This window comes from Anaerotruncus sp. DFI.9.16, assembly GCF_024461615.1.
Taxonomy (GTDB): Bacteria; Bacillota; Clostridia; order Oscillospirales; family Ruminococcaceae; genus Anaerotruncus; species Anaerotruncus massiliensis.
On the sequence record NZ_JANFZX010000012.1, the window covers coordinates 1 to 55,844 of the forward strand.

Consider the following 55,844-nt stretch of genomic DNA (forward strand, 5'->3'; position numbering starts at 1 on the left):
GGAGGGTTCTTAGGCGGACTTTTGGTTCCTTTTCGTCCGTCCGAAAAGGAACCCGCCCGCCGGGGCGGGACCCGGCAAATCCTTGCCGCCATAGGCGGCTCCCCTTGGCTCTCCGAAGGAGAGCAATTAAAAGCTCCGCCGCTTCCCGAGCGGCAAACCTAAGCCTCCTCCCGAGGGCCGGAAGGCCCCAAATGCTCCAAAAGCCCCGCGCACCAGACGATGAGGCGCGTAAACCGTTCATCGGCGGCGCCCCGCGCCTCCAGCACCGCGCGGTCCTCCTCCCCGGCCAGGGAGCGGAGCTCCCGGCGGTCGGCGGCATAGATTCCGGTCTTTGCGAGGCATTTTGTGCGCAGCAGAAAAAACGCGCCCTTTTCCAGCGCGGACAGGTCGTCCGCGCTTCCGAATACATAGCTGTGGCAGGCCGCGTGGTAGAGGTTGGCCGCCTCCACGCGCAGAGCGAGCCGCACGTCCCCGCCGTCGGGCGGCGAAACGAGCCCGTCCAGGCTCCCGAACAGGGGGCGGGTGTCGTACCAGAGCTGGAGGCGGTCATGCGCGGGCCATGCCTGCAATTCCATCGTCCCGCAGAGAAAGCCGCAGGCCTTGTCCGCCTCGGGCATCTCCCGGACGAGCGCACGGTACCGCGCAAGGTCCGCGGGCGTCAGCCCGTCGAGCACGACCACCATGTCGATGTCGCTCTTCTCGGTGGCCTCCCCGCGCCGGTAGCTCCCCTGCAGCCCCGCAAATCGCAGGCGTTCCCCGAACGCGGCGCGCAGCTTATCGATAAAATCCGCCGTCCAGCGGTTGATGTCAACCATCGTCCACCTCCGCAACCACCCGGCAGGGCAGACCGGTCATCCCGTCAAAATTGACCGGGAAGGTCCGTGCGACAAACCGCGCCGTCTTCTCCCCGCCGAGCAGTTCTCCGAGATTGCAGAGGTTTTCAATGATGAACACTCCCCGGTCGGCACAGTACTGGTCCTTGGGGGTGTGTTCCCCGCCGCGCCGCACACCGGCGCAGTCGACGCCGATGATCGACACGCCCTTTTCCAGCAGCGCGTCGATGAGCGCGTCGGAAAGCTGCGGATGCCCGGTGAAATAGGCGCGGGTGCCGTAGGATTCCCGCTCGATGAAGCCGGTACGGAAAGCGGCGAACATCCCCGCCTCCACCGGCTCGAGGTCGACGTCCCGCGTCCCGATGTCGCGCCCCTCCACGCCCGACACGTCGAACGCAATGCCCTCCCGCCGGGTGAACGCGAGCGGGAACTCCTTGTCCATCACGTCGAAATGGGTCCCCAGATGCCCGAAGGACACCTGCTTCTCATTCCCGTGCGCGTCCTTGTCCGCCTGGCGCGTCACCTTGACGCTCAGATCGATCAGCAAATCCATCCGCCTCCCTTAAAACCATTTTTTCCGTTTGAAGTAAATAAGCAGCGCCGCCACCACCACAAGGCTCCCCGCGATCACCAGCGGGTAGCCGAAGCGCCAGCCGTACTCGGGCATCTTGAAATTCATGCCGTACCAGCCCGCTACGAGCGTCAACGGCAGGAAGATTGCCGTGATGACGGTAAAGACCTTCATGATCTTGTTCAGGTCGATGTCCACCTGCGCCTGGTACGCCTCGCGCACCTGGGTGACATAGTCGCGCAGGTTGAGCACGCTGTTTCCCAGCCGCGCCGCCCGCTGCTCCAGCAGGCGGAAGGCGCGCAGCGTATGCTTGTCCGCCACGCCGTTTTCGTTCTCCCGCACCCCTTCGCAGATGGCGATCAGGTGCTCGTAATAGCTTTTGAGCGCCATCAGGCGGCGGCGCAGTCCGGCGATCTCCCTGATGCAATAATCATGATTCCGGGAGGAAAGCAGCGCCTCCTCCAGCCCCGTGACCTCCCGCTCGATCGATTCAAGCGCGAGATAGTCGTCGGCGGTGAGCCGGTCGAGGCAGGCGCAGATCAGCCGGGCGGGTTCCCCGCAGCGCGTCCCCGGCACACAGAGCCCGGCGAGCGCCTTCCCCGTCTCGCCCGTACCGTCCGACAGGATCACCAGCGCGTCCTTTGTCAGGAAGGCGCACAGGCGCACGGGCGGCGCGAGCGGGTCGCGCGCGTCGCACACCGACACCGAAAGGTAATCAAACCGTTCATGGCTTTCGTGCTTGGACATCCCGCCCCGCAGACACCCTTCAAGGATGTGCACATCCTCCCCGAGGACCCCGGCCGCCTCCGCCAGCGCGGAAAAATCCGTGACGCACACCCGTTTTCCCGCCGCGTCCGGCCGGTCGGGGCGCAGTTCCCCCGCTTCGATGAGATAGACCATCCTCCCGCCTCCGGTTTCTTTCAGATTCCCTCCCATTTTAACACGGTTTCCCCGCAAAATCCACGCCGTTTGTAGCATCCGCGCGTAAATCCGCATAGAATGGATTGCTTGTGTTTCCAGGGGAAGTTTGCTATAATTCCAGTAAATCATCGGAAAGGAGGGCAGGGGAAATTTTACGCAGGGAGGTGACAGACAGCTGAGATCGTTATACGCAAGCGCCAGAACCGCTCCGGCGGTTGACGAGGTGGGAGGTTAATCGAAATTGTTCGGCGGGTGCCTCCCCGTTTTGCTTCCGAGCGCAGCCATCCTGAAAACTTCCGGGCAACCGGATCGACAGGCAGGAGGGCAGGAAGTCGAATCTGAAATTTTCACCGGGCGCCCGGCCGCATCGCGCGGCGCGGACGGGGCCCTTTACAGAACGGATTGCCGCGCGGGAAAGAAAGGTACCTATGTGCGGAATTGTTGGTTACGCCGGCGGCAAAAGAGCCGTCAGCGTCCTTCTTGACACCCTTTCGGGGCTGGAATACCGCGGCTACGACTCCGCCGGCGTCTCGGTCTTTGACGGGGACGGCATCGTCACCGTCAAGGCGAAGGGCCGCCTGCAAAACCTGGCCGACCGGCTGAAGGCGGAGCATCCCGGGCTGGCGGGCGGCTGCGGCATCGGGCACACCCGCTGGGCCACCCACGGGGAGCCCTCCGACGTAAACGCCCACCCCCACGCCACCGAAAAGCTCTCGCTGGTGCATAACGGCATCATCGAAAACTATCAGCAGCTGCGTTCCAGGCTGCTCGGCGAGGGGTATGATTTCCTCTCGCGCACCGACACCGAGGTCGCCGCGAAGCTCATCGATTCCCTCTACCACGGGGACCCCATCGCCGCGATCTCCGAGGCGCAGGCCATCCTCGAGGGCTCCTACGCCTTTGCGATCCTCTTCGCGGACCGCCCCGGCGAGGTGTACGCCACCCGGCTGGGCAGCCCCCTTATCGCGGCGGCGGGCGAGGGAGAGACCTTCATCGCCTCCGACGTCCCCGCCATCCTGCCCTATTCCCGGCGCTACGCGCTGATCGGGGAAAAACAGATCGTGCGCATCGACCGGGAGGGCATCTCCCTCTTCGAGCCGGACGGCTCCCCCGCAAAGCTCCAGATGCTGACCGCCGAATGGTCGGTCGAGCAGGCGCAGAAGGGCGGCTATGACCACTTCATGCTCAAGGAGATCTACGAGCAGCCCCGCGCGCTCGCCGACACGGTGCATCCGCGTATCTCGGACGGCCTGCCCTCCTTCGAGGCGCAGGACGACATCCCCGAGGGGTTCTGGCGGCAGTTCGACACGATCTCCATCGTGGCGTGCGGCACCGCCATGCACGCGGGCATGATCGGGAAAAACCTCATCGAGCGGCTGGCGCGCATCCCCGTCGAGTGCGACATCGCGTCCGAGTTCCGCTACCGCGATCCCATCCTCGGCAAGCACTCCCTCGTGCTGCTCATCTCCCAGTCGGGCGAGACGGCCGACACCCTTGCGGCCCTGCGCCTCGCACGGGAACGCGGCGCGACCACCCTCGCCGTCGTCAACGTCACCGGCTCGTCCATCGCGCGCGAGGCGGATTACGTCATCCGCACCTTCGCGGGCCCTGAAATCGCCGTCGCCTCCACAAAGGCGTATTCGGTGCAGCTTTCGGTGATGTACCTCATCGCCATCCGGCTCGCGCTCGCCAACCGTGCCGTCGACGACGCGCGGGCGCGCGAGCTCACCTCCGGCCTGCTGGGCGCCATCGAAACCACCAAGGATGTGCTCGGCCTCAATGTGGAGATCAAGGAGTACATCAAGCGCTACGAATCGCTGCGCGACCTCTTCTTCCTCGGGCGGGGGCTCGACTACGCCCTCTCGATGGAGGGCTCCCTCAAGCTCAAGGAGATCAGCTATATCCACTGCGAGGCGTACGCGGCGGGCGAGCTCAAGCACGGCACCATCTCCCTCGTCACCGAGGGGGTCCCGGTCGTGGCGGTCGCCACGCAGGAGACGCTGCTGCCCAAGATGGTCAGCAACATCAAGGAGGTGCACAGCCGCGGCGCCGACGTTCTGCTCGTCTGCAAGCAGGGGCTCGAGGTCGATCCGGAAATCTATTCCAAGCGGCTCGACCTGCCCGCGCTCGACGACCTGTTCATGCCGGTCGTCGGCGTGATCGTGCTCCAGCTGCTGGCCTACCACACCGCCGTCCTGCGCGGCTGCGACGTCGATAAGCCCCGTAACCTTGCCAAGAGCGTCACCGTGGAATAATCCGCGTGAAAACCGGGAGGGGGCGCCGCGAAAGCGGCGTCCCCTCCCTTATCTTCGCGCGGCGGAAGGGGCGGGGCGGGCGGAAAACCGCGCGGCGGGGCCGCGCGTGCGCAAAAGCGGAGCTTTCGCGCAAACGCCCGGAGGGCGTTGTTTTCCGCCGCCCCCGTGTCCCCGGAGAGCCGTCCGGCACATAAAAAGCCCTCCCGCACGGACGGCGGAAGGACGGGAGGCAGGGCGGCAAGCCTGAACCAAACGCTTTGAAGGGGGTCCGGGGGAACTTTCCCGAAAAGGAAGCCCTCCCGCACGGACGGCGGAAGGACCGGAGGCAGAGCGGCAAGCCTGAACCAAACGCTTTGAAGGGGGCCTGGGGGGAACTTTCTCGAAAGGTCCCCTCGGGTCCCGCTACCGGCGGAAACCTTTAAAGGTTTCCGCCGGTAGCGATCGTCCAGCAAAGCGCGCCGAAAAAGCCGAGCACGATGAGCACGAGCAGAATTCCGAGCGCGACGCGCAGGGCGGCGGGCATCCGGTCGCGCCAGAGATGGAGCGCGCCGAGGAGGCAAACCGCCGCGAACAGCGCGATGAGCGCCGTGGACGAGGAAAACAGCAGTTCCAAAAATCCTTCCTCCTTACAGGGTGATCTCCCCCGCATAGTTGGTTTCAAAGATCCGCCGCACCCCGGCGGGGTCGTCCGTCTGGCCGAGCGCCCACATCAGCTTGGTGACGGCGGCCTCGGTGGTCATGTCCCGGCTCTGGATGACGCCGGTGTCGAGGATTTTGCGGCCCACCTCGTAGATGGAAAAATCGCTGCCCTCATAGAGGCACTGGCTGCAAACCACGACCGAGACGCCGTTCTCCACAAGGCGGCGCACCTCGGCGGAGAGGTCGCGCCGGATGAAATGGAGCCCGCCCGCGCCGAACGCCTCGAGCACCACGCCCCGGTATTGGAGGCCGAGCAGGCTGTCGAAGACGCGGGGGTTGGTGCCGGGGATGAGCTTGAGCAGGAAGACGTCGTTGCACAGCCGGTCCTTCAGGACGCAGGGGCCGTCCGCGGGCGGCTGGCGGCGTCCGTAAAGGCGCACGCCGCTCGCAAGGATCTCGCCGCGGTCGGGGCTGTTGACGCTCTCGAACGCGTCGAAGCCCATCGTGCGCACCTTGACGGCGCGGCAGCCGCGGATGATCTTGTGGTTGAAGGCGATGCTCACGCCGCGCACGTCGCTGTCCACGGCGGCCAGCGCGGTGGCGAGGTTGCTGCGCGCGTCGGACAGCGGGGTGCCGACCGGCAGCTGGGAGCCGGTCAGGACGACCGGCTTTTGCAGGTTTTGGAGCATGAAGGAAAGGACCGAAGCGGTATAGGCCATCGTGTCGGTGCCGTGCGTGACGACGATACCGTCATAATCCTCCAATGCGTCGTAGACGCTGCGCGCGATGAGCTGCCACTCCTCCGCCTGGATGTTCGAGCTGTCCAGGTTCAGGATGCCGCGGTAGGTGACGTCGTACCACGGCTCCAGCTCACCGACCGCGCGCAGCAGTTCGGCGGGCGCGCGCTCCGGTTCGAGCCCGCTCTCGCCCGGCCGGGACGCGATCGTCCCCCCCGTCGCCAGCAGCAGCACCTTTTTCACCGCGCATCCCCCTTTTTCGCTCTTTTCCGCCTTTCATTATACATGCACAGCGCGTCTTTTTCAACCGCGCCGGGTCGACACAGTTTTTTCACAAATAAATGATATTTTTTTAACAATTTCCTCTTGATTTTTTCCCGCCCCGGTGGTAAGATAAAGTCGTACAAAGACGTTAGATATTTAACAAACTTACTCCTCCCTTTTCTTTCTCTCCTTTTCTTAAAAAACGTCCCCATCCCAACCGGATGGGGACGTTTTGTATCCGGGGAAAAATTACGGGATCTTCCATTGAACCGCGTGGAAGTTTGTGCTAGGATAAAAGCAGGACCGCTCCCCTTTTCCGGGTGCGCGGCACTCCATTTCCAAAGGAGTCCTGGATATGAAAAAACTGGCCATCTTCGTGGCGTTTCTCGTTTTGCTGTCCGGCTGCGGCGCGCCCGCCGCGGAATCGGAAAACCCCGCCCCGGCGGACGTCTCCTCCGAGGCCGTTTCCTCGGAAATCTCCTCTTCGGAGGCTTCCTCGGCCGTCTCTTCCGACGCCTCCTCCGAGGTTTCGTCGGAAGCCTCCTCTGAAGCGGCCTCATCGGAACCGGCGGAGGTCTCCTCCATCGCGCCTCCGGCGCCCACACCCGAAGAGATCGCCGCCGCGGAGCAGGCCGCGCGGGAAGCGGCCGAGAAAGCGGCGGCGGAGCAGGCCGCCGCGCAGGCAGCAGCCGAACAGGCCGCGGCGGAGCAGGCCGCGAAGGAAGCCGCCGAGCAGGCCGCGGCGGAACAGGCCGCGAAAGAGGCGGCGGAGAAGGAAGCCGCGGAACAGAAAGCCGTGCGGAAAACCACCGCAAAGGTCTCGGGCATGAACTTCCGCAGCGAGGTGGAGAAGGACCTGCTCGCGCTCATCAATGAGGAGCGCGAGGCCGAAGGGCTCGACCCGGTCAAGATGGACGGCGATTTGCAGTCGGCGGCGCGCATCCGCAGCCGGGAGCTCTGCAAGACCGGCCACTGGGACCACACCCGGCCCAACGGGGATTCATGGAGCACCGTCATCACCGAGGACGTGCCGGTCAAGTTCGCGGCGGCGGGCGAAAACCTCTGCATGACCGAGTACGACGACCCCAGCGTCGACAACGCCTATTCGGCGGACTTCTATATGGACCGGTGGCTGAACAGCCCGAGCCATTACGACAACATCATCCGGCCGAACTTCACCCATGTGGGGATCGGCGTCTATGTCTCCGAGCGGGGCGGCGTCACCAAGGGCTACGCGACGACGATTTTCGCCGAGCTGCCCTGAACCTGCGGCAAAAAGGGAGGCGGACCTCACGGTCCGCCTCCCTTTCTTTATCTCTGCGGCACGATCTCGATCCAGTAGCCGTCGGGGTCGTGGATGAAATAGATGCCCATGCCGGGGTTTTCAAAGCAGATGCAGCCCATCCGCACGTGCTTTTCGTGCAGCTCGTCGAACCGGTCGGTCACGAACGCGAGGTGGTATTCGAGCTCGCCGAGGTTGTAGGGCTCCTTCCGGTCGCGCAGCCAGGTGAGCTCGAGGGTGAAGTCGCTCTCCCCGTCGCCGAGGTAGACGAGCCTGAAGGAGCCGTCCGCCGCGTTTTTCTCCCGCACGGGGTCCAGCTCGAGCGCCTCGCGGTAGAAATCGAGGCTCTTTTGCAGGTCGAGGACATTGAAATTGAAGTGGTTGAAACGGATCATATCGATTCCTCCTTGTTACAGTTCTCCGCTGCGGATGTGGGTGATATAGTCCATGCAGTAGTCGTCCTGTCCCGCGACCACCTTCGCGGCGGCCAGCGCGTCCTGCATCGCCGGGCTCACCGGGTCGAGGATCGCGCTCGACAGCCCCGCCATCATCGCCGCCGAGAGGAAGGCGCTGTTGATGAGGGAACGCCGGGGCAGGCCGAACGAGATGTTTGAAAGCCCGCAGGTCGTCCTGACGTCCGGGTAGTTCTGCGCCATGAACTGGACCGCACCCACCGCGTTCTTCGCGCTCGCGCCGTCGGTGGCCAGCGTCTCGATGAGCACGTCCGCATAGATGCGCTCGTCGGGGAGGCCCGCCTTGCGCAGCTTTTCCACAAGCGCGGCGAGCTTCTCGCATTTCTCCTCGAGGGTGTGGGGCATCTCGCCGTCGATCGGCAGGCCCACCACCGAAGCGCCGCTCGAATGGGCGAGCGCCGTCACCTCGTCGAACCGGTCGGTCAGCGTCGCCGAATTGAGGATGAGCGGCGTTCCCGCAGCGGCCTGCACCGCCTGGGCCATCACCGCCGGGTCCGCCGTATCGATCATGATGCCGCAGGAGGAGTGCTCCCGGATGAGCGCGACCACCCAGAGCATCGCCGCGAGCTCCTCCCCGCCGCAGATCGCCGTGTTGACGTCGAGATATTCCGCGCCCGCGTCCGCCTGCGCCTGAATCAGGCCGATCACCGCCGCCTCGTCGTGCGCCGAAAACGCCTCCATGGTTTTGGGGATCGAGCTGTTGAGCTTCTCTCCGATTAAGATCATGTTTCTTCCCTCCTGATTTCTTCGATCAGCCCCTGCACGATCGCAATTTTGCGCAGCGGGGTCATGATGTAAAACCCGTCCGCCGCGTCGTATACCCGCCGGGCAATGCCCGCGCTGTAGGCGATGGAAATTTTCGCGGCCTCCTCCGGCGTCTTGTCCCGGAGCGCCTCCACCACCCGGAGCGGAATCTCGATGCCCGACACCTCGTTGATGAGGAAGAGGGCGTTTTTATATCCCGCGACCGGCAGGATCCCCGCGAAAAGCCGGCAGTCCAGCTCCCTGCGCGCGGTCAGAAAGTTCTCCACCGCCGCGTCGCTGAAGATCGGCTGGGTAAAGAGCGCCGACGCGCCGAGCGACAGCTTTTTCTTCGCGCGTTCCAGCTCCCGCGGGAAATTGACCGCGTTCACGTTGAGCGCCCCGCCGACCACAAAGGGATTCTTGGCGAATACCTCGGTATTCATGCTGTGAATGTAGGAGATGAGATCGAAGGAGCTCAGATGGAAGACCCCGTCCCTGCCGCGCGACTCGGTCTGCGTCGGCGGGTCGCCCGTCACCACAAGCACGTGCGAGATCCCCTCGAACGCCGCGCCCAGCAGCCCCGCGCGCAGGGCGATGTGGTTCTTGTCGCGGCAGGAGATGTGCGGCAGCACCTCGATCCCCGCCTCCCGCCTGATCTTGGCCGCCGTCATCAGGCTGTCCGCCCGCGTGCGCGAAAGGGGCGAATCGGTCACCGTGATGAAATCCACGCCGCCGCGCCTGAGCTCGGCCGAGGCCGAGAGGATGAAGGAGCAGTCGTAGTCGAAGGGCGGGTCGAGCTCCACCGCGATCGTCTTGCGGCGCGCGCCGGGGCGGCCGCCGCCGGGCGCGGCAGCGCCCGGGCCGGGGACCGAAGGCCCCGGCAGTCCCGCCCCCGCGGGACGGGACGCGGCGGCCAGCGCCTCCGCGGCCAGCTCGATGTGCCGCGGCGTCGTGCCGCAGCAGCCGCCCAGGATCTCCGCGCCCGCCTCATAGAGCGCGGCCAGCTTCTGCGCGAAGTACCCGGCGTTATCCTCAAACAGGACGCGCCCGTTGATCGACGAGGGGTAGCCGGAATTCGGCATCGCGATCAGCGGCTTTCGGCGCGGGCCGAGATTGCGCAGGAGGTTCGCCATGTGGCTCGGGCCGCAGGCGCAGTTAAAACCGGCGGCGTCGACCAGCGGGCAGTTTTCCGCGGCCTCCAGCAGGACGCGGCAGTAGTGGCCGCGGCGCGAATAGCCGTCCTGGGACACCGCGAAGGAGACGAACACCGTGGCGCCGGGGACCCGCTCCCGGATCAGCCCGAGCGCGGGCAGGACCTCGTCGAAGGAGGCGAGCGTCTCAAAGAGGAATTCCCGCGCGCCGAGCTCCAGAAACCGTTCCGCGACCGCCAGGTAGTCCCCGGGGGCGGTTTCCGCATTGTTGCCGCCGATATCCGCGAAGACGCGCGCGCCGGTTTCTTTAGCCTCCCGTTCCGCGAGCGACCAGCCCGCCTCGATCACCCGGGAGAGCTGCTCCGGGTCGGGAAGGGAAACGGGGTTTGCGGCAAAGGTATTCGTTTTGACCGCGCGCGCCCCCGCCGCGAGATACTCCCGATGGATGCGCAGGACGGTGTCGGGCGAAGTGAGGTTGGCAAGCTCGCAGGGGGCTTCATCCCCCGTGAGGGAATAATAATAGGTGCCGAACGCGCCGTCAAAGAGCAGCGGCCGGGACGGATCAAGCGGCATGGACGTTCCAACTTTCCGTATCAGGATATGATTCCAGTAGATTGTAGCATATCCCGCCGGAAATTTCCAGTACCGGGTTGACATCTACTACAGCTTGTAGTATGATTTGGCTACTACATGATGTAGTAACCAAATCCGGGGGTGACTGTATGAACAGGCTTTCCGATTCCGAATTCACGATCATGCAGGAGATTTGGACGCGCAGCGGCCCCGTTACGGCGGGCGGGCTGGTGGAGGCGTTCTCCGAACGCCGCGGCTGGAAAATCCAGACCGTCTCCACCTTCCTGACCCGCCTCGTCGACAAGGGGATGCTCACCTGCGAAAAACACGGCGGCCAGAACCTCTACCGCGTGGCGGTGAGCGAGGCCGACTACCGCGCCGGGGAGACGCGCGACTTCCTGCGGGAGGTGCACGGCGGCAGTGTGCAGAGCTTCTTTGCCGCGCTCGGCAGCCCCGGCTCCCTCTCCGGCGCGGAGATCGAGGAGCTGCGCCGCTGGCTCGACGGGGAGGGGACAAAATGACGGCGTTCTTTTTTTCCCGCGTCCTTCCCCTTTCGCTGACCGGCGCGGCGGTTTCGGCGCTCATCCTGGCCGTCTCCTTCCTCACCCGCCGGCAGTTCGGCTCCCGGTGGCGCTACTACATCTGGCTGGTCGCGCTCGCACTCTTCTTCCTACCCGTCACGCTGCCCTTCCCCGCCGGCGCCCTCTCCGGCGTATCGGAGGCGATCTCCCCCGCCGCTGCCGCGGTGCGCTTCGCGGCGGGGCCGCCCACGGCCGCCGCGGAAACCGCGGCGGCATCCGCGCCGCTTTCCTGGCGGGAACTGGCCGCGCTCGCGTGGACGTGCGGCGCGGCCGCGCTGCTTTTGCAGCGCGCGTGGGCGGCCCTCCGGTTCCACCGCGCCCTGCGGCGGACGAGCCGCCCCGTCGCGGACCGGGAGACGCTCGCTCTCTTCGCCGCGTGCAAGGAGGAGCTTCGCGTCCGCCGCGCCGTCCGGCTGGAGCGGTGCCCCCTCGCCGGCACGCCGATGCTCGTGGGGCTCCTGCGGCCCCGCGTCCTGCTCCCCGACGCGCCCGCAGACCCGGACGCGCTGCGCTTTATCCTGCTGCATGAACTGACCCATCTGAAGAGCGGGGACCTCTTCTATAAGCTCGCGGGGCTGGCGGCCTGCGTCGTCCACTGGTTCAATCCGTTCGCATGGCTCGCCCTGCACCGGATCAACGCGCTCTGCGAGCCCGCCTGCGACGAACGCCTCGCGCGGCCGATGGACGCGGACGAACGGCGCGGCTACGGCCGCGCGATCCTCGGCGCGATGGGGACCGTGCGCGCCGCCCCGCCTCTCTCCACCCCCTTCAGCCTGCACAAAGAGGATGTCAAAAGGAGGCTCACCCTCATGATGAACTGCAAGAAATCGACCCGGGTCCTGCTCGCGGCGGCCGTCTGTTCCGCCGTGCTGCTCGGGTTCGTGGGGATGTCGATCTCCACCTTCCTGATCGCGCCCGCCGAAGCCGCTTCCCCCTCCGAAAGCTCCCGTCTGCTGGCCCCCTCCCCCGAGCGGCTGGCGAAGGAGCTCGCCGGCGGCGTCGTCTTTGATTTCGAGTCGGGCGAACTGCGCATCGCCATCCCGGACGAGCTCCCGGACGGCTGGGCGTGGTCCATCCACCCCGCGGGGCGGGCCGCGATGGGGGACGGCGCCATGAGCGTCCACTGGTTTGAGGCGGAGTCCGCCGCCAACGACTGGCGGCCTGGCGGGACCTATACCGCGCCGATCGGCGGGGAGCTGCTCTCCTATGACGTGGAGTTCGCGCTGCTCGACGGCGCGGGCCGGGAGCGCGCCGCCGGGAACCTCTCGTGGGACGCGGGCGAAGCCGCCTCCGCGCCCGCCGTCATCGGCGGCGCGGACGGTCCGACCTCGATCATCGTGGCCCCGCGGCTCACGCCGCCGCTTGCCGGGCTGACGGTGGCCGCGCCCTTCGACAAGGGCCCCGGGCACAAGGGCGTCGACTACCGGGCGGAGCCGGGCGAGGCCGTCTTTGCGGCGGCGGACGGGAACGTCTCCGAAGCCGGCTGGGACGGCGCGTACGGCTACCGGGTCGTCCTCGATCACGGGGACGGCTTCCAGACCCTCTACGCCCACTGCAAGGAGCTCGCCGTCGCGGCCGGGGACGCCGTCGCGGCGGGCCAGCGGATCGCCTCTGCCGGCTCGACCGGCAACGCCGCGGGCCCCTGCCTGCACTTTGAGGTCCGCCTGAACGGGGAGCCGGTGGAGCCTCCCGCCTTCTCCTTTGAAGAGGCGGAGGGGTCCGCGCCGCAGCCCGGCGCGGGGACGCCGAATCTGGTGAAGGACGAATCCTCCTCCACCCTCATCGAAGATTGAGCGGGAAGGGTTTGTATAGATTGCTCAGATGAATCCTGAACAAATTGTTAACTCTGGTAAAATCTATTGACTTTCCCGCAGGCACTGCATAAAATTAGTTAGACGGCTAATGATTAGCTGTCTAACTATTTTTTTGCTGTGTTTGCAACATGACAGGAGCAGATTCCAATGGATGAAATCTATCAGGTTATCCACATCGACTGGGAGCTCGTCTCCCTGCACAAGCAGTGCATGAACCGGCTGATGAGCGACCGGGGCGTCTATCCCGGACAGCCGCCGCTGCTCTTCACGCTCGGCAGGATGGGCGCGTGCAACCAGGCCGACCTGGCCAAGGCGCTGCACATCAGCCCAGCCACCATCGCCGTCTCCCTCAAGCGAATGGAAAAATCCGGATTCGTCAAGCGGGTGCCCGACCCGGGCGACCTGCGTTCCAACCGCATCGAACTCACCGACGAGGGTCGCGAGGCCGCCGCGTGGGCCGACCGCGCCATCCACACCGTCAATGAGCAGATGTACCGGGACTTCACCCCCGAGGAATTTTCCCAGATCGTGCATTTTTACCAGCGGATGCAGCAAAATTTGATCAGGCTCAAACAGGAGCTCTACGGACAGGAGGAACCCACTTGCGCAAACTGATCTCTTACCTCGCGCCCTACAAAAAGTCGGTCATGATCGCCGTCGCGTTCATGCTGCTCGACGTCGTCTGCGAGGTCGTCCAGCCGACGCTCATGTCCGACATCGTCGGCCGGGGTATCCAGACGGGCAACATCCCCTTCATCCTCGGCGTCGGCGCGCTGATGATCCTCTTCGCGCTGCTCGCGATCGTCGCGGGCTTCGGCAACGCGCGCCATTCCGCCAGGGCGGGCGTCGGCTTTGCAGCCGGTCTGCGCCGCGGCCTTTTCGAGAAGGTGCAGACCTTCTCCTTCAAGAACATCGACGACTTCTCCACCGCCTCCCTCGCCACCCGTCTCACCAACGACGTGACGCTTCTTCAGAACGCGGGCATCATGAGCCTGCGCCTCATGATCCGCGCGCCGCTCATGTTCGTCTTCGCGATGATCATGGCGCTGCGGATGAACGCCCGGCTGGCGGTCGTGCTCGTCGTCATCATCCCCACCCTGCTGCTCGCGCTCGGCTTCATCATCAAGACGGCCCTGCCCCTCTTCAACCAGATGCAGGCGCGCATGGACGCCCTCAACGGCAGCGTGCGGGAGAACCTCACCAACGTGCGCGTCGTCAAGTCGTTCGTGCAGCAGGACTATGAGAAACGGAAGTTCAAATCCGCCAACGACGCCCTCACCGGCGCCTCCCTGCGCGCGATGAACGTCGTCATCTTCAACATGCCGGTTATGATGCTCGTCATGAACCTCGCCACCGTCTCGGTCATCTGGTTCGGCGGCGGGCAGGTCATCCGCGGGGAGCTCCAAGCCGCCCAGATGGTCGCCTTCATCAACTACATCTTCCAGATCCTCATGTCTCTCATGATGCTCTCGATGATGTTCGTCCTCTTCTCCCGCGCCTCCGCCTCCTACAAGCGCGTCATGGAGGTGCTGAACACCGAGGTCGACCTCACTGACGAGCAGGGCGCCGGCGAACGCCCGATTCGCGGCGACGTCACCTTCGAGCACGTCTCCTTCAAATACGACCCCGCCAACGGGGAAAACGTCCTGCGGGACATCACCCTCTCGGTCAAGGCCGGCCAGACGGTCGCCGTCATCGGCGGCACCGGCGCGGGCAAGAGCTCCCTCGTGCAGCTCATCCCCCGCCTCTACGACGCCACCGAGGGCCGCGTGCTGATCGACGGGCGCGACGTGCGGGAATACACCGTCGAGTCGCTGCGCAGCCAGGTCGGCATGGTGCTCCAGAAGAACACCCTCTTCTCGGGCTCGATCCGCGACAACCTCAAATGGGGCGACGAGCACGCCTCCGACGAGGAGGTCGAGGCGGCGGCAAAGGCCGCCCAGGCCCACGATTTCATCATGGGCTTCCCGAACGGCTACGACACCTGGATCGAGCAGGGGGGCGTCAACGTCTCGGGCGGGCAGAAGCAGCGGCTGTGCATCGCGCGCGCCCTGCTCAAAAAGCCGCCCATCCTCATCCTCGACGACTCGACCAGCGCCGTCGACACCGCCACCGAGCGCCGCATCCGCGACGCCTTCGACACCGAGCTGAGCGGCACCACCAAATTCATCATCGCCCAGCGCATCTCGTCGGTGAAGGACGCGGACCAGATCGTCATCCTCTCGGACGGCCAGATCGCCGACGTGGGCACCCACGACGAGCTGCTCGGGCGCAGCGAGGAATACCAGGAGATCTACTATTCCCAGCAGGAAAAGGAGGCGGATGCGTAATGCCTCATCGTAAAGTCGTCGTCCAGCAGAAGCCGAAGAACTTCGGCGCGGCGGTCAAATTCGTGTGGGGATACCTGCGCCGCCGCAAATCGGCGCTCTTCCTCGCGGCGGTCATGGTCCTGCTCAACATCGGCGCTTCGCTGGCGGGCACCGCCATGCTCCAGCCGATCATCGACAACTTCCTCGAGCCGGTCGTGGCCATCCCCGTCGCCGCGCGGTTCGCCGGCCTCTTCAAGGGGATCATCACCCTTCTGTGCATCTACCTCGTCGCGGTTTGCGCGAGCTACCTGCAAACCCGCCTGATGCTCACCGTCACCCAGCGTTCGATCAACGACCTGCGGCGGGAGCTCTTCGACCACCTGCAGGACCTCTCGGTCCGCTACTACGACACCCACACCCACGGCGAGATGATGAGCCGCTTTTCCAACGACGTGGACACCCTCAACGATGCGCTCGCCAACTCGCTGACCTCCCTTTTTTCGAGTGTCATCACGCTCGCGGGCATCCTCGGCCTCATGCTCTCCAAGAGCATCCCGCTCACCATCCTGACGCTGCTTATGACCCCGCTGATGTTTTTCGTCGCGGGCAGGCTCATGAAGGTGAGCAGTAAATATTTCATCGCCCAGCAGGCCAACCTCGGCAAGGTCAACGGCTATGTGGAGGAGATCATCACCGGCCAGAAGGTCGTCAAGGTCTTCTGCCACGAGCAGGACGCGCTCGAGGAGTTCGACCGGCTCAACGGCGAGCTTCAGGAGGCGGCCACCACCGCCCAGAGCTATTCCGGCCTCATGATGCCCGTCATGATGAACATCTCCACCGTCAACTACGCGCTCGTCGCCGCCATCGGCGGCATCCTCTCGATCTTCGGCTTCATCAGCGTCGGCGGGCTGGTCGTTTTCCTCCAGCTCACCCGCCAGTTCAGCCGCCCGATCAACGAGGCATCCAGCCAGTACAATGCGGTCATCACCGCCATCGCGGGCGCGGAACGCATCTACGAGGTCATGCGCGAGCCGGTCGAGGAACCCGACCCCGCCCACGCCGCCGACCTCGTCCGCGACGGGCACGCCTTCTACTGGCAGTGCTACCGCGACGACGGCGCCCCCGCCGAGCGCGTCCCCGTGCGCGGGGACGTCCGGTTCGAGGACGTGACCTTCGGCTACGCCCCCGAAAAGACCGTGCTCCGCCACATCTCCCTCTACGCGAAGCCCGGCCAGAAGATCGCCTTCGTCGGCTCCACCGGCGCGGGCAAGACGACCGTCACCAACCTGCTCACCCGCTTCTACGACATCGCGGAGGGCCGCATCACGATCGACGGCATCGACATCCGCCAGATCAAGAAGGACAGTCTGCGCCGGTCGCTCGCGATGGTGCTTCAGGACACCCACCTCTTCACCGGGACCGTGCGGGACAACATCCGCTACGGACGCCCCGACGCCACCGACGAGGAGGTCGAACAGGCCGCGCGGCTCGCGTCGGCGCACTCCTTCATCATGCGCCTGCCCCACGGCTACGACACGGTGATCGAGGGGGACGGCGCGAACCTCAGCCAGGGCCAGCGCCAGCTGCTCAACATCGCGCGCGCCGCCTGCGCCGACGCGCCCATCCTCATCCTCGACGAGGCGACCAGCTCGGTCGACACCCGCACCGAGCGCCACATCGAGCACGGCCTCGACCGGCTCATGGAGGGCCGCACCACCTTCGTCATCGCCCACCGCCTCTCGACCGTCCGCAACTCGAACGCCATCATGGTGCTCGAACAGGGCGAGATCATCGAGCGCGGCAGCCACGACGACCTGCTCGCCCTGCACGGCCGCTACTACCAGCTCTATACCGGCGTGGCGGAGCTCGACTAAGGGGGGATTTTGAAAAATCCCCCCTTAGAACCCCCAAAAACTTTTGTTTCAGGCGGGGCGCTCCGCCTCCCGGCAGCACGCCGCCCGTGACGCAAGATGCCCCCTCCGGCCTTACGGCCGGAGGGGGCTTTTCGTTTTAGATGAGCGGCTTATTGAAGAGGAAGAGGTCCGCGTAGCTGCCGTCCTTGAAGCGGTAGCCGTTTTTCGTCGTGCCGATGTGCTCGAACCCGAGGCGTTCATAGAGCTTGATCGCCGCCGTATTGGTGCAGACGACGGCGTTGAACTGGAGTCCCACGAATCCGCACGCCGGGCACATCTCCAGCGAATGACGCACCAGCTTTTCCCCCACGCCGAGGCCCCGCGCCCCGGACGAAACGCCGTAGGACGCGTTCGCGATATGCCCGCAGCGCCCCGCGTTGTTGGGATGCAGGATGTAGAGCCCCAGCACCTTCCCGTCCGCTTCGGCGACCCCGGTGAAGGACTGCGCCGCGAAAAACTCCCGCGCCTCCTCCTCCGTAAAGGGCCTGTCCTGCGGAAAGCTGTTCCCCTCCTCGACGATCCCGTTCCAGATGGCGGTCATCGCCGGGAGATCGGCGTCGGTGAACTTCCTCACGGTCACTTGCATTGTCAAAACCCCTTTCAGACGGGGGAATTATACACCTTTTTCAGAGGACATGCAACTGTTTTAAGGATTCCACGCAGTCCGCGTAGCCCTGCCGGTAGAGGTATTCCGCCTCCGCGCTTTCCGCATCGGCAAGAGCCGCCAGCAGGTCATGGACGAAAAAATGGTCGTTGGGATGGACGTTTTGCAGGCAGGCCGCCTCGCAGTCGTCCAGCCGCCTGCGCAAAAGGCGGCTCTCCCCGCTCTCCCGGAATCGCTGGTGCGCCCGCTCGTACATCGCGCCCAGATATTCTTCAAATTCTTCCGACAGCATGGCGCAACCCCTCCCGATATGATATAATTATGATAATTATCGATTATACTACAATCATTTACCTCTAAGTAGATTTCCCGTTCTAATTATATTCTACTATAAGGTAAATGTCAAGGGGAAATTTTTATGTTTCAGCCGATAGAAATGGGAGCCCGGATTTATGCGCTGCGCTGTGCCCGCGGAATAAGCCAGAAACAGCTGGGGGACGCCATCGGCCTCTCGCACAAGGCAATCAGCACCCTCGAAAGCGGGGCCCGCTCCACCACGCTGGAAAAGCTCGTGCGCCTTTCCGAGTTTTTTAACGTCTCGGCAGATTATTTATTGGGATTGGCAAACGACCCAACCCGCCACTACCTCGACGATTGAAGGAGGACTCATGCTGGACAAAAAAGTTTTTGGCGAACGTGTCAGGCTTTTGCGCTCCGGACGATCCGCCGCGCAGGATGAGCTGGCAAAGTTGCTGGGCGTTACGCGGACGCAGATCAGCGACATTGAAAACGGCAAAACCACCACCTCATTGGAACGACTGGTGCTGCTCTCCGACTACTTCGGGGTGTCCACCGACTACCTGCTGGGCCTGACGGAGAACCCCGAACGGGCGCGGTAGCCCCGCCTCACGGGTCGCGCCCGCTAAGAGGCGCGCGGCCGGCCTGATAAAAGTTTTCGGGGCCCGGGGGGCTTTTTCAAAAGCCCCCCGAAAAAGAAAAACCCGCCTTGCGGCGGGTTTTCTCTTTTTAGGCGGCCCTTCTGATAACCAACTCCCCGTCTTCGAGAACTGCCTCGAGCCGGGTGCCGGGGGCAAGGTCCTCGGCGATGATCATGCGGGCGAGGAGCGTTTCGAGCTTGTGCTGGAGGAACCGCTTGAGGGGGCGCGCCCCGTAGACGGGGTCGTAGCCCTGGTCGACGATATACTCCTTCGCCTCGGGCGAGAGGGCCAGGGTGAGCTGCTTGTCGGCGAGGCGCTTTTGCAGGTCGGCCATGAGCAGGTCGACGATCTGCGCGATCTCGGATTTTTGCAGCGGCTTATAGAAGACGATCTCGTCGAGGCGGTTGAGGAACTCGGGGCGGAACTGCTGCTTGAGCAGCCCGTCCACCGCCTTGCGGGCCTCCTCGGTGATCCGGCCGTCTTCGTCGATCCCCTCGAGGATGTAGGGCGAGCCGAGGTTGGAGGTCAGGATGATAATCGTATTTTTAAAGTCCACGGTGCGGCCCTGGCTGTCGGTGATGCGGCCGTCGTCGAGCACCTGGAGCAGGATGTTGAAGACGTCGGGATGGGCCTTTTCGATCTCGTCGAAGAGGACGACCGAGTAGGGCTTGCGGCGCACCGCCTCGGTAAGCTGGCCGCCCTCCTCGTAGCCGACGTATCCCGGAGGCGCGCCGATCAGGCGGCTGACCGAGAATTTCTCCATGTATTCACTCATATCGATGCGCACGATGTTGCGCTCATCGTCGAAGAGCGCCTGCGCGAGCGCCTTGGCGAGCTCGGTCTTGCCGACGCCCGTCGGGCCGAGGAAGAGGAAGGAGCCGATCGGGCGGCCCTGGTCCTGGATGCCCGCGCGGGAGCGTAAAATCGCCTCGCTGACGGTGGTGACCGCCTCGTCCTGACCGATGACCCGCTCATGCAGGATGCTCTCCATATGCAGCAGCTTCTGCCGCTCCCCCTCCATCAGCCGCGCCACGGGGATACCCGTCCAGCGGCCGACGATCCGCGCGATCTCCTCCTCGGTGACGCGGTCGCGCAGGAGGGTGGAGTCCTTCTCCGCCGCGCCCGCGAGCTTTTCCTCCTCCTCCAGTTCCTTCTGGAGGGCGGGGAGCTTGCCGTATTTGAGCTCGGCGGCGCGGTTGAGGTCGTATTCCCGTTCGGCCTTCTCGATGTCCGCGTTCACCTGCTCGAGCTCCTCGCGCAGCCTCTGTACCTTGGTGATCGCGTTCTTTTCGTTCTCCCAGCGGGCCTTCATCGCTTTGAACTGCTCGCGCATTTCCGCGAGTTCCCGCTGGATCTCCTGCAAATGCTCCCTGGAAATCTGGTCGGTCTCCTTTTTGAGCGCCGCCTCCTCGATCTCATGCTGCATGATCTTGCGGGAGAGGTCGTCGAGCTCGGACGGCATCGAGTCCATCTCGGTGCGGATCATCGCGCACGCCTCGTCCACAAGGTCGATCGCCTTGTCGGGCAGGAAGCGGTCGGTGATGTAGCGGTTGGAGAGGACCGCCGCCGCGATGAGCGCCTGGTCCTGGATTTTGACGCCGTGGAACACCTCGTAGCGCTCCTTGAGCCCGCGCAGGATCGAGATCGTGTCCTCGACGGTCGGCTCGTTCACCAGCACCGGCTGGAACCGGCGTTCGAGCGCGGCGTCCTTTTCGATGTACTGGCGGTACTCGTTGAGGGTGGTCGCGCCGATGCAGTGCAGTTCGCCGCGCGCGAGCATCGGCTTTAAGAGGTTGCCCGCGTCCATCGAGCCCTCCGTCTTGCCCGCGCCCACGATGGTGTGCAGCTCGTCGATGAAGAGGATGATCCTGCCCTCGCTCTTCTTGATCTCCTGCAATACCGCCTTGAGGCGCTCCTCAAATTCGCCGCGGAATTTCGCGCCCGCGATCAGCGCGCCCATGTCGAGCGAAAAGATCGTGCGGTCCTTGAGGTTTTCGGGCACGTCCCCGCGCACGATGCGCAGCGCGAGTCCCTCGGCGATGGCCGTCTTGCCGACGCCCGGCTCGCCGATGAGGACGGGGTTGTTCTTGGTCTTGCGCGAGAGGATGCGGATGACGTTGCGGATCTCGTTGTCGCGGCCGATGACCGGGTCGAGCTTCTGGTTGCGCGCCTGCTCGACGAGGTCGGTGCCGTACTTTTTCAGCGCGTCATAGGTGTCCTCCGGGGTGTCGGAGGTGACGCGGGTGTTGCCGCGCACGCTCACCAGCGCCGAGAGAAAGCCGTCCTTCGTCAGGCGGAAGCGCGAAAGGAGCTGCCCCAGCGCGCCGTTCGGGTTTTCGAGCAGCGCGAGCATGACGTGCTCGACCGAGACGTATTCGTCCTTCATCCGGTCGGCGAGCTTTTCCGCCTGGACCAGCGCGCGGTCGACCTCCTGCGAGACGTAGATCTTGCCCTGCTCGCGGCCGGGCCCGGAGACGCGCGGCAGCCGCTCGACCTCGGCGCGCACGTCGGAGAGCAGCGCGGCAGGGTCGATCTCCATCTTTTTGAGCATCTGGCCGATGAGGCCGTCCTCCTGCGCGATCAGCGCGTAGAGCAGATGCTGCTGTTCGATCTGCATGTTCTGGTATTCGGTCGCGAGGTCCTGCGCGCTTTGCAGCGCCTCGAGCGACTTCTGGGTGAATTTCTGAGCGTTCATAGACACCCTCCTCCTTTATGTGAAAGCTGTTTGATACGGCGTTTTAGCACTCTATTATCTCGAGTGCTAACTCTATAGTACCCCAAACCGCAGGGGAAATCAAGTACAAATTGTAAACATTTTTCCTGTGAATTGTGCCTGGTTTTTTCCCATTTCCCGGCGAATTTGAACGGTTTCTGAACTTTGCCCCCCGGCGGTTGACGGGGGCCGGATTTGGGGATATCATAGGATTACACCAAAATTTTCATCTGTAAGAAGGGATTTCATATGAAGCGTTCCGTTCTCGCCTGCGCGCTCGCGCTGGCCTGCGCGCTCTCCCTCGCGGCCCCCGCGCTCGCCGCGGAAAAAGCCCCCTCCCTCGCGGGCGACTCCAAGACGACCGCCGTCGCCAAGGTCTATGAATATGACCCCCACCGCTACCTCGCGAACGGCAATTCGGTCTACGGAAACACGCTGACCGTCGCCGCGGACGAGCGGGTCTACGACGACTCGGGCAAGCTGTGGCGGGTCACCGATTCCTCCGCCTTCTACGACTCCTCCGCCTTCCGCTGCTCGGTCAAGACGACCGCCAACGCGATGAACGCGCGGTCGATCCGCCAGTCGGACGAGCCGATCGTCGGGGCGGGCGCCTGCTTTGTCGTGACCCTCTCGAAGGACGGGATGTACGACAACACCGGCATCGGCTTCACGGTGACCTATACCGCCGTCAAGGACACCGCCCTGCCCGTCTCCCCGCTCGGCGCGAACACCGGCACGGCCTCCGAGCTGACGGTCAAAAGCGGCGCGAAGATCGTCATCGACTACACGCTGCGCATCACCGAGGACACCCTCTTCCCCTCCTCCTACCTGAAAACCAGCCCCGACTGGTACGGCGACCTCTTCTATTTCAAGGACGTCGAGCACCCGATCGGCGCGGAGGACATCGTCCTCACCCCGACCCAGGAGGGAGACAGCGACTACACCTGGGAGGACGAGGACATCATCGTCGCCGAGCTCTCCGGCTCGGACATCCTCTACGCGCCCAAGCTTTCGACCCGCCGCGCCGACACCGGCCGCAACCACACGGCCCCCCTTGGGGAGATGTATACCCGCTTCTTCCGCGGCAACCCCGACGCAAAGGGCGGCACGCTCACCCTTGTGAACCCCTACCTCACCTTCGACGGCGAGGAGACGGTCCCCCACAGGCAGATCCACATCTATGAGGCGACCGAAGCCGGCGACCTCAAGGACGTGACCAGCCGCTTCAAGTACACCACCGATTCCGACGGGCGCGGGGCGTTCTCGGCAAAGGTCCGGACGCTCGGGAATTATATCATTACCGCCAAGGCTCTCTGAAAGCATAAGCAAGGCCCGGATTTCATGCGAAATCCGGGCCTTTTTACCGCCGTGCTTATATCACTTCGTTTTTACCTGGAGGGACTGCGCCATCTTCTTGAGGGCGGCGCGGTCGGCCTGATCGTCGGCAGTGATAAAGATGTGCATCATGCTGCCGTCCTTCAGCCTCGTGAGCGTCTCCACGCGATTGTTGGAGGCGGACCAGACGACCGACTTCCCGAGGATGGTGCCCTTGCTCTGCGTACCGTAGGGCTTCCCGTCCGTCGAAGGGTGGAAGCCCAGATAGATGCCCATCGACGGGGCCGAAGTGTCCAGGGGAGTCACTTTCTCGATGTAGTAGACCAAAAAATCTACGCCGAACTGCTCGATCACCACATAATCCTTGTCGAGGCTGATCTGGTACCCCGCGCCATCCAGCGTCTCCCTGCGGGCGGCGGTGTTCAGCATCCGTTCCCCCGGCTTCAGCGTGGCAATCACCCGGTCGCAGAGCGCACGGCATTGATTGGGGGAGCGGTAGGCCTCGGGCGTGACCAGAAAAGAGAGCATAATGAGTCCGTTGTCGGCGGTCCGCACCACCACGGCACTGACGAGGATCGCTTCACCCTGTGGGTCTGTCGCGGGGATTTTGAGCTTTGCCGCCGAAAAACCGGGCTCCGAGCAGGCCAGCTCATAACCGAACTCCGCGTCCTGCCAATTGGATGAAAAGATGAGTTCCAGATCCTTTACAAAATCGCCGGTGGAATAGCGGAACATCTCCTGCGCATACACAACCAGCTCCGCGCCGCCGATATTTTCAGACATCAGCCGGGTCTCGCGCGCAGAGGAGGACATGGGTCCCATGATATCGCGCTGTATCGCCGCGTCCTCGGTTCCGGTCGGCATCCGGATGGTCAGCCGGCCGTCGAGCACGGAATAGGGTTCCTGCCGCAGTGCGCGGTTAAAGAGGGAATCGGCTTCCTGCGCCGACACGGCCTGCCCGGGCAGAAGCAGGAAGAGCGCCAGCAAAACGGAGAAAAACTTTTTCAACATCAGAACCCCTCCCAACTGATCGACGTTGTGTCTCTGTTGTGTCCTTACTGTCAATATATCAGATTCACGCGGGAAAAGATAGCGCAAGACTGCACAAAATAATGGCGTAAACATATGGGCCCGGGGAGGCGGGAGAACTAAAACATCCGCCGGTTCAGCCGGCGGATGTTTTTTCTTTATGCTTTACGCCTTGCCGACCGAGCCGAAGAGCTCCATCTTCTCCTTGACGGTCGCCTTGATCGCGTCGCAGCCGGGCGCGAGCAGCTTGCGGGGGTCGAAGCCCTTGCCCTGCCGGTCCTTGCCCTCCTCGATATATTTGCGGGTGGCCGCCGCGAAGGAGAGCTGGCACTCGGTATTGACGTTGATCTTGCTGACGCCCAGCGAGATCGCCTTTTTGATCATGTCGGCCGGGATGCCCGTGCCGCCGTGAAGGACGAGCGGCATCGACGGGTTCAGCTTCTGGATTTCGCTGAGCACCTCGAAGTTGAGGCCCTTCCAGTTTTCAGGATACTGGCCGTGGATGTTGCCGATGCCCGCCGCCAGCATCGTCACGCCGAGGTCGGCGATGCGCTTGCACTCGGCGGGGTCCGCGACCTCGCCGCCGCCCACGACGCCGTCCTCCTCGCCGCCGATCGCGCCGACCTCGCACTCGACCGAAATGCCCTTGGAAGCGGCCAGCGCGATGATCTCCTTGCTCTTTTCGATGTTCTCCTCGATCGGATAGTGGGAGCCGTCGAACATGACCGACGAGAAGCCCGCCGCGATCGCCTTTTTGGCGCCCTCATAGCTGCCGTGGTCGAGGTGCAGCGCCACCGGCACGGTGATGCCGAGGCTTTCGACCATCGCTTTGGTCATCGCCGCGACCGTCTCGAAGCCGCACATATATTTGCCCGCGCCCTCGGAGACGCCGAGAATGATGGGGGAGCTCAACTCCTGCGCCGCGAGCAGGGCCATCTTGGTCCACTCAAGGTTATTGATGTTGAACTGCCCGACCGCGTAATGTCCCTCATGGGCCTTGGTAAGCATGTCCTTCGCCGATACTAACATGTTTCGTCCTCCTCGATCATATGTTGGAATGGTACGTCCCGCGCCCGCCGGACGCGGGCGCGATTGTGCAATGGTTCTATTATATGGGATTATTTGCAAAAAATCAAATTTTTTTGCCCGGACGCGCCGTTGACGCGCCCGCGCGCAAAATGCTATGATGTTTCCGGGACTCCCCGGGAACACGCTGGGAGGATGGCATGGAAAAACTCGCGGAAGGGATCGCAAAGCTCAACCAACTGGTCGGCGGCTTCGTGTGGGGGCCCGTCATGATCGGCTTCCTGCTGCTCGCGGGCCTCTATTTTACGGTCGGCACCGGTTTTTTCCAATTTCGGCGGTTCGGGTTGTGGCTGCGCGGCACCCTTTTCGCCATCTTCCGCAGCCCCGATGTGCGCGACCGGCGCGATCCCGGCGCGATCTCCCAGTTCCAGGCGCTCGCCACCGCGCTGGCGGGCACCATCGGCACCGGCAACATCGTCGGCGTGGCCACCGCGATCACGGCGGGCGGGCCGGGGGCCATCTTCTGGATGTGGATCTCCGCGCTCGTCGGCATGATGACCAAATACGCCGAAAACGTCCTCGGCAACCGCTACCGCTACCGCGACGCCCATGGCAAATGGGTCGGCGGGCCGATGGTCTACATCGAACGGGGGCTCGGCTGCCGCTGGCTCGCGGTCCTCTTCGCCGTCTTCTGCGCGGCCGCCTCCTTCGGCATCGGCAACATGACCCAAGCCAACTCCATTTCGGGGGCGCTCGCCTCCTCCTTCGGCCTCTCCCCGCTCGCCGTCGGTATCGCCGTCGCCACCCTCGCCGGGGTGGTCATCCTCGGCGGCATCAAGCGGCTCGCCTCGGTCACGGAAAAGCTCGTGCCCTTCATGGCGGTCACCTACACCCTCGGCGGCGTTCTCATCATCTGCCTCAACTGGCGCGGCATCCCCGCCGCCTTCTCCGCCATCCTCTCCGATGCGTTCACCCTGCGGGCCGCGGGGGGCGGCGCGGTGGGATTCATCCTCTCGGACGCCGTCCGCTACGGCGTGGCGCGCGGGGTCTTCACCAACGAGGCCGGGCTCGGCAGCTCGGTCATCGTCAATTCCGCCTCCAACGTGAAGGAACCCGTCCGCCAGGGGATGTGGGGGATCTTCGAGGTCTTTTTCGACACGATCGTCATGTGCACGATCACCGCGCTGGCCATCCTCACCTCGGGCGCGCACCTGCTCGGCGGGGACGGCGCGGAGCTCGCCATCGCCGCCTTCTCCAGCGGCTTCGGCCGGTTCGGCGGGGTGTTCATCACGCTGGCCGTCTGCTGCTTCGCCTTCGCCACCATCCTCGGCTGGTCCTACTACGGCGAACGTGCCGTCGACTACCTCTTCGGCGCACGTGCCCGTATCGGCTACCGCCTCTGCTTCATCGGCATGACCGTCGTCGGCTGCGTGGGCAGCCTCCAGCTCGTCTGGAGCGTCTCCGACACCTTCAACGGCCTCATGGCCCTGCCCAACCTGATCGCGGTGCTGCTGCTCTCCCCGGAGGTGTTCGCCGCCACCCGCGACTACCTCGGACGTATCAAAAAAGGAGGACCCTCCCATGAAATACGACGTCATTCTGCTCGACGCGGATGAGACCCTCTTCGACTACCGGCGGGCCGCCCGCGAGGCCCTCGCGGGCACCTGCGCCGCCTTCGGCGTCCCCTTCAACGAAGAAGTCCACGCCCGCTACCACGCGATCAACGACGCGCTCTGGAGGCTCTACGAGCAGGGCGGCACCACGCAGGAGGCCCTGCGGGTCGGGCGGTTCGAGCGGCTCGCCGCCGCGCTCGGCGCGTCCTTCGACCCCGCCGACTTCAACGCCGCCTACACCGCCGCGCTCGGCGAGGGGGCCTATCTGCGCGAGGGCGCGCTCGAACTCTGCCGGGCGCTTTCCGGAAAGCACCCCCTCTACATCGCCACCAACGGCCTTGTCGCGACCCAGAAGCGGCGGCTCGAAAAGTCCCCCCTGCGCCCGCTCATCTCGGACATGTTCATCTCGGAGGAGATCGGCTTCCAAAAGCCGCGCAAGGAATATTTCGACGCGGTGCTCGCGGCAGTCGGGAACCCCGACCCCTCCCGCGTCATCCTGCTGGGCGACTCGCTCACCTCCGACATGGCGGGCGGCAGAAACGCCGGCGTCGCCACCTGCTGGCTCGCGCCGGAGGACGCCGTCGACACGGTCGGCTGCGACTACCGCGTCTCCGTCCTCCCCGATTTCATCCCCATCGCGCTGGCGTAGCGCGCTGCAAAACGCAAAAAACAGGCGGACGCGACTGCGTCCGCCTGTTTTTCATTCCGTTCAGTCCCGGTCGCTCCGGTAGGCGCCGAGCAGCCGGAAATCCTTGGCCCCGGCGGAGATCTCCGCGAGCACGCCGCGCACGTCGTCGCTGTCGACGTCCCCCTCGAAATCGAGGTAGAAGCGGTAGCTCCACAGCTCCTCGGGGATGGGGCGGGACTCGATCTTCACAAGGTTGATCCGCCGGTCGGCGAAGTGCCGTAGGGTGTTGTAGAGGGTGCCCGATTCGTTGTCGAGCGAAAAGGCGAGGCTCACCTTGTCCGCCCCGGCGGGCGCGAGCGCGCGCCCGATGACGATGAAGCGGGTCGCGTTGTGGCGGCTGTTCTCGATCGCCGGGGCGATGATTTCAAGCCCGTAGAGGGCGGCCGCGCGTTCGCTCGCGATCGCCGCCTTGGTGGGGTCGCCCGACGCGGCCACCAGGCGGGCGCTTTCGGCGGTGCTGTGGAACACGGCCTGTTCCCAGCCGGGGTGCTCCACCAGAAAGCGGCTGCTCTGCTCGAGGCCCTGCTCGTGGGAATAGACGGCGCGCACCGTGTCGAGCGTCGCGCCCGCCACGCCCACGAGGTTCTGATGGATGCGCAGGCGACGCTCGCCGACGATGAAGAAGCCGTAGCCGCCCAGCAGGTCGTATACCCGCGTGATCGCGCCGGTGGAGGAGTTCTCGATCGGCAGCACGCCGTAGTCGATCTCCCCGTCCCGCAGCGCGGTGAAGACGTCCTCGAACTCGGCGCAGGCGGTCCGCTCCCGGTCCTCGCCGAAGTAGTCGGCGAGCGCCTGCTCGGAGAAGGAGCCCGGCGCGCCGTAGTACCCCACCTTCCCGGTCAGCGGGGACGCCTCGCGCGGCAGCGCGCCGCCGATGTCCCGCCGCTGGGCCGCCCGGCTGATCGCCATCACCGCGTTCATAAACCGTTCCGCCTCGGCCGCGTAGCCCGGGTCCTGCAGCCGCGCGACCGCCTTATCGAGCACCACGCGCTCCCGGTCCCGCTGCAGGACCTGCATGTTCCGCGCCTTTTTAAACCGCGCGACCTCGCGCACCACGTCCATCCGCCGCTCAAAGAGCGGGATCAGCTGGGAATCGATCTCGTCGATCTCCCGCCGGTAGTCTGCCAAATCCTCCATAAGTACCTCCCTGCGGCTTTCTTGAAAGAAAGCCCGCCAAAGAACTTTTGATGCAGATACGCCGCGGCGAACCGCCTGACGCTCGCGGCGTGCGAATGGGGCCTTGCCGCACGGGCGGCGGGTTGGGCTGGGGCAGCGGCCCGCCTGCACCCCAGTTTTCGCCAGGCCTTTTTCAAAAGGCCGCTTTTTACAACCGTCCGTTCCCCCGTATCCCTACAGCTCCCTGCCGACGGCGTGGGCGATGGCGCGCAGCTCCTTGACGAGCTCGCCGTAGATGCTCGGGCGGATCGACTGCTGGCCGTCGCAGAGGGCGTTGGCGGGGTCGTTGTGCACCTCGATGATCAGCCCGTCGGTGCCGACGGCGACGGCCGCCTTAGCGAGCGGATCGACCATCCACCACTTGCCGCTCGCGTGGCTGGGGTCGACGACGACGGGCAGGTGGCTGAGCTTTTTGACCGCCGGGATCGCCGAGAGGTCGAGGGTGTTGCGGGTGTAGGTCTCGAAGGTGCGGATGCCCCGCTCGCAGAGGATGATGTTCTCGTTGCCGCCCGCCATGATGTATTCGGCGCTCATCAGCCATTCCTCGATCGTGGCGGAAAGGCCGCGCTTGAGGAGGATGGGCTTGTGGGTGTGTCCGAGCTCCTTGAGCAGCTCGAAGTTCTGCATGTTGCGCGCGCCCACCTGGATGACGTCCACGTCCTCCGCGAAGAGCTCGATGTCGTAGGGGGACATGATCTCGGTCACGATCGGGAGTCCCGTCTTGGCGCGGGCCTCCTTGAGCAGCTTCAGGCCGTCGTATTTGAGCCCTTGGAACGCGTAGGGGGAGGTGCGGGGCTTGAACGCGCCGCCGCGCAGGAAATCCGCGCCCATCTCCTTAACCTGCTCCGCGATGCCGCAGATCTGCTCCTCGCTCTCGACCGAGCAGGGCCCCGCCATCATCGTGATCTTTTTGCCGCCGATCTCGCGGCCCCCCGCCTTCACGACGGTCGGGTCGGGATGGAACATGCGGTTGGCCTTTTTGAACGGCTCGGCGACGTGCATGACGCGCTCGACGTTGCGGTTTGCCTCGATCCAGGTCGGGTCGATCTTGCTCGTGTCGCCCACAAGGCCGAGGATGATCAGGTCCTTTCCGATGACGGGGTTGACCTCCACGCCCCGGCTGGTGAGCGCGTCGGTGAGCTTGTCGATCTCCTGCTGCGGGGTTCGGGGTCTCATAATGACGATCATTGCGGTTGCCTCCAATAAATTTGATTTTACGCAAGGGTCCGTCATCCGCGCATACAAAAAGAGGACCCATTGCGTCAATGAGTCCTCTGGATATATTCCCTGCGATCAGCCGCGCGGAACTATCTGCTCATCAAACACAATCTTTTTCCATAGCCAAAAAAGCCGGTGCTAAAGTAAAAGCCCCAGCTAAAAAAGCCGAAAAATCGATTCTGTTTGAGGGTGAGCTTGTTCATGGCTTCCTCCGCGTGTCTGGTTTGGTTGTTTTCATTATAATCGAATTGCACAATCTGTCAAGGCATTTTTAGAAATTTTTCACAGCGGCCCGTCCCACAGGCACACAAAAAAGGCCCCGGCGCACTGCGCCGGGGCCTTTGGGGTGCGGGGTTTCGCGGGATTAATACATGCCGCCCATGCCGCCCGCGGGAGCCGCGGGGACCGGGTTCTCTTCCTTCTCGTCCGAGACGAGGCTCTCGGTGGTGAGGACCATCGCCGCCACGGAAGCGGCGTTCTGGATCGCGCTGCGGGTGACCTTGGTCGGGTCGACGATGCCCAGCTCGATCATGTCGCCGTAGGTCTCCTTGGCGAAGTCGAAGCCGTAGCCGACCTTGCGGGTGCGACGGAGCTTGTCGATGATGACCGAGCCCTCCATGCCGGCGTTCTCGGCGATCTGGCGGATGGGCTCCTCCAGCGCGCGGCGGACGATGCGGGCGCCGGTCTTCTCGTCGCCGTCGAGACCCGGGATGAGCTTTTCGACCGCCGGGATGGTGTTGAGCAGCGCCACGCCGCCGCCGGCGACGATGCCTTCCTCAACAGCCGCCTTGGTCGCGGACAGGGCGTCCTCGATGCGCAGCTTCTTTTCCTTCATCTCGATCTCGGTGGCAGCGCCGACGCGGATGACCGCGACGCCGCCGGAGAGCTTCGCCAGGCGCTCCTGGAGCTTCTCCTTGTCGTAATCGCTGGTGGTCGTCTCGATCTGGGCGCGGATCTGCGCGATGCGGTCCTTGATGGCCTTCTTGTCGCCCATGCCGTCGACGATGATCGTGTTCTCCTTCTGGATCTTGACCTGGCGCGCGCGGCCGAGCTGGTTCAGCTGGGTCTCCTTCAGCTCGAGGCCGACCTCTTCGCTGATGACCTGACCGCCGGTCAGGATTGCGATATCCTGGAGCATCTCCTTGCGGCGGTCGCCAAAGCCGGGGGCCTTGACCGCGACGCAGGTGAAGGTGCCGCGCAGGCGGTTGACGATGAGGGTGGAGAGCGCCTCGCCCTCGACGTCCTCAGCGATGATGAGCAGCTTCTTGCCGCCCTGGACCACCTGCTCGAGCAGGGGCAGGATCTCCTGGATGGAGGAAATTTTCTTGTCGGTGATGAGGATGTAGGCGTCGTCGAGGACGGCTTCCATCTTCTCGGTGTCGGTTACCATGTAGGGGGTGATATATCCGCGGTCGAACTGCATGCCCTCGACCACGTCGGTGTAGGTCTCGGCGGTCTTGGACTCCTCGATCGTGATGACGCCGTCGGCGGAAACCTTCTCCATCGCTTCGGAGATCAGTTCGCCGATGAACTCGTCGCCGGACGAGACGGACGCGACGCGCGCGATGTCCTTGCTGCCCTTGACCTTCTTGGAATTCTCCTTGAGCGACTCGACTGCCGCGTCGACCGCCTTGGCGATGCCCTTCTTGACCGCCATCGGGTTCGCGCCCGAGGTGACGTTCTTCATGCCCTCGCGCACCAGCGCCTGCGCCAGCAGGGTCGCGGTGGTGGTGCCGTCTCCGGCCGCGTCGTTGGTCTTGGTCGCGACCTCCTTGACCAGCTGCGCGCCCATGTTCTCATACGCGTCGGGCAGCTCGATCTCCTTGGCGATCGTCACGCCGTCGTTGGTGATGAGCGGGGCGCCGAACTTCTTGTCGAGCACGACGTTGCGGCCCTTGGGTCCCAGGGTGATCTTAACGGTGTCGGAAAGCTTGTCAATACCGGCCTGGAGCGCCTTGCGGGCATCCTCGCCATAGCAGATAACCTTAGCCATATTTATCAGTCTCCTATATCAAAATTTATTGTTCACGGGGCTGTGATCATTCCACGATCGCGAGGATGTCGTTCTGGCGCACGATGGTGTATTCCTCGCCGTCCACCTTGACCTGCGTGCCGGAATACTTGCTCATCAGGACCTTGTCGCCGACCTTGACGGTCATCTTGACTTCCTTGCCGTCAACCAGGCCGCCCGGGCCGACCGCCAGGACTTCGGCGATTTCCGGTTTTTCCTTCGCGGAGCCCGCCAAAATGATGCCGCTCTTGGTGGTCTCTTCCGCTTCCGCCATCTTTGTGACAACTCTGTCTGCCAATGGTTTGATCGTCATGATGAATTCCTCCAGTTATTATAATAGTTTTTTGACAAATTTAAGGAGATTTGTTAGCACTCTTTCTCTTTGAGTGCTAAGACTATTCTAATACATTTTTTTTAAAAATCAAGCCCTTTTCCAAAAAATTTTCAATGTTAACATTTTGGTAACAATCGCCCATCCGCGCCTCCAGTTTCTTGTAATGCGCGCCCGCTTCTGTTACAATGTCCCTGCAAGGGAGGTCAGGGCATGAAAGTAGTGGTTCTCGACGGATTTCTCGCGGGGTACGGTACGGGCGGCCTGCCGCTCGACCCCGCGCGCTTTGCGGTGGAATGGTATGACGACACCCCGCCCGGGCAGATCGCCGCGCGCATCGGGGACGCCGAAGCGGTCTTCACCAACCGCGCGCCCCTCACCGCGGAGACCTTCGCCGCCTGTCCGTGCCTGCGGTTCGCGGGCACCTTCGGCACCGGCTACAACATGATCGACCTCGAGGCGGCGCGCCGCGCGGGCGTGACGGTCCGCAACGTGCCCTCCTACAGCACGATGGCGGTCGCGCAGAGCACCATCTCGCTGCTCCTCTCGATCGCCTGCGCCACCTCGGAGCACGCCCGCTACGTCCGCGAGGGCCGCTGGGTCTCCCCCACCGACCCGCAGGTCGCCGGGCGGCGGATGTTCGAGCTCGCGGGCAGGACGCTCGGCGTCATCGGCTACGGCGAGATCGGCCGCGCGGTGGCGAAGACCGCCGCCGCGCTCGGCATGGAGGTGCTCGCCTGCCGCCGCCGTCCCGCGCCCGGAGACGGCGCGGCCCGGATGGTCCCGCTCGGCGAGCTGCTCGCGAAATCGGACGTGGTGAGCATCCACTGCCCGCTGACCGACGAGACCCGCGGCATGGTGGACGCGGAGATGATCTCCCGCATGAAGCCGGGCGCGGTGCTGCTCAACACGGCGCGCGGCGCGATCCTCAACGAGCGGGACGTGGCCGACGCGCTCGACTCCGGCAGGCTCTACATGGCCGGGCTCGACGTGCTCTCCGAGGAGCCGCCCGCGCCCGGCCACCCGCTCGCCTTCCATCCGCGCGTCATCTGTACCCCGCATGTGAGCTGGATGCCCGTCGAGACGCGCGAACGTCTGCTGCGCCTCGCCGCCGAGAACCTCACGCGCTTCGCCGCCCAGGGAGAGCTTTGAAAAGCCCCCCTGAACCCCGCCAGGGAGGACTTTGAAAAGTCCCCCTGGACCCCGAAACTTTTGATGCGGGCAGGGCGCCGTTCCCTATCGCGCCACGCCGCCCGCGAGGTTCTTTCCCAAATAAATATTTTCGCCCGCCTTTTTTAAAAGGCGGCGGGTGAGAAAACGCCCGGCACTCTGAAAGAGTGCCGGGCGTTTTCGAGGGCGGAGCCCTTTACCCGGGCCCGCAGGCCCTGCTTCAGGAGCATTTTCTTTGCTTCTTTCTTTTGCGATAGAAAAGAAAGAAGGTTCACACAAGGGCGCGCGCGCGGATGGTCGCGGTGGCCTTGAGCAGCGCGTAGAGCATCGCCACTTCGATCGGGAAGAGGAAGAGGTTCTTGACCACGCGCATGCCGACGAGCGCGACGAACGCCTGCCCGTACATCATCGAAAGCCACAGCGGGTTGAGCAGGAAGGTGACCACCACCATGACGCTCAGATGCGCGGCTGCCGTGCGCCCGAGCGTGACCGGCTTGCGGTAGAGGATCAGCCCGTAGAGGAAGCCGCGCATGAATTCACTGATCGTGAACCCGGGGAAGAAGGCGCTTCCATCGTTGCGGGTGAAGTACTTGAGGATGTCGATTGCCGCGCCCGCCAGCCCGGTGAGCACCGGGCCGAAGAGCATGCCGGCGGCCGCGATCGGCAGGAAGGTGAAGCTCACGCGGATCAGCGCGCTTATGAAGATCGTGAACTGGTTGAGCAGCACCGACAGCGCCATGAGCATCGAGGTGCCCGTCAGCGAACGGACGCTGCGGGTCTCCCGGGCCGACTCGGCGGTCAGGCGGGGAATCCCGCGCAGCTCCGCCGCAAGGGAAGAAAACCGATTCATCAAAAAAATAACCTCCTTTCATGTAACAGTCTCTTGCTACATGAAAAGAGGGCTCGCTCTTTGGATGCAGCAGCGGGATGCGGGACCGGCACCGCAAGGATTCCTTTTCGTCCGCCCGACAACTCCCCGTTCGGGCGGCACTTAACGCGCCGGTTCCTACTCTGCTATGAGTATGCTCCTATCATATCATATCCGCGAAAAAATGCAAGAGGGAACTTGCTTCCCTGCACCGTCAGCCCGACTGTCCGCGCGGGCCCTGGCAGCCCTCCCGCACCGCCATGAGGGTGCGCTCGTCCGGATCCGCGAACACCTCGCCGGTGAAGCCGTTCACCACGACGACCCCGCCCTCCCGCAGGGTGAAGAGCCTCTCTCCCACCCGCGTCACGGCGGGCACCCCCATCGTGCGCGCGAGGATGCAGGCGTGGGACATCTGCGAGCCCCCGCTCGTGAGGAGCGCAAGCACCCTGCCCCGCTCGATCCGCACCACCTCGCTGGGCAGCAGGTGGCGCGCCGCAAGCACCCACGGCTCCGGACCGCGCCCCGGCAGGTCCGCCTCCTTTTCGCCGCGCAGCCGCCGCATGACCCCGTTGCACACGTCGGTCACGTCCGCGCTGCGTTCCCGCATGTAGGCGTCGTCCATCGCCGCCAGCATCTGCGCAAGTTCCCGTCCGGCTTCCTGCACCGCGTATTCCGCGATCAGGCCCTGCCGGACGATCCGGTCGGTCACCCGGTCCTCGAAGTCGGGATCGGTCAGCATGATCCGATGGATTTCAAAAATGCGCGCCTCGTCGGGGCCCGCCTCCTCCTGCGCGCGCAGCTGCAGCGCGTCGAGGATGCCGAGCGTCTCCGCGCGCGCCGCCTCGAACCGTTCCAGCTCCACGCGGCTGTCGGCGGCCGGGCAGGGCCCCACCTGGCGCACCGAGTTGTCGAAGAAATGCAGCCGCCCGAACACGAGCCCGCCGCTCCCGCCGATCCCCGTGAGCCTCTCCATCGTCCATCCCTCCTCCCGTGTGAATTTTACAGTTTAAAGCGGTATTCCAATACATCGCCCGGATTTCTTCCATTATAGTGAGGCAAACCCGTTCTGTCAACAAAAACAGGGCGAAAAAAGCGGTTCCGGCCGAAACGCCCCGCCGGGAAAAGAATGGGGCCCCGCGGTTTCGCGGGACCCCTGCTGCTTATTTCTGGGTGTATGCGAGGTTGTCGAATACGGTGGCCTGGCTGATGATCCCATCGCCCTCGGTGTATTCGATCTTGACGCGGTCCCCCTCGCGGGTGAGCGCCAGCTCGTCTGAGACGAGCGCGGGGACCGTGAAGATCTTGTCGGGGTGCTCCGCGAGGATCATCTTGTAGACCGTATCCCCGCCGCTCACCTCCGAGGCGATGCGCTCGACCGTCCCGGTGACCACGGCCTGCTCCGAGGCGGGCGGCGCGACCCCCGCGATGCCCGAATTCTTGAGCCCCTGCTGGTAGTCGCGCAGCGCGAGCGGGATCGTCTCGCCCGTGCCGACGATCGAATAGTTGGCGACCGATACGAAGGCGTACTGCTTAATGAGGCGGCTCTGGTCCTTGAGCGCCATGAAGTAGGTCGGCTGGCCCTCGACGTTCAGGATGAGCGGGAAGGTCGCGTCGTAGCCCAGGTGCTGGACCTTGCCCTCCGCCGAGCCCTGCGCCGCCATCTCGGTCGCGCCCGGCATCTGGTAGACGATCGATTCCTTGGTGACCATGTCGACCATGATGAACCCGATCGCGCTGTCGTCCCCGCCCACGCTCGTCATGCCGGTGAAGAGGTAGCAGCGGTCGTTGTTGTAGATGATCATGTGCCCGGCCGAGGCGCGGTATTTGTCCTTGTCCGCGAAGTTGAGCCAGCCGCGCACGTACTCGCCCTTGTTGTTGATCTGGCGGATGATGAAGTCCTCCGGCTGGATGCGGTCGACCCATTCGGGGATCGTGTCGATCGTATACTTTTCCATCTCGCCGGTGGTCGCGTTGACCACCCACGCGCCCGTCGCCTCGGGGAGGCTGAAGCCGCGCCGGTTGCGGTAGGTCGTATAGATCCAGTAGGGCTGGCCGTCGTCGGCGATCTCAAAGGAGGGGTCGGTGATCCCGTCGAACCACGCCCCGAAGAAGCGGGTGTGCCTCGTCAGGTCGTGCAGCAGGTAGTTGCCCGGCTGGTATTTCACCTTGAAATTTTCGACGTACTGCACGTCGTTCACATCGGTGGCGGACACGAGGATATAGCCCGGGGTGCCCGACATGTTGGTCAGCCACTTGAAGAGGCCGGAATGGTAGAGCGGCACCGCCCACACGAGCTTGCCGTCCACCCGCTGGATCGTCGCGTCGTTGCTGCCCAGGCGCACCTGGCTGCCGAGCCCCGCGCGCTCGCCGAGCTTCTTGTCGGCCAGCCGCACGGCCAGCTCCTGGTCTACGACCGGCACCTGGTTGAGGTCGACCGCCTGCATGCTCGCGGAAAACTCGACCACCTCGGAGGTGCCGAGCTGGTCGCGGAAGGCCTTCCAGTTGAAGATGAAGGAGGAGCCGACCAGCACCACGATGAAAAACACCCACGGCAGCGCAAGCAGGAGCTTGGTCCAGCGGGGGAACTTCTCGTTGGGCACATAGTTGAACGGCCGCTCGCTGCGGTCGGTGAACTGGAAGGTCAGCTCCCCGAAATGCATGAGCGCCCACGCGCCGACATAGAGGGTGATGACCACCGCCCAGAAGAAGGCGCCGTCCGAATAGAAGAAGGGGTTGAGATTGGGCGCCTCAAAAAAGATATAGAGGCAGATGCCAAGGGTAATGACAAGGTAGGTAACCAGCTTGTACCGTTTGACCTTCACAGTCAGTCCTCACTTTCGATGCCGCATTTTGTATAGAGTATTCTATCACACTTTTCCTCAGCGCGAGAGGAAACCGGCAAATCTTAACAAAAGATTCATCTTTCTTCACAGTTTGTTCACGCATCGGTCGAGTCGTTTTCCCGCCCGCCGGAGGCGTCCTCCGGCTCGTCCGTTTTTTTGCGGCGCGGCGGCCCGATGCGGGAGACGTGCGCCCCGCGCAGCATGCCCGGCGCGCCGCGCCGGGCGGGCTTCTGCTTTTTCGAGCCCTGCGGGATGGGCGAGTCGGGCGCGCTGTAGCTCACCAGTTCCAGCGGCATGCCGCGGGCGGCCAGCCGCGCGTCGACGAACCGCCAGATGAGCATGTAGACCACCGAGAAGACGGGCACGCCCAAAAACATCCCGATGAACCCGTAGAGGCCGCCGAACAGCATGATCGCGAAGATGACCCAGAAGGCCGAAAGCCCCGTAGAGTCCCCGAGGATTTTGGGGCCGAGGATGTTGCCGTCGAACTGCTGGAGGATGAGGATGAAGACAAGGAACCACAGCGCCTTGATCGGCGCGTCGATCAGGATGATGAAAAACGAGGGGATCGCGCCGATAAACGGCCCGAAATAGGGGATGACGTTGGTGACCCCCACGATGACCGAAATGAGCATCGCGTTGGGCATCTTGAAGAGGGTCATCCCCAAAAAGCAGAGGATGCCGATGATGAGGGAGTCGAGGATCTTCCCGCTGATGAAGCCGCCGAACACCCGATTGGCCTCGGCGGTCAGGTCGAGCAGCCAGTCGGCGCGCTGCTGCGGAAGGATGGCGTACCAAACCTTCTTGCAGCCCGCGCAGAACCGCTCCTTGTCGAGCAGCATGTAGACCGAGATGATGATGCCCACCACCGTGCTGAGGAGCCCCGACGCAAAGCTGGTGGACGCCGAGACGAGCCAGGGAAGCAGCTGCTTCATCATCGAGACGGTCGAGTTCAGGATCGTGTCGGCGTACTGCCTGAGCGCGTTCGAGATCGTGGCGTCAAGGTCGAGGTCGGGGAAGAGCGCCAGCAGGCGCGGCAGCCAGGTGTCGGGCGAATTGAGGTAGCGGGAGAGCCTGTAGACGAGCCCCGTGATGCTCGAAATCAGCTGCGGGATGACGATCATGACGAAGACCGCGATCACCCCCGCCGCGAACAGGAAGGTCAGCAGCACCGCGACCGCGCGGATGCACTTGCCGCTGACGTGCTTTCCGAGCAGGGGGGAGAGGATGGCGCGCTCGATGAATTTCAAGATCGGATTGAGGATGTAGGCGATGCCGAACGCGTAGATGAAGGGGGAAATCAGTCCCAACACCGTCGAAAACGCCCTGCCCACCACCGGAAAATTGTTCAGCAGCCCGTAGAAGAGGATCGCCGCCGCCAGCACCAGAAACGCGTAGACGGCCATGGTCGTATCCCGTTTGTTGAAATTCAGTTTCATCTGCGCACCTTTTTTCTTCCGTCGTTTTGCCCGCGGGCCTTTTCCCTATTCTACCACAGCGGTAAAAAAATTGATAGAGGATGCGGTCAATTCAGCGCCGCGACCGCCCGGTTGAGCGCCGCCGCATAGAGCAGCCAGCAGAGATAGGGCGCCGTGAGCCAGAGTGTGCGCCGGGAGAGCATCGCGAAGCAGGTCGCGGTGACCGCGGCGAGCGCGAAAAGGGCGCACAGCTCCCAGAAGGCGAAGCGGAAAAGCCCGAACCGGAAGAAGAGCGGGCTCCAGAGGAAATTGAGGAGGAGCTGCACGCCGTAAAAGGTGAGCGCCTGCGTGCGCGCGGAGGAGGCGGGCTTCTCCCATATGAGATAGGCCGCGATCCCCAGCAGCAGGTAGAGCAGCGGCCACACAACCCCGAATATCCATGCGGGCGGCGCGAAGGCGGGCAGATTGAGCGATTCGTAGACTGCGCGGACGTCCCCCGAAAGCCAGTTGCTGAGCAGCCCGCCGGCCAGCGGGACGGCCACCGAGACCGCAAGGGGTTTGAGGCGGATGGTCATGGGCGTTCCCCTCTTCCATACAAAATTTTCCTTTCTGTAGCTTATGACAAAACAGTAACATTTATTCAGATTGTTTGACGGGGCCTGTCGTTTCGGGGTATAATAAACGCGTAACCGCATTTTCCGGCCGGCCCCGCCCGCGGGGCCGCGGGTTCGTCAGGGGTTTCCCTGGGCGCGCGGACCCGCCGCGCGACTGATCAAACAGGCGTCGCCTGTGGAAAAGAGTCTGAATCGCACATGAAAAAGAATCACCAGCTTTTAAGACTGTTCGCCGCCTTCTTCAAGATCGGCCTCTTCACCTTCGGGGGCGGCTACGCGATGATCCCCCTCATCCACCGGGAGGCGGTGGAAACCCACCAGTGGATCAGCGACGAGGAGATGCTCGACGTGCTCGCCATCTCCGAGGCGACCCCCGGGCCCGTCTCCATCAACTCAGCCACCTTCATCGGCTACCGCGTCGCCGGGTTCTGGGGGGCCGCTTCCGCAACCCTCGGGGTCGCGCTGCCCTCCTTCCTCATCATCGCGGTGCTCTCCCTCTTCATCATGCAGTACCAGCGGTTCACCTGGCTGACCTGGGTGTTCGACGGCATCCGCGCGGGCGTCGTCGTGCTCATCCTCAACGCCGTCATCAAGCTCGGCAAGCAGGTCCCCCGCACCAACTTCGTCGCGATCGTCATCCTGATCGATTTCCTCGCGGCCTCCTTTTTCAACGTCAGCGTGATCCTTCTGCTCGTCCTCTCGGGCGCGGCCGGCGTCGTCCGCCAGCTTGTGATCGCGCGCAGGAACCCGGAAGCGGCGGGAGGTGACGGCAAATGATCAACCTCTACCTCTTCCTCACCTTTTTCAAGATCGGGCTTTTCACCTTCGGCGGCGGCTACGCGATGATCCCGATGATCCAGCAGGACATCCTCTCGCACGGCTGGCTCACCCAGCAGCAGCTCATCGATTTCATCGCCATCAGCGAGTCCACGCCCGGCCCCTTCGCGGTCAACATCGCCACCTTTGTGGGCATGTCCCAGTCGGGTGTCGTCGGCGCCGTCTGCGCCACCCTCGGCGTTGTGCTCCCCTCCTTCCTCATCATCCTCATCGTCGCGAAGTGGTTCGGCCGCATCCAGGAGAACATCTATGTGAAGGCCGTCTTTTACGGCCTGCGCCCCGCCGTCGTCGCCCTCGTCGCGTCGGCCGCGCTCTCGATCTTCACCGCAATCACCCTCGGCGGCCTCTCCCCCCACGCCCTGCTCTACTTCTGGACGCTGCCCCACATCAGCTGGCGCGCCATCCTGATCGGCGTGATCGTCTTCGCGGTCAGCCGCTGGCGCAAAAAGCTGCATCCCATCTGGCTCATCTGCATCTCCGGCGCGCTGGGATTCGTCTTCCACGCCGCGCTGCCCATGATTCCTTAAAGGAGGTTCCCCATGAACAAGAAAAAAGCCGCCCTGCAGGCGGTGGAGCTGCTGAAAGCGGAATACCCCGACGCGATCTGCTCCCTCGACTACCGCAAGCCCCACGAGCTGATGATCGCCACCCGTCTGGCCGCGCAGTGCACCGACGCGCGGGTCAACATCGTCTGCGTCGATCTCTTCCAGAAATACCAGAGCGTCCGGGACTTCGCGGAGGCGGACGTCGCCGACGTGGAGGCGATCGTGAAGCCCTGCGGCTTCTACCACACCAAGGCGAAGGACATCGTCGCGATGTGCCGGATGCTGATGGAGCAGTACGGCGGCGTGCTCCCCGACACGGTCGAGGAGCTGACCAAGCTCCCCGGCATCGGGCGCAAGACCGCGAACCTCGTGGTGGGCGACGTCTACGGGAAGCCCGCGATCGTCTGCGACACCCACTGCATCCGCATCACCAACCTGCTCGGCCTCACCGACAGCAAGGACCCCGCCAAGGTGGAGGAACAGCTCCGACCGTTGCTGCCGCCCGCCGAGTCCAACAACTTCTGCCACCGGCTGGTGCTGCACGGCCGCGCCGTCTGCATCGCGCGACGGCCCCAATGCAACAAATGCGTGCTGAACGTCTGCTGCAAGCACTATCAGGATACATACAAAATCAAATAAAAAAAGCGGCCCGCCGGCCGGCGGGGCGCCGCGGATGCCCAGCCCGTCCTCCAGCGGCTCCGAAAAGACGATCTCGTCCTTTTCAACGTCGTAGACGTGCGGGCCGAGCATGTTCGTTTCGAGCAGGTAGCGGTCACTGAGGAACCCCGCGACGCTGGAAAAATGCCCGAAGCGGACCCGCCGGTCGGGCCGGGAGGCGTCCATCCAGTGGAACTGGACGTACGCCTGTTCATAGAGCCCGTCGCTGACCGCGAACGCCAGGACGTTCCCGTCCGGGGATAGGCAGTCCTGGCGGTTGGCGACCGCAGCGCGCACCCGCGCCAGATCGTCGTAGATCCCCCAAATCTGCTGCTCGGGCCAGTTGGCCTTCAAGACCTCCACCTCCGGGATGTCCGGAATATCCCCCTCGTAGTCGGCGTAGACCTGGTAGTCGTCCTCCTCGCCGGTGCTCGTCGAAATGAAGCCGTAGCCGCAGAAGAGCGTCATCGAGCCGCGTCCAAGCTGCTCATACCACACCGGCGCATCCTCCCCGAAGCAGCGCTTCCACCCGGCGTCGCCGGCGTTGCCGCCGATCCCGTACCAGGGTGCGTGCGCCGCGAGTACCGGGAGCATGTCCCGGCGCTCCTCCGGCAGCGGATACCGCCTGCAGATGCAGATCGACCGGACCTCGCCGCCCGCCTCGCCCTCAAACGCGATGGAAAATTCCCGCGTGCGGTAGCCCGCGTAGCAGACGGGCATGTGGCGGCTCATCCCCGGCGCGGAACGGTCGTCGTCCCGTGCAAAGCCGAACTGCGGCGCGCCGAACGCCTCCCGCACGAGTTCAAACGGGTCGCCGACCGAGATGCCCGCGATCACCGGGGCGGTGGAACGCCCGTCGAAGAGCAGGCGGCCGGACGCCCCCTGCTCCCACAGCGCGTCGGCGGGGTATTTCGCGGCAAACGCCTCCCCGTCAAACGTGAGGTAGTCCTCCGCCAGCGGGCAGAGCTTCCAGTCCTTCCGCTCGAGAAAGCGGGGCGGATCAAGCCGGTAGGTCCCGCCCGGTTCCGGGCCGGGTTCCGATTTTGATCCCGGCGGTTCGGCGGAGGCGGCGCGCCCGGCCGGGGCGGACGCGGATGGCTCCGCGGCCGAAGCCGCCGCGGGGGCGGCCTGCGGCGCGCACCCCGCCAAAAAAAGACAGGCCGCCAGCAGGGCGGCGATCTTCCGCAGTCCCATCCGACGGCCTCCTTTCAGCGCCGCAGCAGGGCTTCCAGCTCCGCGCGGGTAAAGGTGTACTTTTTATCGCAGAAGTGGCAGGCCACCTCGGTGGTCTCCTGTTCCTCGGCAAGCTTTTCGAGGTCCTCGCGGCCGATGCTGAGGAGCGCCCGCTCGACCCGCTGCTTGGAACAGGTGCAGCGGTAACGGACCTCCCGCTCGTCCAGAATCTCGGGGGAAAAGCCCGCGAGCACCGTTTCGATGATCTCCCGGGGTCCCATCCCCTCGTCGATCATTGTCGAGACGGGCTTCACCGCGTTGATGTTCTCCTCCAGCCGCGCGATCGTGTCCTCCCCCGCGCCCGGCAGCAGCTGTACGAGGTAACCGCCCGCCGCCCGCACGGTGAGCTCGGGGTTCACGAGCACGCCGAGCGCGCAGACGGTCGGCGTCTGCTCGCTGACCGCGTAGTAGCTCGTCACGTCCTCGGCAATCTCCCCCGAGACGATCGGCACCGAGCCGATCGACGGCTCGGGCAGGCCCACGTCCTTGATGACGGTGAGGGTGCCGTTTTTGCCCACCGCGCCCGCCACGTCCAGCTTGCCGTAGCGGTTGAGCGGAATTTCCACGACGGGGTTGGCGACGTAGCCGCGCGGGTTGCCCCGCGCGTCGGACACCGCGATGAGCGAGCCGGCGGGCCCTCCGCCGGCCAGCCGCACCGTGACGCTGTCCCCCTCGTTTTTGAGCTGGCTGCCCATGATCGATGCGGCGGTCATCAGCCGCCCGAGCGCGGCCGTCACCGTGGCGGAGGTCCTGTGGACCCGCTCCGCCTCGGCGGCGATATCGGTCGAGTCCACCGCGGTGCAGACGAGCGAGCCGTCCCCCGCGATGGCGCGAATCAGTTTTCCCATATCTGAAAGTTCCTTTCCGTTTCTTATCCCCTGCGGCGCGCCGCGTAGACGGCGCGCTGGGTCGTCTCCCCCACCGGGTCGAAGGTGTCCCCCTCATAGACCGCGATCAGCTCGAAGCCGGCGCGGTCGAGAATTCCGGCGAGCGTATCGTGCGAATAGCCGCGCTCGCAGAAGCTCTCCCCCTCCCGCGCGTAGAGGGTTTTCTCCCGTACGAAAAAGTCGAGCGTGATCTCGGTGAGCAGGGTGTCGTCGGTGGCATTCTGCCATACGCAGTAGAGGTCCCCGAGGTCGTAGACGAAGGTGTTCTGCCCGAGGATTTCCCGGTGCTTATAGGGGGTGTTCACGTCGAAGACGAAGACGCCGCCCGGCGCGGTGAAGAGGGCCACCCGCCCGATCGCGGCCTCGAGCGCCGCCTCGTCGGTGATGTGGTTGAGGCTGTCGAGCGCGCAGACCGCCGCGTCCACCGTGCCGTAGAGGTCGAGGGAGGAAAAGTCCTGGCAGAGCCAGAGAATTTCCCCCACGCCCTTGGACGCAGCTTCAGACAGCATGTCCGCGCTGCCGTCCACCCCGATCACGTCGTAGCCGAGGCGGGAAAGCTCGACCGAAAGGCTTCCCGTCCCGCACGCCAGATCGAGCAGGATGGGCTTTTCGGCCACGCTGAGATGCTGCCTGATGACAGAATCGAAATATTGCGCGCGCCGCCGGTAGTCGACCTGCTCCATCAGCCGGTCGTAATAGGCGGCAAAGGCGTGGTAGGACATCAGTCCTTCACCCGCTCGAAGACCACCTTGTAGCCGTCGCTGCCGTAGTTGAGGGAGCGGTTCACCCGGCTGATCGTCGCGGTGGAGGCGCCCGTCTTGGCGACGATGTCGCTGTAGACGCGCCCCTCGCTGAGCATGCGGGCCACCTCGAGGCGCTGGGAGAGCGCCTTGAGCTCGGGCACGGTGCACAGGTCGTCGAAGAAATTATAACACTCGTCCATCGTTTCGAGGGAGAGGATGGCTTTAAAGAGATAGTCGACGTTCATGTCCTTGAGTTTCGTATTCAAACGATCGCCTCCACAAATGATATTTGCACTGTCTGCATTTTATCATTTTAGTTTACGAAAGTAAAGACTTTTATGCGTGAAAGCGCTACATTTTTTTCACGCTGACGCCGCAACCCGGGAAAGGGTGCGAAAAGCCGGGCGGAAACCCCCGCCCGGCCGCTTTCAGAGCTTTTCCAGCAGCTCCGCCTTTTTTGTTTGGTATTCCTCCGCGGAGATCAGCCGCTGCTCATAGAGCCCCCGCAGGCGTTCCAGCCGCCGCTCGATCGGCTCCTCCGGCGCGTCCGCCTCGTCGATCTCGATGCGGCAGCTTGTCACGCCCTTTTTGGAAAAGGCGTTCAGCAGGTTGACCGCCGTGATGACGACCGCGATCAGCGTCCAGAAGATGCCGAACGGCCCGAAGGCGGGAATCACCATGAAAATACCGAGCAGGACAAAGACCACGCCGACGACGGCCCCGACGGCCGACTGTCCCTTGCCCGGGCGGACGCGCACCTGTTTTTTCATCTCCGCGCCCCCTCAGTCCTCATCGTTTCGCACGAGGTCCTCGTAGCTCTCCCGACGGACGACGACGCGCGCCCGCCCCTCACGCAGCATGACCACGGGCGGCCGGGGGATGCGGTTGTAGTTGGAGGCCATCGCATAGTTGTAGGCGCCGGTGGCCAGCACGGCGATGATGTCGCCCGCGCGCGCCTCCTGCATCTGCATGTGCTCGCCGATCAGATCGCCCGACTCACAGCACCGGCCCGCGAGGGTGACGGTGCGGGTCTTGGGCTCGGCGGCCCGGTTGGCGACCATCGCCTCGTATGGCGCCTGATAGAGGATGTAACGCGGGTTGTCCCCCATGCCGCCGTCCACCGACAGGTAGGTGCGCACGCCGGGGATCTCCTTGACCGCGCCCGCCGTGTAGAGAGTCAGCCCCGCGGGGCCGACGATCGAGCGGCCCGGCTCGATGACAATGAAGGGGGTGCGCAGCCCGCGCGCCTTGCAGGTGCGCTCGACCGCGCCCGCGACCCGCTGCATATAGCGGTCGTACTGGACGGGGTCGTGCTCGGGCAGGTATTTGATGCCGAAGCCGCCGCCCAGGTCGAGGATCTCGAGCTCCCGGCCCGTCTCCGACTTCACGTCCGCCATGAAGCCGAGCATCACCTCGGCGGCGTGCTCGAACGGCTCGATGTCAAAGATCTGCGAGCCGATGTGGCAGTGGACGCCCTTGAGGCGGACCCCCTTCATGCCGACGGCCTGCCGGACCGCCTCCATCGCCTCGCCCGTCTCGAGCGCGAGGCCGAACTTGCTGTCGATCTGGCCGGTGCGCACGAAGTCGTGGGTGTGCGCGTCGATGCCCGGCTTGATGCGGAAGAGGATCTCCGCGACCTTGCCCCGGCTGACGGCGAGCTGGTCGAGCAGCATGAGCTCGTCAAAATTGTCGACGACGATCGTGCCCACCCCGTATTCGAGCGCCTCGATCAGCTCCTGCACCGTCTTGTTGTTGCCGTGGAAAAAGATGCGCTCGGGCGGGAAGCCGACGCTTTTGGCGGTGTAGAGCTCGCCCCCCGACACCACGTCGAGCCCCAGCCCCTCCTCCGCCACGATCCGGCAGACCGCCTTGCAGCAGAACGCCTTGCTCGCGTAGGTCACGAGCCCCCGGCCGCCGTAGTAGCGGTTGATCGACTCACGGTAGCTTTCGCACGCGCGGCGGATCTCGTCCTCGTCCATGACATAGAGGGGGGTGCCGTAGGTCTGCGCCAGCTCGACGGTATCCCGCCCGCCGATCGTCAGGTGTCCGAGGGCGTTGAGCCCCAGGCAGTCGGATACAAACATATGATCACGTCTTTCGTCAGATTTTACATGTCGTCGGCATAGCCGCCCGCGTCCTTCTCGGCCTCGCGCGCGTCCATCGAGGCGCGGTCGTCCTCCTCCCGCGCCTCCTCGGCGCAGTCCCGCTCGATCTCCGCGACGATCGCCTTTACCGCGTCGACCCCCTCGCCCGTCTCGGCGGAGAAGGGGATCTTGATGATCTGGTCGGCGCAGGGCAGCTCGCGTTCCAGCGCGGCGAGGCGTTCCTCCCGCTGCTTCTTCGAGAGCTTATCCGCCTTGGTCAGCACGGCCACGAAGGGCAGCTCCCGGTCGATCAAAAAGTCGATCATCGTCAGGTCGTCCGCCGTCGGCGGATGGCGCATGTCGATGAGCTGGAAGACGACCCGCAGGTCGCGGTCCTGCGCGAAATACCCCTCGATCAACTCCGCCCAGCGGCGCTTCTCCCCCTTCGAGACCTTCGCGTAGCCGTAGCCGGGCAGGTCCGCGAAGCGGACGCCGTCCGCGTGGAAAAAGTTGATCGTCGCCGTCTTGCCCGGCACCGCCGACACCCGCGCGAGCCCCTTGCGGTTGAAGAGCTTGTTGATCATCGAGCTCTTGCCCACGTTGGAGCGCCCCGCGAAGGCGATCTCGGGCAGGTCGGAGGGCGGAAGCTGCGACGACGTGCCGTAACTCGCTTCAAACTGGACGTTGTGGTAATTCATGGCTCCCGCCCCTTTCGGTCTGTGGTTTTATTGTGGAATCGGGGAATTCGCCTTGGAAAGCGGCTCCTTGCCCTCGGAAGCGATCGCGTCGAGCACGGGGGTGCTCGCCTTGGCGCGCGGCTTTCTGACGAGCGCCGTCTCGAGCACCGTGTCGATCCGTTCGGCGGTGATGAAGCGGATATGCTCCTTCACGACCTCGTCGACCTCGGCCAGGTCGGGCTCGTTCTCGGCCGGGATGACGACCGTCTTGATGCCCGCGCGATAGGCGGCCATCGTCTTTTCCTTGAGCCCGCCGATCGGCAGCACCCGGCCGCGCAGGGTGATCTCGCCGGTCATCGCCACGTCGCGACGCACCGGGGTGCCCGACAGCGCGGAGATGAGCGCGGTGCAGATCGTCACGCCCGCGGACGGCCCGTCCTTGGGCACCGCCCCCTCGGGAACATGGATATGAATGTCGCGCGTCTTATAGAAGTCGTGCTCCACGCCGTACTGTTCCCAGTGGGCGCGGATATAGCTGACCGCGGCGTGCGCGGATTCCTTCATCACGTCGCCGAGCGAGCCGGTCAGTTCCAGCTTGCCCGCGCCGTCCATGACGGCGACCTCCACCTGAAGCATCTCGCCGCCCACGCTCGTCCACGCCAGGCCGTTGACCATGCCCACCTCGTCGAACGACTGGATGAGCTCGGGCTTGAACCTGCGGGGGCCGAGGAAATCGGTGATGTTCGCGTTGTCGATGACGACCTTTTTCGCGTCGCCCGAAACGATCTGCTTGGCGGATTTCCGCAGCAGCGAAGCGATCTCCCGCTCAAGCTGGCGCACGCCCGCCTCGCGGGTGTAGTTGTCGATGAGCGCGTAGACCGCGTCGTCGGTGATCTTCGCCTTGGAGGCGGTCAGACCGTGGCGCTTGAGCTGCTTCGGGCAGAGATGGTTTTTCGCGATGTGGAACTTCTCCTCGCGGGTGTAGCTGGAAAGCTCGATGATCTCCATGCGGTCGCGCAGCGGCCCGGGGATTGTGTCGAGGGTGTTGGCCGTCGCGATGAAGAGCACGTCGGAAAGATCGAACGGCACCTCGATGAAGTGGTCGCGGAAGGCGTGGTTCTGCTCCGAATCGAGCACCTCGAGAAGCGCCGCCGACGGGTCGCCGCGGTAGTCGTTGCCGAGCTTATCCACCTCGTCAAGCAGCATGAGCGGATTCTGGCTGCCCGCCAGCTTCATCGCGTTGATGATGCGGCCGGGCATCGCGCCGATATAGGTTTTGCGGTGGCCGCGAATGTCGCTCTCGTCCCGCACGCCGCCCAGCGAGATCCGCACGTATTTGCGCCCCATCGACTTGGCGATCGAGCGGGCGATCGACGTCTTGCCGACGCCCGGAGGGCCGACGAGGCAGATGATCTGCCCCTTGATCTCCGGCGCGAGCTTGCGCACCGAGAGCAGCTCGAGGATGCGCTCCTTGACCTTCCGGAGCCCGTAGTGCTCCCGGTCGAGCAGCGCCTTCGCCTTCTTGACGTCGATCTTGTCGGCGGTCCTTTTGCCCCACGGCAACTCGAGCACCGTGTCGAGATAGCCGCGGATGACCCCCGCCTCGTTGGAGTTGCCCGGCAGCTTGGACAGCCGGTCGACCTCCTTGCCCAGCTTTTCGGCGGTCTCCGCGTCGAACTTGATCTTGGCGATCTTGTCGTAGTACTCCTGGATCTCCTCCTGGTCGTCGTCCTCGCCCAGCTCGCCCGAGATCGCCTTCATCTGCTCGCGCAGGTAGTATTCGCGCTGATTCTTGTCGATCTGGCCCTTGACCTTCTCCTGGATGTCCGCCTCGAGCGAGAGGATGTCGTTTTCCTCCTCGAGCAGGCGCGCCAGGATCTCCAGCCGTTTGAGCGGGTCGCTCTGGGAGAGGATCGTCTGCTTGTCCTCGACCTCCATCTGCATGTTGCCCGCTATGTACTCCGCCAGGTGCACCGGGTCCTCGCTCACAAGCGCGCTGACGATCAGCTCCTTGGGCATGCGCGGCGTGAGGTAGCAGTATTCCTCGAACAGGTCCTTGACGGTGCGCATGAGCGCGTCGCACATCGCGGACTTGACGCTGCGGGTGATGCGCAGCGGAAACTCCGCGATCATCCCCTCGAAGAAGGGCGACTCGGAGAGCACCTCGATCGTCTTCGCGCGGTACATCCCCTCGACGAGCACCCGCCAGGTGCCCCCCTGGGATTTGATGATCTGCTTAACCTGCGCCACCACGCCGATTTTATAGAGCCCGTCCGCCTTCGGCTCGTCGTCGCGGATGTTCTTCTGCGCGACGAGGAAGATTTTGCGGTCGCCGCTCATCACGCGGTTGAGCGCGAGGATGGACTTTTCCCGGCCCACGTCGAAATGCAGCACCATCTGCGGGAAGAGCACCAGCCCGCGCAGCACCAGCATGGGCATGCGCACCGGTTCCTTCGGTTCGGGCACCTGCGGGGACTTCTTCTCCGCGGGCAGAATTTTTTTATTGTTAAGCTCGCTCATATCGCGGCCTCCATTCTCCGGTAAAATGCTTCTATCTCAAAAAACCTTGCCGGTTTGAGCTATTATTATATCATGCTTTCCCCCCGATGTAAACCGGGGAGCATTACCAGCCAAAGGGGACTTTCGGGAAAGTCCCCTTTGGAAACCCCCAAAGCTTCATCGGGCCGGCCGCCGCCTTCCAGTACGAGGCTCTGCCCGCGCTTTTCGCCGTCTCTGTCCACGCTAAAACGCCCTTTGGAAACCCCCAAAGCTCCATCGGGCCGGCCTCCGCCTTTCGGTACGAGGCTCTGCCCACGCTTTTTGCCGTCTCTGGCCGCGCCGGGTCCGCCGCCGAAAGACGCGAAACGGCCGCCGCAGAAACTCTGCGGCGGCCTCTTCCATGCGTCTTACACCGAATCAGGACGCGCTGTCCCGCCGGGCCCGCGGCGTCACGCGGCGGGCGGTGGAAATTTGCAGGCGGGAAGGCCTGCGGGCGGGATCCCGGGTGTACTCCGGCTCCCCCTCCCCCTTGGCGCAGGCGCCGGTGATCCGGATGCCCGCGACCGTGCAGTCGGAGGGCGCCTCGTACATGAGGTTCCCGAGCACGTCCTCGATGATCGCGCGCAGCCCGCGCGCGCCCGTCTTGCGCTCGATCGCCTTGTCGGCGATCGCCTCGAGCGCCTCCTGGTCGAAGGAGAGCTCGATGTTGTCGAGCGAGAAGAGCTGCTGGTACTGGCGCACCATCGAATTCTTCGGCTCGGTCAGGATTTTGACGAGCGCCTCCCGGTCGAGCGGCTCCAGCACAGTGAGCACCGGCGTGCGCCCGACCAGCTCGGGGATGAGCCCGAAACGGACAAGGTCCTGCGGGATGACCTGCTGCACGAGCTGGTCCTTCTGCCTGGAGTCCTTGATCGTCGACCCGAAGCCGATCGAAGATTTATCGGTGCGGCGCTCGATGATCTTTTCGATCCCCTCGAACGCGCCGCCGCAGATGAAGAGGATATCCTTGGTGTCGATCTGGATGAATTCCTGCTGGGGATGCTTGCGCCCGCCCTGCGGCGGGACGTTGGCGACGGTGCCCTCCAGAATCTTGAGCAGCGCCTGCTGGACCCCCTCGCCCGACACGTCGCGGGTGATCGAGGGGTTCTCGCTCTTGCGGGAGATCTTGTCGATCTCGTCGATATAGATGATGCCTTTCTGCGCGCGCTCGACGTCGTAGTCCGCCGCCTGCAAAAGGCGCAGCAGGATGTTTTCCACATCCTCGCCCACATAGCCCGCCTCGGTCAGCGTCGTGGCGTCCGCGATGGCGAAGGGGACGTTGAGCATCTTGGCGAGGGTCTGGGCGAGCAGCGTCTTGCCCACGCCGGTGGGGCCGAGCATGAGGATGTTGGTCTTGCCGAGCTCCACCTCGCTCGTGTCGCCGAAATAGATGCGTTTGTAGTGGTTGTAGACCGCCACGGACAGCGCGATCTTCGCGCGGTCCTGCCCGATCACGTATTCGTCCAGCCGCTCCTTGATCTCACGCGGCTTGAGCACGGTGATCTGCTGCTCGGGACGGCTCTGGCGGGGCCGCTGCGCGGGCATGTCGTCGTCGAGCACGCTCTGGCAGAGCTCCACACACTCGTTGCAGATGCACACCCCCGGCCCCGCGATCAGCCGCTGAACCTGGTTCTGCATCTTGCCGCAGAAGGAACAGCGCAGTTCCCTCTCGTCGTTCTTCGCCATGGGATACCTCCTGAAAATCTGGATACGCAAAGCGCGGCGCCGTTGGGCGCTGCGCTTTTGGGAAAATGTTATTCGTGGTGGCTGAGGATCTTATCGACCAGGCCGTAGTCGAGGGCCTGCTGCGCGGTCATGAAGTTGTCCCGCTCGGTGTCCCGCTCGATGATCTCGAGCGGCTGGCCGGTCTGCTCGGAGAGCAGGCGGTTGAGCTTCTCGCGGGTGCGGATGATCCAGTCGGTGTGGATCTTCATGTCGGTGGCCTGGCCCTGCGCGCCGCCCGACGGCTGGTGGATCATGATCTCGGCGTTGGGCAGCGCGATCCGCTTGCCCTTGGCGCCCGACGAGAGCAGAAACGCGCCCATCGACGCGCCGAGCCCCATGCAGATGGTTGAGACGTCGCACTTGATATAGTTCATCGTGTCGTAGATCGCCATGCCCGCCGTGACCGAGCCGCCCGGGCTGTTGATGTAGAGGTGGATGTCCTTGTCGGGGTCCTGCCCCTCGAGGTAGAGCATCTGCGCGATCACCAGGCTGGCGGAGGTGTCGTTGACCTCCTCGCACAGCATGACGATGCGGTCGTTGAGCAGCCGTGAAAAGATGTCGTAGCTGCGCTCGCCCCGGTTCGTCTGCTCGATGACCATCGGCACCAGGCTCATGGCCGCGCTTCCCATTGTTAGGCTCATTGTGAAATTACCTCCTGTCGGATTCGTTCTGCCGCAAACCAATCCTCTATGCTCCAAAAGTTTTACCGGCGCGGCGGCTGGCCGCCGTGCCGGTATGTAGGCAGTCTTATTCGGCCGACCCGTCCGCGGGCTCCGCCGCCGGGGCTTCCTCCGCCTTCGCCTTCTTGGCGCGCGGCTTGGAGGCCTTCTTCGGCTTCTCCTCCTTGGCGGGCTCCTCCTTGATCTCCTTCACGACGGCGCTGTCGCGCACGAGGTCGAGCGCCTTGCCCATCGCGAGGTTCTGGGCGATCTCCTTCTCCGGAACGATGTTCCTGAGCTTGTCGGCCTCCATGCTGTAATTCTTCGCGAGCTTGTCATACTCGGCGGCGATCTCCTCGGCGGTCGGCTCGATCTTCTCGAGCTCGACGATCTTTTCGAGCGCCAGGCGGGTTTTGACCTGCGATTCGGCCTGCGGGACAAAGCCCTTGCGGAAGCCGTCCATATCGGTGCCCGCGTACTGCAAATAGGTCGGCAGGTTGAGCCCCTGCGACTGCAGACGGTACTCGAAGTCGCGCACCATCTCGTCGATGCGGCTGTCATACATGCACTGGGGGATGTCGGCCACGAGCTTTTCGCAGACGGTATCCATCAGCTTGTTTTCCATCTCGGTTTCAGCCTGGCTGTCGTGGCGCTCCTGCGCCTTCTTCTTGAGGTCGGCCTTCAGCTCGTCGAGCGTGTCGAACTCGCTGACGTCCTTGGCGAACTCGTCGTCCAGCAGCGGCAGCTCCTTCATCTTGAGCTCGTGCAGCGTGCACTTGAAGACCGCGGGCTTGCCCTTGAGCTCCTCGGCGTGGTAGTTCTCCGGGAAGCTCACGTTCACCTCGAACGACTCGCCGACGCTGTGGCCGACAATCTGCTCCTCGAAGCCGGGGATGAAGCTGTTGGAGCCCAGCTCGAGCGGGTATTTCTCGCCCTTGCCGCCCTCGAACGCCTCGCCGTCGACAAAGCCCTCGAAATCGATCACGGCGGTGTCGCCGTTCATGGCGGCACGGCCCTCCACGGCGATCACGCGGCCGCCCTGCTCCTGCATGCGGGAGAGCTCGGCGTCGACCTCGGCGTCGGTCGCCTCGACGACCTTCTTCTCCACCTCGATGCCCTTGTAGCCCTCGATGGAGACCTCCGGCTTGACGGTGACGGTCGCCTTGAAGGAGTAGCCGTCCTTCGAGACGTCGAGCACCTCGATATCGGCGCGGTCGACCGGCTCGATGCCCTTTTCCTCGACGGCGGCGTCGTAGGCCGCGGGGTAGGTGTTGTTGACGGCCTCCTCATAGAAGACACCCTCGCCGTACAGCTTTTCGATCATCCTGCGGGGGGCCTTGCCGCGGCGGAAGCCGGGAACGGTCATCCGCTTGACGTTCTTTTTGAACACCTCGTCGACCGCCTTGCCAAACGTCTCAGCGTCGACGGTGATGGTGAGCTCTACCTTTTTGTCCTCGTTGGTCTTCATTTCTGTTACTGCCATTCTACTTCCTCCTGAAAAATGTTCCGTTCCCCTGCATCTTCCGCTTTTCCTGGAGGAACGATTCGGGCGCTATAAACCCACTATCTTGGTATTATATCAAATCGGACGGGACTTGCCAATAGATAATTTGTGAATTTCCCGCGTTTTTTCACCCTTCCCGGCCGGTTTCCACCAGCACCGGGTCGAATTTCAGGTAGTCGCCGCTCACCAGCCGAAAGCGGATGCCCTCGTAGCTCCCGTCGATCGCCCAGCGGCACCCCTCGGCGTGGATGTGACCGTAGTAGCAGCGGCGGACGCCGTGCTTTTTGAGCACATCGAGGATCTGCGGCGAGACGCTCTCGCCGTAGACGGGCGGGTAGTGCAGAAAAACGACCGGCTCCAGCCCGGTCTTTTCCGCCTCCGCGATCGAAAGCTCCAGCCGGATGCACTCCCGGTTGATGATCTTGTCGTCGAACGCCTCCCCCGTCTCGAAGAGCCACCCCCGCGAGCCGCAGACGGCGATCCCGTCGGCCGTAACGCAGTTATTATGGAGGATTTCCAGCGTGTTTAATCCGTGCGCCGAAAAAAAGGCGTGCACCTTGGAGCGGGTGCTCCACCAGTAGTCATGGTTGCCCTTGAGCAGGATCTTGCGCCCGGGCAGCGCCTCGAGAAACTGGAAATCCGCGAGCGCCCCCTCGAGCGACATCCCCCACGAGGTGTCGCCGGGCAGCACCACGGTGTCCCCCTCCACGACCTTCGCGCGCCACGCCCGCTCGATGCGCGCGACGTAGTTTTCCCACCCGGGGAACACGTCCATCGGGTGCCCGCTCGTCAGCGAGAGGTGCAGGTCGCCGATTGTGTAGACCGCGATTGCGATCGCCTCCTTTTTGCCGGGCCGGTTCCCCGGGGAAGCCCCGGAAAACAGCCCCGCTTACATCCCGCAGGGGGGTTCTCCCCGCGCGTCGTACCGCTCGAAAAATGCCATCGCGTTTTGAAAAAAGAGCTTATGGGCCAGCTTTTCGCCATACTCCGCCTTCACCCGGCCGTAGAGCCCGCCGATCCTCTCGGCCGGCTCCAGCCAGGAGGGCACGTCGGTGCCGTCGTAGTCGGAGCCGAGCGCCACGGCGTCCTCCCCGCCGAGCGCGAGGAAGTGGCCCAGGTGCGCCGAGAGCGCCGCGTAGGAGGGGTCGGGGTCGTCCGCCGCGAGGAAGTGGGTGGAGAAGTTGAGTCCCACGACGCCGCCCGCCGCCGCGACCGCCCGGAACTGGTCGTCGGTGAGGTTGCGCCCATGCCCGCAGACCGCGCGGGAATCCGAATGGGTCGCGATAAACGGGCGCCTCGCGCGTTTCTGCACCTCCCAGAAGCCGCTGTCGCTCAGGTGGGAGACGTCGACGACGATCCCCGCCTCCTCGAGCAGCGGGAGCGCCTCCCGCCCGAGGGGGGTGAGCCCCTCGTCGCAGGCCATGCCGCTGCCCAGCTCGTTTTTGCCGTTCCAGGTGAGGGTCAGGACGCGCACGCCGCATTCTCGCAGCCGCGCGATCCGCCCGAGGTCCCCGGCGAGCGCCGAGCCGCCCTCCACCGTGAGCAGCGCCGCGCACCTTCCCCCGGAAATGATCTCCCGGATGTCCGCCGCCGTGAACGCCTGCGCGGCGAGGTCGGCGTTCTCCGCGAGCTGCCCGGTGAAGAACCGGTAACAGCTCTCAAAATAATCGACCGCGGCCTCGCCGCGGTATTCGTCCGGCATGAAGATCGCGAAGCACTGGCACCAGTCGTAGCAGGCCATCCGGCCGAGCGCGAGGTGCGCGCCGTTTTGCCGCAGGCTCCGGTCGCCCGGCGCGAGGCGTTCGCCGTCGTGCAGGCGGGTGACGGTGTCGCAGTGCAGGTCAAATAAATACATCCAGATCCCCCGTATCGTACGCGCCCGCCAGGTGGGCCCAGCGGGTCACCACATTCGAGCCGGGCCGCTCGGTCACGACCTCGAAGAGGTCGAAACGCGGCTGGACCGCCCCTGTATTGTATATGCCGCGCTCCCGCAGATATGCCACGGCGGCCAGCGCGATCCGCCTGCGCTGCGCCCTTGTGACGCTCGCGGCCGGGGCGGCCAGCGCGCTTTGCGCGCGGGTCTTGACCTCGACGAAGGCGATGACCCCATCCTTTTGCAGGATGAGGTCGATCTCATGGCGCCCGCTGCGCCAGTTGCGCGCGAGGATTTCGTACCCCGCCTCCGCGAGCTTCTTCGCGGCGAACTCCTCCCCCAGCGTCCCGCGCTGCCGCGTCGTCGCCGTCATTTGAAGAGCTTTTTGAGGAAGGTGCGGCGGTGTACCGGCGAGGGGCCGTACCGTTCCAGCATCTCGTAGTGGAGCCTGGTGCCATAGCCCTTGTGCTGCGCGAACCGGTATTCGGGGTACTTTTGGTCGAGCTCCTTCATATAGCGGTCCCGCGCGACCTTCGCCAAAATCGACGCCGCCGCGATCGACGCGCTCCTGCCGTCCCCGCCGATGATCGTCTGGGTGGCAAAGCCGAGCCCCGGGTCGCAGTTGCCGTCGACAAGCGCGAGGTCGGGCTTCACCGAAAGCCCTTCCGCCGCGCGGCGCATCGCGAGCATCGCCGCCCGCAGGATGTTCATTTCATCGATCTCCGCGACCGACGCGGCCGCGATGCTATAGGCCGCGGCCCGCGCGGTGATCTCGTCAAAGAGCGCCTCGCGTTTTTTTTCCGTGAGCTTCTTCGAGTCGTTGACCCCCGCGATCTCGACGCCGCGCGGCAGAATGACCGCCGCCGCGTACACGTCCCCCGCGAGCGGCCCGCGCCCCGCCTCGTCGATGCCGCAGACGGCGGAAAACCCCTGGTCATAGGCGATCAGCTCATACTGGTACAGGTCCATGTCAGTCCTCCGGCGGCAGTTCCAGCGTCAGCCTGCCGAGCTTTCCGCTGCGGAATTCGTCCAGCACGGTGATCGCCGCCCGTTCGGTGTTGACCTCGCCGCCCGGAATGAGCATCCCGCGCTTTTTCCCCACGAGGCAGAGCAGCCCGTAGGCGTCGAGCCCGTCCGTCTCCCCCTCCTTCAGGTGATAGCGCGCGGCGAGCTGCGCCGGGTATTCGGCGTTTAAAAGCCAGAGCAGCCGCATCGCGAGCAGCTCGG

The 55,844-nt window shown here is 64.2% G+C and carries 55 protein-coding genes and 1 riboswitch (1 of these 56 running past the window's edge); of the genes, 18 read left to right on the forward strand and 37 right to left on the reverse strand.

Annotated elements, in window-relative coordinates; all coding sequences use genetic code 11:
* Window positions 1-158: 158 nt before the first annotated feature.
* From NE609_RS07010 to NE609_RS07020, 3 genes are read right to left on the reverse strand one after another with little or no spacing between them, the layout of a single operon-like run.
* Entirely contained in the window at window positions 159-815 is a 657-nt protein-coding gene (locus NE609_RS07010) for a nucleotidyltransferase family protein (protein WP_256152131.1), read from the reverse strand.
* Window positions 808-1,380, reverse strand: coding sequence for a cyclase family protein (locus NE609_RS07015; protein ID WP_256152132.1), 573 nt, complete (start codon window positions 1,378-1,380; stop codon window positions 808-810). Before NE609_RS07015 ends, NE609_RS07010 begins: the two co-directional genes overlap by 8 nt.
* Before the next feature lie 15 nt (window positions 1,381-1,395).
* The gene (locus NE609_RS07020) at window positions 1,396-2,304 is read right to left on the reverse strand and encodes a CorA family divalent cation transporter (RefSeq protein WP_256152133.1); all 909 of its coding nucleotides are present in this window, start codon (window positions 2,302-2,304) and stop codon (window positions 1,396-1,398) included.
* Window positions 2,305-2,753: 449 nt separating this feature from the next.
* Between NE609_RS07020 and glmS the strand changes: the two genes are divergently transcribed.
* Window positions 2,754-4,580 (forward strand): glutamine--fructose-6-phosphate transaminase (isomerizing), encoded by a 1,827-nt coding sequence (glmS, locus tag NE609_RS07025; protein WP_121587482.1) that lies wholly within the window; start codon window positions 2,754-2,756, stop codon window positions 4,578-4,580.
* Window positions 4,581-4,998: 418 nt separating this feature from the next.
* Here the strand turns inward: glmS and NE609_RS07030 are convergent, their stop codons facing one another.
* Together NE609_RS07030 and NE609_RS07035 are read right to left on the reverse strand one after the other, a co-directional pair.
* Window positions 4,999-5,193 (reverse strand): hypothetical protein, encoded by a 195-nt coding sequence (locus tag NE609_RS07030; RefSeq protein ID WP_101549842.1) that lies wholly within the window; start codon window positions 5,191-5,193, stop codon window positions 4,999-5,001.
* 13 nt (window positions 5,194-5,206) lie between these two features.
* Entirely contained in the window at window positions 5,207-6,199 is a 993-nt protein-coding gene (locus NE609_RS07035) for an asparaginase (protein WP_101549840.1), read from the reverse strand.
* 376 nt (window positions 6,200-6,575) lie between these two features.
* Here NE609_RS07035 and NE609_RS07040 point away from each other — a divergent pair, with 376 nt between their 5' ends.
* Window positions 6,576-7,484: a CAP domain-containing protein gene (locus NE609_RS07040; RefSeq protein WP_256152134.1), complete on the forward strand. Its 909-nt coding sequence runs from the start codon at window positions 6,576-6,578 to the stop codon at window positions 7,482-7,484.
* 47 nt (window positions 7,485-7,531) lie between these two features.
* On the opposite strand, the gene NE609_RS07045 is transcribed toward NE609_RS07040, so the two are convergent.
* The 3 genes from NE609_RS07045 to NE609_RS07055 are packed head-to-tail and all read right to left on the reverse strand — an operon-like array spanning window position 7,532 to window position 10,443.
* A complete protein-coding gene (locus tag NE609_RS07045; RefSeq protein WP_256152135.1) occupies window positions 7,532-7,897 on the reverse strand; it encodes a VOC family protein in 366 nt (121 codons plus the stop codon).
* 15 nt (window positions 7,898-7,912) lie between these two features.
* Window positions 7,913-8,701 (reverse strand): dihydropteroate synthase, encoded by a 789-nt coding sequence (locus tag NE609_RS07050; protein ID WP_121587484.1) that lies wholly within the window; start codon window positions 8,699-8,701, stop codon window positions 7,913-7,915.
* Window positions 8,698-10,443 (reverse strand): bifunctional homocysteine S-methyltransferase/methylenetetrahydrofolate reductase, encoded by a 1,746-nt coding sequence (locus NE609_RS07055; protein ID WP_256152136.1) that lies wholly within the window; start codon window positions 10,441-10,443, stop codon window positions 8,698-8,700. Before NE609_RS07055 ends, NE609_RS07050 begins: the two co-directional genes overlap by 4 nt.
* A gap of 149 nt (window positions 10,444-10,592) precedes the next feature.
* On the opposite strand from NE609_RS07055, the gene NE609_RS07060 reads away from it, so the two are divergent.
* The 5 genes from NE609_RS07060 to NE609_RS07080 all read left to right on the forward strand — a co-directional run bounded on the left by NE609_RS07060 (window position 10,593) and on the right by NE609_RS07080 (window position 17,021).
* On the forward strand, window positions 10,593-10,964 hold the full coding sequence (locus NE609_RS07060; RefSeq protein WP_256152137.1) for a BlaI/MecI/CopY family transcriptional regulator: 372 nt from the start codon (window positions 10,593-10,595) through the stop codon (window positions 10,962-10,964).
* Window positions 10,961-12,817, forward strand: a complete 1,857-nt coding sequence (locus NE609_RS07065; RefSeq protein WP_256152138.1) for a M23/M56 family metallopeptidase — start codon at window positions 10,961-10,963, stop codon at window positions 12,815-12,817. The genes NE609_RS07060 and NE609_RS07065 overlap by 4 nt, the downstream gene beginning before the upstream one ends.
* Window positions 12,818-12,985: 168 nt before the next feature.
* Window positions 12,986-13,453, forward strand: a complete 468-nt coding sequence (locus NE609_RS07070; protein WP_256152139.1) for a MarR family winged helix-turn-helix transcriptional regulator — start codon at window positions 12,986-12,988, stop codon at window positions 13,451-13,453.
* Window positions 13,441-15,168: an ABC transporter ATP-binding protein gene (locus NE609_RS07075; RefSeq protein WP_256152140.1), complete on the forward strand. Its 1,728-nt coding sequence runs from the start codon at window positions 13,441-13,443 to the stop codon at window positions 15,166-15,168. Before NE609_RS07070 ends, NE609_RS07075 begins: the two co-directional genes overlap by 13 nt.
* Window positions 15,168-17,021 (forward strand): ABC transporter ATP-binding protein, encoded by a 1,854-nt coding sequence (locus tag NE609_RS07080; protein ID WP_256152141.1) that lies wholly within the window; start codon window positions 15,168-15,170, stop codon window positions 17,019-17,021. Before NE609_RS07075 ends, NE609_RS07080 begins: the two co-directional genes overlap by 1 nt.
* A gap of 136 nt (window positions 17,022-17,157) precedes the next feature.
* On the opposite strand, the gene NE609_RS07085 is transcribed toward NE609_RS07080, so the two are convergent.
* Both NE609_RS07085 and NE609_RS07090 read right to left on the reverse strand, forming a co-directional pair.
* Complete coding sequence (locus NE609_RS07085) at window positions 17,158-17,646, reverse strand: GNAT family N-acetyltransferase (RefSeq protein ID WP_121587490.1); 489 nt, start codon at window positions 17,644-17,646, stop codon at window positions 17,158-17,160.
* 40 nt (window positions 17,647-17,686) lie between these two features.
* Window positions 17,687-17,956: a hypothetical protein gene (locus NE609_RS07090; protein ID WP_256152142.1), complete on the reverse strand. Its 270-nt coding sequence runs from the start codon at window positions 17,954-17,956 to the stop codon at window positions 17,687-17,689.
* A 126-nt stretch (window positions 17,957-18,082) separates the two neighbouring features.
* Between NE609_RS07090 and NE609_RS07095 the strand changes: the two genes are divergently transcribed.
* Both NE609_RS07095 and NE609_RS07100 read left to right on the forward strand, forming a co-directional pair.
* Entirely contained in the window at window positions 18,083-18,322 is a 240-nt protein-coding gene (locus NE609_RS07095) for a helix-turn-helix domain-containing protein (RefSeq protein WP_256152143.1), read from the forward strand.
* A gap of 10 nt (window positions 18,323-18,332) precedes the next feature.
* Window positions 18,333-18,563 (forward strand): helix-turn-helix domain-containing protein, encoded by a 231-nt coding sequence (locus tag NE609_RS07100; RefSeq protein ID WP_256152144.1) that lies wholly within the window; start codon window positions 18,333-18,335, stop codon window positions 18,561-18,563.
* A gap of 127 nt (window positions 18,564-18,690) precedes the next feature.
* Here NE609_RS07100 and clpB read toward each other — a convergent pair whose 3' ends face one another.
* The gene (clpB, locus tag NE609_RS07105; protein ID WP_256152145.1) at window positions 18,691-21,297 is read right to left on the reverse strand and encodes an ATP-dependent chaperone ClpB; all 2,607 of its coding nucleotides are present in this window, start codon (window positions 21,295-21,297) and stop codon (window positions 18,691-18,693) included.
* Window positions 21,298-21,564: 267 nt separating this feature from the next.
* On the opposite strand from clpB, the gene NE609_RS07110 reads away from it, so the two are divergent.
* A complete protein-coding gene (locus NE609_RS07110) occupies window positions 21,565-22,632 on the forward strand; it encodes a hypothetical protein (RefSeq protein ID WP_256152146.1) in 1,068 nt (355 codons plus the stop codon).
* Between the two features lie 60 nt (window positions 22,633-22,692).
* Here the strand turns inward: NE609_RS07110 and NE609_RS07115 are convergent, their stop codons facing one another.
* Complete coding sequence (locus NE609_RS07115; protein ID WP_121587495.1) at window positions 22,693-23,661, reverse strand: hypothetical protein; 969 nt, start codon at window positions 23,659-23,661, stop codon at window positions 22,693-22,695.
* Between the two features lie 183 nt (window positions 23,662-23,844).
* The gene (fba, locus tag NE609_RS07120) at window positions 23,845-24,708 is read right to left on the reverse strand and encodes a class II fructose-1,6-bisphosphate aldolase (protein ID WP_121587496.1); all 864 of its coding nucleotides are present in this window, start codon (window positions 24,706-24,708) and stop codon (window positions 23,845-23,847) included.
* Window positions 24,709-24,905: 197 nt separating this feature from the next.
* Here fba and NE609_RS07125 point away from each other — a divergent pair, with 197 nt between their 5' ends.
* Both NE609_RS07125 and NE609_RS07130 read left to right on the forward strand, forming a co-directional pair.
* Window positions 24,906-26,321, forward strand: a complete 1,416-nt coding sequence (locus tag NE609_RS07125) for a sodium:alanine symporter family protein (RefSeq protein ID WP_256152147.1) — start codon at window positions 24,906-24,908, stop codon at window positions 26,319-26,321.
* Window positions 26,287-26,967: a YjjG family noncanonical pyrimidine nucleotidase gene (locus NE609_RS07130; protein WP_256152148.1), complete on the forward strand. Its 681-nt coding sequence runs from the start codon at window positions 26,287-26,289 to the stop codon at window positions 26,965-26,967. The genes NE609_RS07125 and NE609_RS07130 overlap by 35 nt, the downstream gene beginning before the upstream one ends.
* 60 nt (window positions 26,968-27,027) lie before the next feature.
* Here the strand turns inward: NE609_RS07130 and pheA are convergent, their stop codons facing one another.
* Both pheA and aroF read right to left on the reverse strand, forming a co-directional pair.
* A complete protein-coding gene (gene pheA / locus NE609_RS07135; RefSeq protein WP_256152149.1) occupies window positions 27,028-28,143 on the reverse strand; it encodes a prephenate dehydratase in 1,116 nt (371 codons plus the stop codon).
* A gap of 213 nt (window positions 28,144-28,356) precedes the next feature.
* Window positions 28,357-29,370, reverse strand: a complete 1,014-nt coding sequence (gene aroF / locus NE609_RS07140) for a 3-deoxy-7-phosphoheptulonate synthase (protein WP_256152150.1) — start codon at window positions 29,368-29,370, stop codon at window positions 28,357-28,359.
* 77 nt (window positions 29,371-29,447) lie between these two features.
* Between aroF and NE609_RS07145 the strand changes: the two genes are divergently transcribed.
* Window positions 29,448-29,675 (forward strand): hypothetical protein, encoded by a 228-nt coding sequence (locus NE609_RS07145; RefSeq protein ID WP_256152151.1) that lies wholly within the window; start codon window positions 29,448-29,450, stop codon window positions 29,673-29,675.
* 89 nt (window positions 29,676-29,764) lie between these two features.
* Here the strand turns inward: NE609_RS07145 and groL are convergent, their stop codons facing one another.
* Window positions 29,765-31,393 (reverse strand): chaperonin GroEL, encoded by a 1,629-nt coding sequence (gene groL / locus NE609_RS07150; protein ID WP_101549794.1) that lies wholly within the window; start codon window positions 31,391-31,393, stop codon window positions 29,765-29,767.
* Window positions 31,394-31,439: 46 nt separating this feature from the next.
* On the reverse strand, window positions 31,440-31,724 hold the full coding sequence (groES, locus tag NE609_RS07155; protein WP_101549792.1) for a co-chaperone GroES: 285 nt from the start codon (window positions 31,722-31,724) through the stop codon (window positions 31,440-31,442).
* Between the two features lie 231 nt (window positions 31,725-31,955).
* Here groES and NE609_RS07160 point away from each other — a divergent pair, with 231 nt between their 5' ends.
* Window positions 31,956-32,894, forward strand: a complete 939-nt coding sequence (locus tag NE609_RS07160; protein ID WP_256152152.1) for a D-2-hydroxyacid dehydrogenase — start codon at window positions 31,956-31,958, stop codon at window positions 32,892-32,894.
* Window positions 32,895-33,183: 289 nt separating this feature from the next.
* Here NE609_RS07160 and NE609_RS07165 read toward each other — a convergent pair whose 3' ends face one another.
* The 5 genes from NE609_RS07165 to NE609_RS07185 all read right to left on the reverse strand — a co-directional run bounded on the left by NE609_RS07165 (window position 33,184) and on the right by NE609_RS07185 (window position 38,616).
* Window positions 33,184-33,762, reverse strand: a complete 579-nt coding sequence (locus NE609_RS07165) for a folate family ECF transporter S component (protein WP_121587013.1) — start codon at window positions 33,760-33,762, stop codon at window positions 33,184-33,186.
* 68 nt (window positions 33,763-33,830) lie between these two features.
* Window positions 33,831-33,928, reverse strand: a riboswitch (THF riboswitch).
* Window positions 33,929-33,994: 66 nt separating this feature from the next.
* Complete coding sequence (locus NE609_RS07170; RefSeq protein WP_256152153.1) at window positions 33,995-34,753, reverse strand: phosphoenolpyruvate-utilizing N-terminal domain-containing protein; 759 nt, start codon at window positions 34,751-34,753, stop codon at window positions 33,995-33,997.
* A 187-nt stretch (window positions 34,754-34,940) separates the two neighbouring features.
* On the reverse strand, window positions 34,941-36,602 hold the full coding sequence (locus NE609_RS07175) for a hypothetical protein (protein WP_101549782.1): 1,662 nt from the start codon (window positions 36,600-36,602) through the stop codon (window positions 34,941-34,943).
* 116 nt (window positions 36,603-36,718) lie between these two features.
* Window positions 36,719-38,062: an AI-2E family transporter gene (locus NE609_RS07180; protein ID WP_101549779.1), complete on the reverse strand. Its 1,344-nt coding sequence runs from the start codon at window positions 38,060-38,062 to the stop codon at window positions 36,719-36,721.
* 86 nt (window positions 38,063-38,148) lie between these two features.
* Window positions 38,149-38,616 (reverse strand): TspO/MBR family protein, encoded by a 468-nt coding sequence (locus NE609_RS07185; protein WP_256152154.1) that lies wholly within the window; start codon window positions 38,614-38,616, stop codon window positions 38,149-38,151.
* A gap of 237 nt (window positions 38,617-38,853) precedes the next feature.
* On the opposite strand from NE609_RS07185, the gene NE609_RS07190 reads away from it, so the two are divergent.
* The 4 genes from NE609_RS07190 (at window position 38,854) to NE609_RS07205 (ending at window position 41,640) form a co-directional block, all read left to right on the forward strand.
* Window positions 38,854-39,432 (forward strand): chromate transporter, encoded by a 579-nt coding sequence (locus NE609_RS07190; protein ID WP_256152155.1) that lies wholly within the window; start codon window positions 38,854-38,856, stop codon window positions 39,430-39,432.
* A complete protein-coding gene (locus NE609_RS07195; RefSeq protein ID WP_121587010.1) occupies window positions 39,429-40,019 on the forward strand; it encodes a chromate transporter in 591 nt (196 codons plus the stop codon). Before NE609_RS07190 ends, NE609_RS07195 begins: the two co-directional genes overlap by 4 nt.
* Window positions 40,020-40,031: 12 nt before the next feature.
* Window positions 40,032-40,676, forward strand: a complete 645-nt coding sequence (gene nth / locus NE609_RS07200) for an endonuclease III (RefSeq protein ID WP_256152156.1) — start codon at window positions 40,032-40,034, stop codon at window positions 40,674-40,676.
* Window positions 40,677-41,412: 736 nt separating this feature from the next.
* Entirely contained in the window at window positions 41,413-41,640 is a 228-nt protein-coding gene (locus NE609_RS07205; RefSeq protein WP_256152157.1) for a hypothetical protein, read from the forward strand.
* Between the two features lie 262 nt (window positions 41,641-41,902).
* Here NE609_RS07205 and hslO read toward each other — a convergent pair whose 3' ends face one another.
* From hslO to ylqF, 15 genes are all read right to left on the reverse strand, one after another.
* Window positions 41,903-42,775, reverse strand: coding sequence for an Hsp33 family molecular chaperone HslO (gene hslO, locus NE609_RS07210; RefSeq protein WP_256152158.1), 873 nt, complete (start codon window positions 42,773-42,775; stop codon window positions 41,903-41,905).
* 23 nt (window positions 42,776-42,798) lie between these two features.
* Entirely contained in the window at window positions 42,799-43,536 is a 738-nt protein-coding gene (locus NE609_RS07215; RefSeq protein WP_256152159.1) for a class I SAM-dependent methyltransferase, read from the reverse strand.
* The gene (locus tag NE609_RS07220) at window positions 43,536-43,823 is read right to left on the reverse strand and encodes a YerC/YecD family TrpR-related protein (protein ID WP_101549760.1); all 288 of its coding nucleotides are present in this window, start codon (window positions 43,821-43,823) and stop codon (window positions 43,536-43,538) included. Before NE609_RS07220 ends, NE609_RS07215 begins: the two co-directional genes overlap by 1 nt.
* A 162-nt stretch (window positions 43,824-43,985) precedes the next feature.
* A complete protein-coding gene (locus NE609_RS07225; protein WP_256152160.1) occupies window positions 43,986-44,327 on the reverse strand; it encodes an SHOCT domain-containing protein in 342 nt (113 codons plus the stop codon).
* 12 nt (window positions 44,328-44,339) lie between these two features.
* The gene (lysA, locus tag NE609_RS07230; RefSeq protein ID WP_256152161.1) at window positions 44,340-45,641 is read right to left on the reverse strand and encodes a diaminopimelate decarboxylase; all 1,302 of its coding nucleotides are present in this window, start codon (window positions 45,639-45,641) and stop codon (window positions 44,340-44,342) included.
* 23 nt (window positions 45,642-45,664) lie between these two features.
* A complete protein-coding gene (gene yihA / locus NE609_RS07235) occupies window positions 45,665-46,339 on the reverse strand; it encodes a ribosome biogenesis GTP-binding protein YihA/YsxC (RefSeq protein WP_256152162.1) in 675 nt (224 codons plus the stop codon).
* Window positions 46,340-46,366: 27 nt separating this feature from the next.
* Entirely contained in the window at window positions 46,367-48,838 is a 2,472-nt protein-coding gene (gene lon / locus NE609_RS07240; protein ID WP_256152163.1) for an endopeptidase La, read from the reverse strand.
* A 396-nt stretch (window positions 48,839-49,234) separates the two neighbouring features.
* On the reverse strand, window positions 49,235-50,542 hold the full coding sequence (clpX, locus tag NE609_RS07245) for an ATP-dependent Clp protease ATP-binding subunit ClpX (protein WP_256152164.1): 1,308 nt from the start codon (window positions 50,540-50,542) through the stop codon (window positions 49,235-49,237).
* A 68-nt stretch (window positions 50,543-50,610) separates the two neighbouring features.
* On the reverse strand, window positions 50,611-51,195 hold the full coding sequence (gene clpP / locus NE609_RS07250; RefSeq protein WP_101553183.1) for an ATP-dependent Clp endopeptidase proteolytic subunit ClpP: 585 nt from the start codon (window positions 51,193-51,195) through the stop codon (window positions 50,611-50,613).
* A gap of 133 nt (window positions 51,196-51,328) precedes the next feature.
* Entirely contained in the window at window positions 51,329-52,723 is a 1,395-nt protein-coding gene (tig, locus tag NE609_RS07255) for a trigger factor (protein ID WP_256152165.1), read from the reverse strand.
* A 148-nt stretch (window positions 52,724-52,871) separates the two neighbouring features.
* Entirely contained in the window at window positions 52,872-53,573 is a 702-nt protein-coding gene (locus NE609_RS07260) for a metallophosphoesterase (RefSeq protein ID WP_121587004.1), read from the reverse strand.
* A 60-nt stretch (window positions 53,574-53,633) separates the two neighbouring features.
* Window positions 53,634-54,599: a dipeptidase gene (locus NE609_RS07265; RefSeq protein WP_121587003.1), complete on the reverse strand. Its 966-nt coding sequence runs from the start codon at window positions 54,597-54,599 to the stop codon at window positions 53,634-53,636.
* Window positions 54,586-54,990, reverse strand: a complete 405-nt coding sequence (locus NE609_RS07270; RefSeq protein ID WP_101549745.1) for a YraN family protein — start codon at window positions 54,988-54,990, stop codon at window positions 54,586-54,588. Before NE609_RS07270 ends, NE609_RS07265 begins: the two co-directional genes overlap by 14 nt.
* Entirely contained in the window at window positions 54,987-55,586 is a 600-nt protein-coding gene (locus NE609_RS07275) for a ribonuclease HII (RefSeq protein WP_256152166.1), read from the reverse strand. Before NE609_RS07275 ends, NE609_RS07270 begins: the two co-directional genes overlap by 4 nt.
* 1 nt (window position 55,587) lies before the next feature.
* On the reverse strand, window positions 55,588-55,844 hold the 3' portion of the coding sequence (ylqF, locus tag NE609_RS07280; RefSeq protein WP_256152167.1) for a ribosome biogenesis GTPase YlqF. Its footprint extends 643 nt past the window's final position; 257 of the gene's 900 nt are visible here — the last part of the coding sequence; its start codon lies off the right edge, out of view; its stop codon occupies window positions 55,588-55,590.

Coding starts and splice junctions, on each gene's coding strand:
- NE609_RS07125 (WP_256152147.1), top strand. CDS start 24,906: ATGGAAAAACTCGCGGAAGGGATCGCAAAGCTCAACCAACTGGTCGGC.
- hslO (WP_256152158.1), bottom strand. CDS start 42,775: ATGGGAAAACTGATTCGCGCCATCGCGGGGGACGGCTCGCTCGTCTGC.
- NE609_RS07090 (WP_256152142.1), bottom strand. CDS start 17,956: ATGCTGTCGGAAGAATTTGAAGAATATCTGGGCGCGATGTACGAGCGG.
- glmS (WP_121587482.1), top strand. CDS start 2,754: ATGTGCGGAATTGTTGGTTACGCCGGCGGCAAAAGAGCCGTCAGCGTC.
- NE609_RS07265 (WP_121587003.1), bottom strand. CDS start 54,599: ATGTATTTATTTGACCTGCACTGCGACACCGTCACCCGCCTGCACGAC.
- NE609_RS07115 (WP_121587495.1), bottom strand. CDS start 23,661: ATGTTGAAAAAGTTTTTCTCCGTTTTGCTGGCGCTCTTCCTGCTTCTG.
- NE609_RS07215 (WP_256152159.1), bottom strand. CDS start 43,536: ATGTCCTACCACGCCTTTGCCGCCTATTACGACCGGCTGATGGAGCAG.
- NE609_RS07205 (WP_256152157.1), top strand. CDS start 41,413: ATGTGGCGGCTCATCCCCGGCGCGGAACGGTCGTCGTCCCGTGCAAAG.
- NE609_RS07275 (WP_256152166.1), bottom strand. CDS start 55,586: ATGGACCTGTACCAGTATGAGCTGATCGCCTATGACCAGGGGTTTTCC.
- NE609_RS07180 (WP_101549779.1), bottom strand. CDS start 38,062: ATGAAACTGAATTTCAACAAACGGGATACGACCATGGCCGTCTACGCG.
- pheA (WP_256152149.1), bottom strand. CDS start 28,143: ATGGAGGATTTGGCAGACTACCGGCGGGAGATCGACGAGATCGATTCC.
- aroF (WP_256152150.1), bottom strand. CDS start 29,370: ATGATCGTCATTATGAGACCCCGAACCCCGCAGCAGGAGATCGACAAG.
- NE609_RS07080 (WP_256152141.1), top strand. CDS start 15,168: ATGCCTCATCGTAAAGTCGTCGTCCAGCAGAAGCCGAAGAACTTCGGC.
- lysA (WP_256152161.1), bottom strand. CDS start 45,641: ATGTTTGTATCCGACTGCCTGGGGCTCAACGCCCTCGGACACCTGACG.
- NE609_RS07055 (WP_256152136.1), bottom strand. CDS start 10,443: ATGCCGCTTGATCCGTCCCGGCCGCTGCTCTTTGACGGCGCGTTCGGC.
- clpB (WP_256152145.1), bottom strand. CDS start 21,297: ATGAACGCTCAGAAATTCACCCAGAAGTCGCTCGAGGCGCTGCAAAGC.
- NE609_RS07045 (WP_256152135.1), bottom strand. CDS start 7,897: ATGATCCGTTTCAACCACTTCAATTTCAATGTCCTCGACCTGCAAAAG.
- groL (WP_101549794.1), bottom strand. CDS start 31,393: ATGGCTAAGGTTATCTGCTATGGCGAGGATGCCCGCAAGGCGCTCCAG.
- NE609_RS07190 (WP_256152155.1), top strand. CDS start 38,854: ATGAAAAAGAATCACCAGCTTTTAAGACTGTTCGCCGCCTTCTTCAAG.
- NE609_RS07010 (WP_256152131.1), bottom strand. CDS start 815: ATGGTTGACATCAACCGCTGGACGGCGGATTTTATCGATAAGCTGCGC.
- clpX (WP_256152164.1), bottom strand. CDS start 50,542: ATGGCGAAGAACGACGAGAGGGAACTGCGCTGTTCCTTCTGCGGCAAG.
- fba (WP_121587496.1), bottom strand. CDS start 24,708: ATGTTAGTATCGGCGAAGGACATGCTTACCAAGGCCCATGAGGGACAT.
- NE609_RS07170 (WP_256152153.1), bottom strand. CDS start 34,753: ATGGAGAGGCTCACGGGGATCGGCGGGAGCGGCGGGCTCGTGTTCGGG.
- NE609_RS07165 (WP_121587013.1), bottom strand. CDS start 33,762: ATGAATCGGTTTTCTTCCCTTGCGGCGGAGCTGCGCGGGATTCCCCGC.
- NE609_RS07185 (WP_256152154.1), bottom strand. CDS start 38,616: ATGACCATCCGCCTCAAACCCCTTGCGGTCTCGGTGGCCGTCCCGCTG.
- NE609_RS07195 (WP_121587010.1), top strand. CDS start 39,429: ATGATCAACCTCTACCTCTTCCTCACCTTTTTCAAGATCGGGCTTTTC.
- NE609_RS07065 (WP_256152138.1), top strand. CDS start 10,961: ATGACGGCGTTCTTTTTTTCCCGCGTCCTTCCCCTTTCGCTGACCGGC.
- NE609_RS07085 (WP_121587490.1), bottom strand. CDS start 17,646: ATGCAAGTGACCGTGAGGAAGTTCACCGACGCCGATCTCCCGGCGATG.
- tig (WP_256152165.1), bottom strand. CDS start 52,723: ATGGCAGTAACAGAAATGAAGACCAACGAGGACAAAAAGGTAGAGCTC.
- NE609_RS07040 (WP_256152134.1), top strand. CDS start 6,576: ATGAAAAAACTGGCCATCTTCGTGGCGTTTCTCGTTTTGCTGTCCGGC.
- lon (WP_256152163.1), bottom strand. CDS start 48,838: ATGAGCGAGCTTAACAATAAAAAAATTCTGCCCGCGGAGAAGAAGTCC.
- NE609_RS07160 (WP_256152152.1), top strand. CDS start 31,956: ATGAAAGTAGTGGTTCTCGACGGATTTCTCGCGGGGTACGGTACGGGC.
- NE609_RS07130 (WP_256152148.1), top strand. CDS start 26,287: ATGAAATACGACGTCATTCTGCTCGACGCGGATGAGACCCTCTTCGAC.
- NE609_RS07070 (WP_256152139.1), top strand. CDS start 12,986: ATGGATGAAATCTATCAGGTTATCCACATCGACTGGGAGCTCGTCTCC.
- NE609_RS07270 (WP_101549745.1), bottom strand. CDS start 54,990: ATGACGGCGACGACGCGGCAGCGCGGGACGCTGGGGGAGGAGTTCGCC.
- NE609_RS07100 (WP_256152144.1), top strand. CDS start 18,333: ATGCTGGACAAAAAAGTTTTTGGCGAACGTGTCAGGCTTTTGCGCTCC.
- clpP (WP_101553183.1), bottom strand. CDS start 51,195: ATGAGCCTGGTGCCGATGGTCATCGAGCAGACGAACCGGGGCGAGCGC.
- nth (WP_256152156.1), top strand. CDS start 40,032: ATGAACAAGAAAAAAGCCGCCCTGCAGGCGGTGGAGCTGCTGAAAGCG.
- groES (WP_101549792.1), bottom strand. CDS start 31,724: ATGACGATCAAACCATTGGCAGACAGAGTTGTCACAAAGATGGCGGAA.
- NE609_RS07145 (WP_256152151.1), top strand. CDS start 29,448: ATGAGTCCTCTGGATATATTCCCTGCGATCAGCCGCGCGGAACTATCT.
- NE609_RS07020 (WP_256152133.1), bottom strand. CDS start 2,304: ATGGTCTATCTCATCGAAGCGGGGGAACTGCGCCCCGACCGGCCGGAC.
- NE609_RS07095 (WP_256152143.1), top strand. CDS start 18,083: ATGTTTCAGCCGATAGAAATGGGAGCCCGGATTTATGCGCTGCGCTGT.
- NE609_RS07060 (WP_256152137.1), top strand. CDS start 10,593: ATGAACAGGCTTTCCGATTCCGAATTCACGATCATGCAGGAGATTTGG.
- yihA (WP_256152162.1), bottom strand. CDS start 46,339: ATGAATTACCACAACGTCCAGTTTGAAGCGAGTTACGGCACGTCGTCG.
- NE609_RS07110 (WP_256152146.1), top strand. CDS start 21,565: ATGAAGCGTTCCGTTCTCGCCTGCGCGCTCGCGCTGGCCTGCGCGCTC.
- NE609_RS07050 (WP_121587484.1), bottom strand. CDS start 8,701: ATGATCTTAATCGGAGAGAAGCTCAACAGCTCGATCCCCAAAACCATG.
- NE609_RS07225 (WP_256152160.1), bottom strand. CDS start 44,327: ATGAAAAAACAGGTGCGCGTCCGCCCGGGCAAGGGACAGTCGGCCGTC.